This window comes from Cohnella candidum (assembly GCF_003713065.1).
In the GTDB taxonomy this organism is placed as follows: Bacteria; Bacillota; Bacilli; order Paenibacillales; family Paenibacillaceae; genus Cohnella; species Cohnella candidum.
The window spans coordinates 115,343-173,013 of the sequence record NZ_CP033433.1 but is presented as its reverse complement, the minus strand read 5'-3'; the positions used below and the strand labels follow the sequence as shown (position 1 = coordinate 173,013).

The following is a 57,671-nucleotide window of genomic DNA, read 5'->3' as shown; positions in this document are numbered from 1 at the left end:
GAACAGCCCTTGCGCGCCGCTTTTGGCGACGACGTTCGGATCCCGGAGCAGCAGGCTGGCCAGCCGTCCCGGTCCTTCGACCAAGTCCGGATAACGGTTCATCGCGGCCGCCACCCTCGAAGCCGCTTGCGCCGCGTCCGGATCGGGCGCCGCGTCCGGGCAGGCCAGCCGCGCGTAGCCCAGCGCGATTCGGCTCATCGGAATGGCCGCTACCGGCAAACCGCAGCCGTCACGGCCGATCGCGCTGTCCGATTCGTCCGTTCCCGTCCAAGCCAGCACGCGGCGCGTAATTTCCTGCTGGGAAGGGTGGTCCGGCTCCGTGTAGCCGGCAAGCGGCCAACCGTTCAAACGGCACCACGCCAGCATGCCCAGATGCTTGCCCGCGCACGTATGATACAGCTTTCTCGGCTTGCCGCCTTCTTTCGCCCATTCATCGCGCGGCCCGGAAGCCGTCGGCTTGTAAGGATGGAATGCCAGCGCCTCTTCCGGCACGCCGGAGGACGACAGCATTTCCCCCAGCGCTTCCATTTGCTCCGGATAGCCCCGCTGCGATGCCGCCATCATCGCGAGATGGCGATCCTCCCAACCGCATGCCCGGTCCACGCCGCCCAGCAGCGATGCGATCGCTTGCAAGGGCTTCGCGGTCGACCGGACGTACGTCTTGGCCTCTACGTCGCCGTGCGCCTCGATCACCTTGCCGCCGTCGGCGGAAACGACGCAAATTCTTCCCCGGTGTACGTTCTCCACCAGCCCCGCCCTCGTAACGCCGACTAACGGGACATCCCCGATTTTCCCTATCATTTGATCCATTTGAACCGTCTCCGCATCTGCTGAAATATCGTGCTCTCCTGAATATGCACCAAATCGGCGGCTTCCGCAATTCCGGCGGCTTGGACGCCAAACGAAAAGCTGCCCCCTCGCCTGCGCAGCCGGGGACGGCCTTCGATTAACGGCGAACGATCGCCGGTTCTGCTTGTCTGCTTTCTTGTGCGGCGCCTTCGAAGTTGACGGCCTCCGACACGACATAAAGCGGCCTTCCTTTGGATTCTTCATAAATCCGGCCGATGTATTCGCCCATCACGCCGAGCAGCGACAGCGTGATGCCGTGGAAGAAGAGGCTGATGACGATTAGCGAACTCCACCCCGGCTGGGTTGAATGCGTGAACAGCCGTTGATACAGCACGACGAGCAAGTACACGAAGCCGGCAGCCGACAGCAGGAAGCCGAGAACGCCGGCCAGTTTGAGCGGCTTCGTCGAGAAGGAAGTGATGGCGTCGGCCGACAGGCGGAGCATTTTCCTCAGCGGGTATTTCGTTTCGCCGGCGAACCGTTCTTCCCTCACGTAATCGACGGAGGTTTGGCGGAAGCCCGCCCAGCTCACCATTCCGCGGATATAACGGCTTCGCTCGCGCATCGAGGACAGCGTATCGCTGACCTTGCGGTCCATCAGCCGGAAATCGCCCGTGTCGACGGGGATGCTGACCGAAGTCATCGAACGGAGCAGCCGGTAAAACATCGTCGCCGTCAGCTTTTTGAACCAAGTTTCTCCGCGCCTCGCGATGCGTCTCCCATAGACGACGTCGTACCCTTCGCGCCAGCGGTTCACCATTTCCGGGATGATTTCCGGCGGGTCCTGCAAGTCGGCGTCGATCAGCACGACCGTGCGTCCCGACGCGTAATCCATGCCGGCGGTTACCGCGATCTGGTGCCCGAAGTTGCGCGAGAAATCGACCATTTTTACATGCGGGTCGACTTCGCATATTCCCCTCATGATTTCCGCGGTCCGGTCCCGGCTGCCGTCGTTGACGAATACGAGCTCGTAGGTCTCTCCTATCGTTCCCAAGACCGAGGTCAACCGACGGTACGTCGTTTCGATGACCTCTTCTTCGTTATACATTGGTATGACTACGGACAGGAAGCATGCTCCACCCATGTCCGTCACCCCTTTCATGCCCGAATCCGAATTCTTCATGTCTCTAAGATGCCGTTAAAATCCCCAGCTGGGCAGCCAACGGATGAACAGGTTCATCCATTCCCGGCTGATCATCACGCCGGCCAGCACCGGATAAAACCAAACGAACAGTCCTGCGGCCGCGACGACCGCGGCAGTCGTCAGCCTGCGGCCGTCCCGATAGCGCTCTTCCCACCAACGCATCATCCATACGAGGGACAGGATGAGCAGCGGCACCATCGGGAAGTAGTGATACAGAAACGTGATGCTCCGAGGCGCCACCATCCAGGGGACGTAGAAGGACAGATACATGACCGCGATCGTCAGCACGATTCGATCCCGCCTCCGCCATCCGATCCACCACGAAGCCAGCATCGCCAGCAAACCGCCCCACCAAATGAGCGGATTCCCGATCGCCGCGATGCTTTGCGCCTCTCCCGGCGCCAGGTCCTGGCCGCCGTAATACCAGACGGGCCGCAGCATCAAAGGCCACGTATACCACTTGGACGCATAGGGGTGCGCTTCCTTGACGCCTTTGTGATAGTTGTACATGTTCTTCTGGTACTGCCAAAGGTCCTTTATACCGTCATTCGCTTGCGTAGCACGCTCGTAAGGGATGTAGGAGGCCACGTAAATGGAAGCCGGAACGGCAACGAAGAAGACGGCGGCCGCGAGCAGCGTAAGCAGTGTCCGCCGGACGACGCGCCGCTGTCCTTCCGACCTGGACTGGCGGATTTTCCGGAATAAGGCCAGGAAGAACAGGATCGCCAGTCCCGCGCCTCCGTACATATAATTCCACTTTACCGACGATGCGCATCCGAAGAAAACGCCGCTGAGCGCGAGCCAACCGAGCCCGCGTTTGAAGCCGTCCCGCCAGACGGTTTCCCCGTACCGGTGCATCGCGTAGTACATGACGACCGTAAAGGTGACGCCGAAAATGTCGACGTTGGTGATGCGGGAGTGCACGAAATGGAAACCCTCGAGGACGAGCAGCAGCGCGGCCAGGAACGCGTATCTCGTGCGGCCGAACATCCCTTTGGCAGCCGCGTACATCACCGGTACCATCAAGGTTCCCCCCACGGCAACCATAAACCGCCAACCGTAGGGCGTCATGCCGAACAAACGGATCCCCAGCTCCAGAATGACCTTGCCGAGCGGAGGATGGGTGTTCTCGTACGGCTCCATTTTCTCGATGAATTCATAAGCCGTCCTGCCGTGGTAAATCTCGTCGAAATACATGCTGTTGCGGTAATCGGGGCGATACGGCGCGTATTCCTGCTCGTCGAAGACGTTCAGGCCGCTTCCGACCGTGGCGGAACCCGCTTTGCCGTTGTCCGTCACTTGCGCGATCGGAATGGCCACCGTCGTGACCGTTTTGGTGAAAAACGCCGCCTCGTACAGCGTATAACCGGTGCTGACGGCGGTGAAGCGCATGTAGCGCGCCGTAATGGATTTATTTTCCGACTTCCAGGTGAACACGCGATTGTGCTTGTGTTCGATTTCCGCGTAGAGCTCCCAATTCTGCCCGTCGGCGGACCATTCGATTTTCGTTCTGCCGTGAGCCCCGGGCCCTTCGTACAAGTTCAGCCTGTCCACCGCCCGCTCCTTGCCGAAGTCGACGGTGAAGCCTTCCCCGCTGACGCTGGGCTTCCAATAGGTCTGGGCGCCCGTTCGGTTGCCAAGATCCCAGAGGGACATGACGGCCGAAACCAACATCAACAACAAGACCAAAACCAAATCCAGCCTTGTCCATTTCCGGCTCTCCCTGCCGGACCCCGATCCCCCGCCGAAAGACACCGGCGAAGATCTCAAGCTGTTCGACAAATCCATTTCCGTCCGTCTCCCTCTCCTGCCGGAAGGCCGATCGCAAGACGCGGGGCGTCCCTTGGCCGGCCTTCCGGGCATAGCGGGCGCAGCCCGCATTTTATCTTTTCCTATTGTAGACGAAAGCGCTCCCTCGGGAAAGGGCGGGTTTCATTTCATGAGGGACGGGTAAAGGAAAGTACGTACCTCACTGCAGTCTTCGCTTACTTGAAAACCATGAAGGAGGAATTCCCATGAATGAAAACGCCGGAAGCAAAGGCGGTCTGACGAAAGGCGTCCTGATCGGAGGTCTCATCGGAGCGGCAGCCGGGCTGCTGTTCGCACCCAAGCCGGGACGCGAGCTTCGTTCCGACCTGAAAAACCGCTATATGGACGTACAGGACAAAACGAAACAAGTGGCTGCCAGCGCCGCGGGGAAAGCCCAGAGCATGGCCAAACAGGTAGGCCAGCAAGCGACGGACCTGATGGACAAAACCAAAACCGCCGTCGGCGCCGCCAAAGAAGAAGTGCAAACCTGGAAAAGCCAAAACGCCGACCAGCAGAAAAACGTGAACTGACCGTTCGCCGTAATCTCTCACAGATGGGCCACCCCGACCTGCAAAGGCCGGCGGCTGGCCCCTCTTGCTGGAAACGAAGAAGGGAGAATGACAGATGCAAATGATGCCGAATACGAACCTGACCTTGAGCGCCCCCGCCGCCGCCTTCAAGGAGGCCCTGTCCCAAGCGGGATTCGTGCGGGATTCCGCGGTGCATTACTCCACGTACCGCACCGAGCTGGAATTCGGCGGCGGAACGACGTACGTTTTCCAGGTTCCTTTCGAGGAACAGGACGGCACCTTGCGGCTGGACGGCGAAACTTCCTTCTTCGACGGAGTATCGGACTCGGAAGTTCCCGAACACGTCCGCGAATCCGCGAAGCGGCGGCTGATCGCCCTCCGGTCGCGAATCGAAGCGATCCACGCCCGTTCCTACTCTCCGGACCGAGACTCCGACCGCAAACCGATTCCCCAGACGACGCGTTCGGTCGCAAGTGCCGCTAACGGCTCCATGGTGCAGGATTTCGAGGACGCGAAACGGCTCGGCCAAGACATGCAGCGCGTGAAAACCGGACAAGAGCTCCGGCAGGAAGGCCTCGTCTCGGACCCGATCCAGCACTGAAAGCGGCACGCGCGTTGACAAACGAAACCTCCGATCCGAGGATCGGAGGTTTTTTGTAGGGTTTAATTTCGTTTTTTTAACCATGCGCGCCGAACAGCAGCTCGTCTTGTTCCAGGTACGTCTTGATCTCATCTTGCGACAGCTTGAGGCCGAGCAGCTTCGGCACGGGGATCGGATTTTTCCCTTCCTTGCGGAGATCCGAGTTTTGCAAATGATAGCCGTACTCTTTGGAAAGCGCATACAGCTTGCAAAAGTGCTCGGCCGCGTCCACGGCTTGTCCGAGAGATTCGAATTCGGCAAGCTTGTTTCCGAAGCTGAGCGGATTCACCCGGGCGCCGATGGTGAGGTGAAACCCGCTTTCCTTCTCGAGGACAAAAATATCGCTCTCTGCGCAACGGATTCGATATTTCACCGTCATCGTGTCCAACTCCTTTGGCTAGGGTGTATTGCCGTACAGACTATTACACCTTGGAGCGGACGATGAAACGAAAGCGGGATCCGGCGCGGATGAGAGTTTCCTTAATCTCGCCGGAAAATTCAGAAAAAACCTCCGCGCGAAAGCGGAGGTTACGGATGATGGCAGGTTATAAGGCGTCGTATTCCCCGTCTTTCTCGGTGAGCAGCTGTTTCAGCTTGTCGATCGCCCGTTTCTGGATCCGGGAGACGCTCATCTGGGAAACGCCGAGCCGTTCGGCGATCGTTCGCTGCGACAATCCGCCTTCGAAGACGAGCAGAAGCACTTCCCTCTCTTCCGCTTTCAGCTCCGACATGGCTTCCTGCAGGTCCAGCTTCCTTTCGAGCGCTGCGTAATCGTCCGTAGGGGAGCCGATCAGCTCGCCGAGCACCGCCGTGTTCTCCTCGTCCGAGATCGGAGTATCAAGGGAGACGTAATGGTACAAGTCGCGCCCGGCCAGAATTTCGAGGGTTTCCTCCAGCTCCAGCCCCAGGTGCGCGGCGATTTCTTCCACGTTCGGGGATCGTTCGAGGGAAACGGTCAATTCGTCGATCGCTTGTTGTACGACCAAGCCTTTTTCCTTGATTCTGCGGGGCACCTGCACGTACCAGGACTTGTCCCGCAAGTAGTTCTTCATGTGTCCGATGATGCTTTTCATCGCATAAGGTTCGAACGGCATTCCCATTTCGGGATCGAACTGCTTCAGCAGACGGAACAACGACATTTGGCCTACTTGATAAAGATCGTCGAACAGATCGGGCCGGTTGCGCGACATCTTGTTCGCGGCCATCCGGACCATCGGTTCATAGTGCCTGATCAGCTCTTCCGCCAATTCGTTGGACATCGTCCTTTGATATTCGATCAGCATGGAAATCGCGTCGTCGGGCAAACGCGCGGGTGGTAAGGACATCGTCACGCCGTCTCTTCCGAGCGCGCGCGTTTCTTGACCAGAGTCACCGATGTCCCGCCGACTTGCTTCACTTCGACGTGGTCCATCAATGCTTGCATTAAATACAGTCCCAATCCGCCCGACTGGATTTCGTCAATCGACTTGCCATGAAGGGACGCCGATTCTTGGTTATCCGCGGGAGTGAAGCTCACACCGTGGTCTCGCACGTTGATCGCCAGCTCCTCCTAGGTGACGGCAAAGGTCACGTCGATGACCCCGTCTTCTCCGCCGTAGGCATGCAAAACGGCGTTGTTGACGGCCTCGGACACGGCGACCTTCATATCTTCAATCTCTTCGAAAGAGAATTTCATTTTGCTTGCGATTCCGTACAGCGTCAAACGGATCAAATCGACGAATTCCGCTTGGGCGGGAACCGACAACGTCACTTGTCTGTCTTTGGCCATGTGGGGTTCCTCACATTCCTTTCCGATTTTGGTTTATTCGGCGGCAGCCAGGAACGGAGTGATCCCGGTCATATCGAACAGCTTGCGGATATGTCCTGGAACATGCTCCACGTCAAACGGCGCGTTACGGGAATGCCGGGCCTTCAGGACGGAAATCAAAATCCCGATGCCGGTGCTGTCAATATATTTGAGGTCGCGCAAATTCAAGGTGAGCCGGCGGTCGGAAAGCTCCATCAGAGGTTCCATCGCCGCCCTCATTTGGGAGGCTACCTCAAGATCGAGTTCACCCCCGACATAAACGATCGTGCGTCCTTCCCGATTTTCGGTCCGGAGCGTAAATTTGTTCGGCAGCATCTCAAAGCTCCTTTCGGGTCGTCAAAACGGTATTGGAGAAATAAAGGCTCTAATGAAGTTATAACCCGAAACTTCCGGGAACGAAACAGGCTTCCCGGGTTTATTTTCTCCGGCGTTTCATGCAATCGGCCGTTCGGGTAAAACGTGGTAAGTAGGCACTAGGCACCGCGCCTTGGCCGACATCCTTGAAGGGAGGCTTTCCCATGAGCTACCGTGACGTGGACCATGACGTCGATATCGAAGAACGCCGCGTGGAGGAAAAATCGGATTCCAGCCTCGTATTGTCGACTTTCATCAAATACGCGGCCTACCTCGTGATCTTCTTCGGTATCCTGTATTTCATCGTAAGATACGTATTCCCTTGGTTCAAATGATTCGCCGTAATCGGAACGAACCGTGTCGTTAAAACGGATAGAGGCTTCGGCAACCAGCCCGAGCCTCTATCCGTTTTTGTTTTCGCGCTTGTCACGCGGCGGCCAAAACTGCAATTGTGCAGGTATTTAGCCACTCTTCTCGCCCATAAACGGAAAAGCCTGCAATCGTGCAGGCATTTAAATCCAATCTAACCTGATATCGATATCCGTTGTTAAAAACATGTACTTTTGCATCTTTGATCCCCGACGGACGACGCCCGAATGAAAAACCTGCATGATCGCAGGAATTTTACAGCAGCCGCATTATGGTTCGTTGAAGTTCATAACGCACGATATGTTTCCCTTCCGCGCCGGTAACGGGAGCAAACCAGCCTTTGGAGCAAAGCGATTGCAGCGTTCGAACGGCGGTACGATGGTTGACTTTAAGATGGTTCTCAATGTCGATGGGACGCAAAGGTCGAGCGAGTGTGTACGCCAAACGAATGCTTTCTCTCTCGGACAAGGTCTGCAGAGTGACCGGGGAGGATTCCGTATGATAACGGCTGATTATCATACGCAGCAAGGCGATGCACAGCTCCGGTCGATGAGCGACGTCGTCATACGCAAACGAAATCACCTGATAACCCATGGCGGCTAAAAAGGTTTCCCGATTCAGTTCGTTGCAATACTTCTGCCTGTCCATGTCCCTTACGTGCGGACCGAAACCTTTGATTTCGATGATCAACTTTACCCACTCCGTCAGCCAAGCGAAATCGCAGAAATAGGACATCCCCCGCCAGTCGAGCACTTCAAATTCCCTATGCAGGTTGTCAAAATTCCCTCGAAGAGACCACCAAACGTTACCGCAAAACAACTTCTCCGCCTCTCGATGCCCCCGTTCTAAACGGCCCCTGCGCTCCCCGGTCCTTCTCTGCAGATGATGCGTGATAAAAGCTTCATGCGCCTGCTCGAAATTCATTCCCGCCATCCCTCCCGAAAAAATAAAAGAACGTCCTGGCTCCTATCCCGAAGGGAAAGAACCGGACGTTCTTCGTCTTTTCCATTTTATTGAAATTTGAACTCCGTTGCAAACTACTCGTCAATGCAGCACGTCGGAAGCGCCTGCGTGACGGAGAATCGTCGGCGCGTTCGTGTCCTCTTCGGTGTCGGCCAGCACCAAGTAGCGGCCTGCACCGACTTCGTCTTCGCAGCGTTCCGCCGCGTGATCCGGCACGCCTACGTCGCGCAGCACTCTCTCCCTGTCGCCGTTGTCCTCATTCCAATCGAAAGCCCCGATGACGAAGCCCCCCGGATACCCGGCAAACGGCGCGCCGGATCCCAGGTTGCCGGCGGTGACTCCGACCACTCCGATGGGCAGCCCGTCCGTCACTCCGGTATCCCGGTCGCGCGCGTCTTCAATGTCCGTCAGATCCTCTACCGCGATGTCGGTACTGGATGCGATCAGCGGCGCGTTTTCCGCGTTTTTGACGATGACCCGAATGCCGTCATGGTCGACGCCTGCTTCGCGAAGCATGCGGATCGCTTCCACCACTTCTTCTTCCTTGTTGAAAATCCCGATATGGACGCTCATCTCGCTCACTCCTTTTATCACAGCTATACCCGGCGGGAGCGGCTTTGAACCCTGTTCTCCATGAGCGTTTCTCCGAAAAAGGACTTCAGGCCGGACAGGGACACGGGGCCTTCGACGATTTCGCATCCGGGCATCGGTTCGGGCAAAGGACCGGAGACGCCGGACGCGCGGATACACAGCGTCCGGACGCCTTCCTCCCCCCAATGGCGGATGATCTCGCGTTCGTCGTCGGCGTATTCGTCCACGATCGCGAGCAACGCTTTATTGCGGCTCGGCCACGACAAAGCAGCCGCCGGGCACGTCGCGCCAAGCGGAGCCAAGCCCAGCTTCCGCGAGAGCGCGGAAAGCAGCCTTCTGCGGAACGCGTCGCGCGCGACGATCAAAACGGGTTGACTGCGAAGCGCCCCGGCGGCGGCCGACAAGCGGGGAAACTCGGCCGGCCACTCGAACGGCGCGACGTTGATCCGGCAGACGAACCGGTTGCCCGAGCGGTCCCGCGAGGCGAGGCGCACGCCCCCGCCCATCGCCTTGGCCAGCGTCTGGCAGACGGCGAGCCCCAGCCCCGTTCCGCCGTGCTTGCGCGTCATGGAAGAATCCATCTGCGAGAAGGGCATGAACAGCCGGTGTCTCTTTTCCTCCGGAATGGCCTCTCCCGTATCCTGCACGGTCGTCTCCAGGCGGATTTTCGGCGGATCCCCGGGTGCCGACGGCGCCTCTTCCCTCGTTCTCACCAGCACGTACACCCCGCCGGACCCGGTGAATTTCACGGCGTTGTTGATCAAATGGTGCAAAATCTGCCGGTATCGGTGCGGATCCCCCACCACGTATTCCGGCACGTCTTCCTCAAGCTCCCACACCAGCTCCAAATCTTTGCGTTCCGCTTCCTCGCGGAATTTTCCGATGACGTCGGCCAAGCACTCCCGCAGCGAAAACGGCTGCTCGTCGAGCTCGATTTTGCCGGATTCCATGCTGGTGAAATCGAGGATATCGTTCATGATCGAGAGCAAACGGTTCGCATTATCACGAATCGCGTGGGCGTAGGCTTCCTGCTCCCTCGACATGGCCGTCTCGTACATCAGGTCGCTCATCCCGATCAGCCCGTTCATCGGGGTCCGGATCTCGTGGCTCATGACCGCCAAAAATTCGCTTTTCGCCCGCGAAGCGATTTCGGCCGCGTTTTTGGCTTCCGTCAGCAGCCGCATCGTCCCTTTGCGGTCCGTGATGTCCCGCACCGTGCAGGCGTATAACCGCTGTTCGTCGATGACCGACTCCCCCAGCTGAATTTCGGCCTCGAACAAGGCGTTGCCTTTCTTGCAAGCGGTCATTTCGCACACCACGCCGGTCACGAAGGGCGGGACTTCGAAAGCTTCTCCGCGCCCCTCGAAGCGTCGGCCCCGCATTTCCTCGATCGCGGGGAGGATTTTCTCGGCCGGGTAACCGACCAGCTCGCCCGCTTTGTAGCCGAACAGCCGCTCCATCGCCGGATTCACGGACAAAATGTTCCCCGTCGCGTCGAAAATGAACATGCCGTCAATGGACGTATCGAAAATCATCCGGGACTTCGCTTCCGCGGTCGTCAGGCCATAGGTCACCCGGAGAAGCTCGCGGTTGACGGACTCCAGCTCCGCCTTCTGCTGTTCGAGCTGCTTCTGCCTTTCCTCCAGCTCCCGGTTATTCAGGTACATCCGCACGAACGCGGCGATTTTGGCTTTGAAAATCGGGGGAACGATCGGTTTGACCAGGTAATCCACAGCCCCGGCCGAATAACCCTGGAATTGGTCCACGGCTTCCCGGTTGGTCGCGGAAATGAACAGAATGGGCACGTCCTTCGTTTTCTCCCTGGACTTGAGCAGCCTCGCCGTTTCGAAGCCGTCCATCCCCGGCATCTGCACGTCCATCACGATAACGGCGAATTCTTCGCGCAACACGTGGCGCAAGGCCTCCTCGCCGGATTCAGCGCGGACGAGCCGATAATTTTCCGCGGACAATACGGCTTCCAGCGCCAACAGATTCTCGACGTGGTCGTCGACCAAAAGCAGCGGCACCGGTTGAACGTCGGACAACTAGGCTCCTCCTCTCCTCACATGTCACACGACTTTGCGATAAATCCTGTTTGCGTCGTCAAACACTTCGTAGCGTTCGGCCATCGGCGTGAACGAAATGGATTCTTTGTTGCCCAGCACGAGAAATCCGCCGACGGCCAGACTCTCATAGAACAGTCGATGCACGTGCTCGCGCAGGACCGTATCGAAGTAGATCATGACGTTCCGGCAGAAGATGACTTGGAATTCGTTAAACGAACGGTCGGTCACCAGATTATGCCGGGCGAACACGATATTTTTGCGCAGAAAAGGCTTCATCAGGACCAAGCCGTGGTCCGAAACGTAATATTCGGAGAACGCCCGCTTGCCGCCCGAAGCTTGGTAATTCTGCGTATACAGCTGCATTCTCTCGAGGGGCATGACACCGTCCTTGGCCTGCTCCAGCGCGCCCTCGCTGATATCCGTTCCGTAAATCCGGGTTTTGTCGAGCAAGCCCTCTTCTTCGAGCAGGATCGCCATCGAATAGGGCTCCTCCCCGGTCGAGCAGCCGGCATGCCAAATCCTCGCATACGGCAGCTTGCGAAGCTCCGGCACGATGCCGTCTCGGAACGCTTGGAACGTTTCGGGATCGCGGAACATTTCCGTCACGGGGATGACCAGATCGCCGAGCAGGCGGTGGAACATCTCCGGATCGTGAAGGACGCCGTCCAGCAGCCTCGTCGCCGTGTCGAAGCCTTCCAGCTGCAACCGGTGCGTGACCCTCCGTTTCACGGAGGTATAGGCGTAATTTCGGAAATCATATCCATATTGGCGGAAGATACCTTCCAGGAGCAGGCTGATTTCCAGCTTTTCGAGCTCCGGGTCAACGGGGTTATGAAGATTCATCGATAAAGCCACACTCGCATCAGAGAAAGCAGCTGCTCGGTATGAACCGGCTTCGTGATGTAATCCGAAGCTCCGGCTTCAATGCACTTGCTTCTGTCGTCCCTCATGGCTTTCGCCGTAAGGGCGATAATGGGGATGGATTTCCAGGCGGCGTTTTCCCGAATCCGGGTCATGGCCTCGTAACCGTCCATTTCCGGCATCATGATATCCATCAGGATGATGTCGACGTCCGGATGTTCCTCCAATTTCTCCAGCGCGTCCTTGCCGTTCTCGGCATACACGACTTCCATCTTGCGGTGCTCCAGCACGCTGGAGAGCGCGAATACGTTGCGAACGTCGTCATCGACGAGCAGCACCTTTTTGTTCTCGAAAGGCGCTTCCCGGCGGTGAAGCTTGCGGAGCATTCTGCGCTTCTCCTCCGGCAGCTCCGCTTCCACCCGGTGCAGGAACAACGCCGTCTCTTCCAGCAGGCGCTCGGGAGATTTGACGTCTTTCATGACGATCTTGTCCGCGAACTTCCGGAATTCCCAAAGCGCCTCTTCTTGGCTTTCTTCTCCGCCGTGAAGGATGACCGGCATGCGATGTAGGTTCGGCGACCGCTGGATTTTTTCCATCAATGCGATACCGCTGCCGTCATCCAGGCCGGAGCTTAGCACGAGACAGTCATAAGCGTGGTTCTGCAGCTGTTCCCAGGCGCCTTCCGCGGAAGAGACCGCCTCGACCAGCACGTCGTCGTGTCCGATCAGCTCGGTCAGGTTCTGTACGTCTTCCTGATTCGGTTCGACGAGCAGGAGACGTTTCGGCTTCCGGTCGAGCACCGTCGAAATGTTGGTGAACACTTCCTCCAGCTGCTGCGCGGTCGCCGGCTTCTTCAAATGGTCCAGAGCGCCCATGCGAAGGCCGTGGGAGCTCTGCTCCGTGACGGAAATGACCTGTACCGGGATATGCCGCGTCTCCTTGTCCAATTTCAATTGATGCAGAATCGACCATCCGTCCGTTACCGGAAGCTGGATGTCGAGCAGGATGGCGTCGGGCTTCAGCGTACGCGCTCTTTCCAGTCCCTCGTCGCCGCGCAGGGCGATAACGCCCTTGAAGCCCCGCGTTCTCGCCATTTCGAGCAGCACTTTGGCGAAATGGATGTCATCTTCCACGATAAGAAGGACGCGGTCGCCCTCGGCCAGCGAATCGCGGTCGTCATCCGGAACGGGCTCATTCCCGTGCTCGGCAACGGGCGACAGGGATGCGTCCGATTCTCCGGGCAGGACGCCGGCCGCCGCGACTTCCGGATAGACGTCGGTATGCGGCGCTTCGGCATTCGCCGCCTCGGACGCCGGCGCGCGTTCCGGCAAAATCAACGTGAACGTGCTGCCCCGTCCCGCTTCCGTCTCCAAGCGGATCCAGCCGCCCAGCAGCTTCGCCAGTTCGCGGCTGATCGTGAGCCCCAGGCCGGTTCCCCCGTACTTGCGGCTCGTCGTTCCGTCCGCTTGGCGGAATGCTTCGAAAATCACTTCGCTCTTTTCCGGGGAGATGCCGATGCCCGTGTCGGAGATCCGGAAGGCGACGTAATCGCCGTCCGTCCGCTTGGGAAGGGAAGCCAGATCCTCTTCCGTCGGCTTCACGATCGCCAGGCTGACCGATCCGGCATGCGTGAATTTGATCGCGTTGGAGAACAGGTTTCGGAGAATCTGTTTGAGCCGATGGCCGTCCGTCCAAATCGCCTGCGGGATTCCCTCTTCCGAGTCGACCGAAAGGGTCAGCCCTTTTTGCAGGGCCATGGGGGTATATTGGTGTTCGAAATAGGTCGCGATGTCGCCGATCACGGTCCATTCGGGGTGAATCTCCATTTTGCCGGCGTCCACCTTGGACAGATCCAGAATTTCGTCGATCATCTTGAGCAGATCCGTGCCGGACAAATGGATCGTCTTCATGTACTCCTTCTGTTTCTCGTTCAGGTTGCCTTCCTTGTTTTCCGCCAAAAATTCGGAGAGGATAAGCAGGCTGTTCAGCGGAGTCCGCAGCTCATGCGACATGTTGGCGAGGAATTCGGAACGGTACTTGCCGGTCATGGCGAGCTGCAGCGCCTGACGCTCCAGGTCCGCGTTCGCTTTCGCGATTTGGCGGTTCTGCGTTTCCGTGCGATCGATATGCTCCTCCAGCGCCTGCGTCTTGACGGTCAGCTCCTGGTTCGCGTGCTCGAGCTCTTCCTGCTGCTGCTGGAGGCGGGCTTCCGAACGCTTGAGCTCGTTGCGCTGCGCCTCCAGCTCGTCGTTCGTTTGGCGCAGCGTCTCCGACTGGGAAATGAGCTCTTCGGATTGCGCCTGCAGCTCTTCGGATTGCGCTTGAGATTCCCTCAGCAGCTCTTCGACCCGCTGGCGGGACCGGATATTCTGGACGAGCGTGCCGAACTGGACGGCCAAATCCGCCAGCAGTTCCAAATCGTCTTGCCGGAATGCCTCCGTGCCCGCCAATTCGATAACCCCGATGATCTCCTCGTCGAACTTAACGGGCTGAAGCGCCAGCTGCCGCGGTTCCGACGAACCGAGTCCGGAGGAGATGCGGACGTATCCCTGAGGCACCTCGTCCAGCACGATGGCGTTGCCCGTTGCCGCGCATTGCCCGACCAAGCCTTCGCCGCGTCGAACGGTCGCCGTCGTTCCGACGGCGTCGCCGGATCCGGCGTAGGATCCCGCCAGTTGCAGCATTTTGCCCCTGGAAGCCGGGTCGACCAGATAGACGGCGCCGTAAGCCGCCCCGACGACCGGAGCGAATTCGTCGATGAACGATTGGGCCACCGCATCCGTGTCGGAGGTTTGGCGCAAGAGCTCGGTCACGCGCGCCATCTGCGCATCCTTGCGCGCCTGCCGCTGCAGGATCGCGTTATATTCGTTCTCCTTCTCGTTTTTGGCCAGCAAATCCATGGCGATATGGCGGAAAACGCGGGCCAGGTCGCCTAGCTCGTCCTTCGCGCGGATATTCATGCGGGCGAAGCCTTTCAGCCTGCCTTTCGAGAACCGGTCGGCCATCCGCCCCAGTTGATTAAGGCCTTTCGTGATTTGGGGCAGCACCCACAGCAGGACGGCGAGTCCAAGCAGGATGCCGAGCACGGTCAGCGCGGCCACCATGCGCACCGTGTCCTTGTACATCGCTTTCGTGTTCGCCATCTCTTCCTCGAGCGTCTGCTGTTCGTAGACAATCAATCCGTTTAAAGAATTAATGACTAGCACGGTCGAGGGGATTCCTTTGGACACATAGAGCTGCTTGCCCTCTTCGACTTTGCCTTCCTGCGCAAGCCGCATGAAGGAATTTAGAAATTCGCCGTAGCCTTTGGCGTTGTTCTTGATTTGCTCGATGATTTGCTTTTCGACCGCCGTCGCATGCGAATCGCTCAGCAGCGCAAATTGCTTGGCCGCGGCGGTGAGCCGGTTGGTGATCTCGCTCACGCCGCTCTTCGGTTCCGTGGTCCCCATGATAATGCCCGTAATGACGGCATTGGCCGCGTTCACTTCCCCGCGCGCGTTCACGACGATTTGGACTTTCTGGAACCGGTTATCGTAAAACGAGCTCATGCTGTCGTCCATTCGGGTCAACCGGACATAACCGAAAGCCGTGACGCTGGCCAAAATCAACAGAATCACGGCGAACCCGACAATCAGCTTCGTCTTGATTTTCATTCCCCGATCTCTCCCGTTCCGATATCGACCCTGACCAGGCAGCGGTCATCCGACCGTCCGTCCAGCGGGGTGCTCTCGATCATGGCCTCCAGCTTGGCCGCGTCGCTCCCTTGCTCATGCAAGAAACCCGTAAACCGCTCGAGTTGGTCCTCTCCTTCTCCTTCGAAAGGGCCTAAAATTCCGTCGGTATACAGGAAAAGCCGATCTCCCGGCGATATCGTCAAACTCCGGGAAACGACTTCCAGCGTTTCGAACATCCCGAGAGGAGCGGAGGTGGAATTCAAGCGTTCCGGGACGGACTGGCCGTCTGCGTAGAGAAAACCCGGAGGATGGCCCGCGTTCGCGTATTCGAGTTTGCCGTTCTCCAAATCCAACGTGACGTAAATGCCGGTGCAATAATATTGGACCAGCTCGTTTTCGGGACGAAGGCCCATCAGGCGGCGGTTCACCTCCCGGAAAACCCGTTCGGGAGTCCAGAGGCTTTGCATGGCTTCCTTCAAGACGGATGCCACGAACATGCTGACCAGCGAAGAAGAGATGCCATGGCCCATCGCGTCGATGACCGCGAGCGCCCAGCGGTGTTCCCCTCTGCGATGCCAAGCATACAAGTCTCCCGCCAATTCTTCTGACGCGCGGAAATAAGCTTGGACGCGAACGCCGTTCTCCGACGTCGCCACCGGCAAGACGGCTTCCTGAACCTGGCGGGCCAAATTGAGCTCCTCGCGCAGGCGGCGGTCCCGCTCTTTGTGCCAGTCCAATTCGCTCTTGAGCCGAAGCGCGGAGCGGATGCGGGCGAGCAGCTCGGTTTTGTTGATCGGCTTCGTCACGAAATCGATGGCGCCGGCGTCCAGCGCCTCTGCCAGCTTGCGGGAGTCGCCGATGGCCGTCACCATGATGACCGGAATGTCGCGGAATCGGCTGTCCGCCTGCAGCAGCCGGCAGGCTTCGATCCCATCCATCGCGGGCATCATCATGTCCAGAAGGATCAAATCGATTTTCGTGCCGAGCAAGGAATCCGAACCGCCCGACGCCCGAAGCGTCTCGAACATTTCCTCCGCCGAATAGGCGGCGCTGATTTGGGCGTACCCCGCCCGTTTGAGCATTTCCTGTATCACCATGACGTTCATGGCATTGTCATCCACGATTAGAACGCGCATAAGGTTTCGATCGTCTCCTTGGAATGTGCCGTAGGTAACCTGATGTTGGTGTTCACGCTGCGTTGCCCGGCAGTCGTTCATGGGGCAGCAACAAACGCGAATAAGGAATGAGCGGCAGCGAAGCTGCCCTCATTCCTTATTCCCGATTGTTCCGGCGCCTCAGTGTCGGGCCATGACAAGCACTTTGCCCCGGTCGAGCTCCGCTTCGTACATGCCCGCTTCGTTCGAGTCGAACCCCATCGATTCGATCTTGTGGCGAAGTTCGTCGCCGCGGTCACGGAACAGGTTCGCCATCGCATCGAACATTCCTTCTTCGGATATGCCGACGGTGTTCGCGTTCGTGGCGTCCGCGAGCCTGTCCGTTCTATCTTTACTGTGCGCCAGCACGTAAATCTCCTTGTCGGAGTACCCTTGCCGGTGCAGATCTTTCACGACGTCGACGGCTTCCAGGCCATTGTTCACCAGTTTCGCATAGGCTTTCATGGTCTCTCTCCTCCTTCGGCGGTCTCTAACTGCTCTATACCCTTACCCATTCTCCCTCGACTTGAAACAAGCCTTCCGAATAGAAAACAAAAATTTAAGAAGAATAGTATGCCGTCTGCTGGCCGATATGAGATTCGTTTCTTTCTCCGCGCCAGGTATCGCCGGCCGAGGAAGGACTCGCGTCCTCTCGGAAGGCGGCGTTTCGCCCGGATTCGCGGCTTCTTAGGCCGCCTTCGAAACGAAACGCCGTCCTCCGGGAGGAAAAGGCCGAATCTTTCGGCATGTTTCCTTCTTCCTCGCGCACCGGCGCCTGCCGGGCCGGCCATGCAGCCGTTTCGCCTGACCATGCCGCCTCTTGGGCGGGGCAGCCGGAATCGGGCGCTCCGCCTCGGTGTCCTGACGCAAGCAATAATAACCATGATTTGAGCATATCCGTTGGCCTCCTCTTAGCGGAGAGGAATTAAAGGTTCATAGGGTCGTAGGATTCCCGATCGGTCTGTTGACGGACGTTCAGGAGCGGTTGCACGGAATCGTCGGATTCCATATAAACCTGGCCATTATCCGCTTGATCGACGCCTTGCGTTTGCGGTTTGCGGGACGCCTGCTGCCAGCCGTTCTTCAAGCCGGACACGACGCGCATTCCCAGCGCGGCGTACCGCAGCCAGCTCAGCTTGGCCGCTCCCGAATCGATTTCGGAAGCTTTGCGCCGCATGGCCCTCGAGAAACTGTGCGCGGTCTCGCGGGCGGTGCCCGTCACGTCGCGGAGCATGACGCCCACGTCGCGAACGGCGTCGAACAGAGGATCCGTCGCCTGCAGCTTTCCTTGTACGTCCGAAGTAATTCCATTGACCGTATGGGTCAGGCGCTGGATTTCTCCTTGAAGGCTTCCGATCGTTTGGTTGACTTCATCTACCGTCGATTTGGCGGAGACGAGCGATCGCCGGACATCCTTCAAAACGGTGACCAGATAGACGCACAAGGCGGCAAATGCGACGGCTGCGACGGCTACGCTCCATGCGATGATTGCGTTGGTGTTCAATTGCATCCCTCCATGTTGATCCGATCACCTGCATTCAGACTTCGAAGACTTGTCGAATGCCGGTGCCGAAATTCGTCTGTTTCCTAGGAGTTACCCGGTCTTGCCGAGCTCCGAAACAGCCGAAAGCAAAAGGATTTCCGCCGTTTCAAGGTCCCGGTGCGCCGGGTAAGCAACGACTAGCAACGGACCGGCCCTCCCCGAATCCCGGAAGCCGATCCGACGCGACACCTACAAATTTGGAGGAGGAGTTCACGATGCTGTACTGGGCAATGGTATTTCTCGTCGTGGCCATCGTCGCCGCGATTTTCGGATTCGGCGGAATCGTCAGCGCCGCTGCCGGAATCGCCAAAATCCTGTTCTTCATTTTCTTGATCCTGTTCATCGTCTCGCTGTTCACCGGCCGCCGCAGCAGAAACCTATAACGAAGCGGTCGGAGAGCGGACCGGCTATCTGGATAATCCTTGCAATCCCTTCCTCTTTCCGGTAAAGTAAGCCTTAGCCTAACAGGCGGCCGACGCGCTCTTACCGGTCATGCCAGGGGAGAGAGACGCAAGGATTCCACTCCGGAATGAAGCTTGAACGAACTATCGAAGACACCATTAAAAACGACATTTCCCACGCGAGCAGCGGCACGGGAAATGTCGTTTTTTTTCTCTCAATCTGATTCGGCACGGCGGAAACTGCGTTAATAGAAGGACAGTCGACCCCTCGGGGCTGAGAATTTGAAAACGGAGGCTGATCCATACATGAAAGCACTCTTCCTCGCCGGAGGACTGGGAACGAGACTGCGTCCGCTGACGGAGAATCTTCCGAAGCCGATGGCATTGGTAGGAAACAGACCTTGGCTGGAGCATTTGCTCCTGCATTATAAAGAGCAAGGCGTAAGCGAGTTCGTCATTGCCGTGAAGTATTACCGCGAAATGATCGAAAGCCATCTCGGCGACGGTTCCAAATACGGAGTCCGGATCGATTACGCGGTCGAGAAAGAGCTGCTCGGCACGGCAGGCGCGATCAAAAACGCCGAGCCGCTGCTCAGCGACAGGTTCATCGTGGTGAACGCGGACATCATCCACCAGGTGGACTTGGCGTCCGCGCTTAAATTTCATGAGAACCACGGCGGTGCCGTGACGATCTGCTTAACCGAAGTGGAAGACCCTTCCCATTACGGGGTCGTAGAGCAAGATGGAGACGGCCGGATCTTCCGCTTCGTCGAAAAACCGAAAAAAGAAGAGGCGCCGTCAAATCGGATCAACGCCGGCATATACATTATGGAACGCCGGGCGCTGGATCACGTACCGGCCGGGCAGCCCGTTTCCATCGAGAAGGAAACGTTCCCGCTTCTGATCGAGAACGGCAGCGGCGTATACGGCCATCCCATCGGAGGCTATTGGATGGATATGGGCACGAAAGCCCGGTACCGCCAGCTCCATTGGGACTTGCTCGACCGCAGGTTTCCGCTTCCGATCGACGGCCAGGACGGCGAAGAGAAAGGCATTTGGCTCGGCGAGAATGTCCGCGTCGGCCAAGGCGTCCTCTTCGTTCCCCCGGTCATGATCGGCAACGACGTGACGATCGGAGACCGGTCGGTCATCGGGCCGTACTCGGTGATCGGTAACGGAAGCCGCATCGGCAGCGGGGTCCGGATGACCCAGTCGATCCTGTGGGATCGTTGCAAAATCCGCAGCGGCGCCCAGCTGAACGAATGCATTTTCGGTTCGGGCATGCAGGTCGGACCCCACATTCTTCACGAAGCGGTATGCAATCGAATTCTGGAGGTGCAGCGCCAGTGACCTTGAACGGACGTATGCCACAAATCGCTTATGTCAGCACGTACGTACCCAAAAAATGCGGATTGGCCACTTATACCCACCACTTGCGGGAAGCGGTGAACCTGGCCAAAGGAAACCGTTCGCAGGATCCGGTCATCGCGATCTGCAACGACGAGGAACGTTTGGATTATCGCGAGCCATGGATGTGGCCGCTGATCAAACCCGATATCGAGGAATACCGCAGGCAGGCGGAAACGGTCAATCAAAGCTCGGTAGATATCGTTTCCCTGCAGCATGAGTTCGGCATTTTCGGCGGAGACGCGGGCAATTACGCCCTGGAATTCCTGAAAAGGGTAAACAAACCCGTCGTTACGACCTTCCATACCGTTTTCGAGCAGCCGATGGAGCCTTACGCTTCGGTACAAAAAGAAATCGCCGAGTGGAGCGACCACCTGCTCGTCATGAACCGCAAGGCCATCGGCTATTTGCACGAAAGCTTCGGGATCCCGCTGGAGAAAATCTCTTTCATCCCGCACGGGACGCCGCTCCCGAGCAACGGACGCCAAGCCACCCGGCGCGCGCACGGTTGGGAAAACCGTAAGGTCCTGTTCACGTTCGGCCTCCTCGGCCGCAGCAAAGGCATCGAGTTCGCGCTCCGCGCGATGGCCGGAGCCGTGCAAGCCGTACCGGATTTGCTGTACGTCATCGCCGGCGCTACGCATCCGGAGGTGCGCAAAAACGAAGGCGAAGCTTATCGGGATGAGCTGACGGCTTTGATCGAAGAGATCGGCTTGACGCATCACGTGCAGATGATCAACCGGTACATCCCCGAAGATGAACTGGCCGCCTTGATCTCCGCGGCGGACTTGTACATCACTCCTTATCCCGGCATGCAGCAAATTACGAGCGGCACCCTCGCGTATGCGGCGGGCTTGGGACGGCCGATCCTTTCAACTCCCTACTGCTACGCTAGAGATCTGGTTCAAGGGCATGAAGACATGCTGCTTCCTTACGGCGACGTGGAAGCTTGGAGCGCCAAAATCATCGAGCTGTTCTCCTATCCGGGGATGCTCGGCCGGTGGGAACGCATCATCACGGACATCGGCCGCTCGATGCATTGGCCGCAGGTGGGCGCGCAGCACCTGCGGTTGTTCGGCCAAATCGTATCCGACCAGAGGGCCACGATTGCCGATGTCGGCTGACAGAGCCCGGCAGCGCCGTTATGCGCCGCCCTCGTTCGCCCATCTGCGCCGATTGACGGACGATACGGGGCTTCTCGAGCATGCGCTCGGGCGCATACCGCGCCGCGTCGAAGGCTACACGACGGACGACAACGCCCGCGCCCTCTGGGTCGTGACCGAATGGTTATCGCTCGGGGATGAGGCGCTCGCGCCGCAAGACAGGACTACGCTGACGGGTCTTGCCGAGATCTACATGGCTTTTCTGCTTTGGACGCAGTACGAGGACGGCTGGTGGCACAATAACATCGCTTACGACCGATCTCCGGAACCGGAAGAAATGTCCGCCAACCATGATTGCCAGGGCCGTTCCATCTGGGCGGTCGCGGATGCTTGGGTCCGGCTGGACGGCCCTCTCCGCCATACGGCGAGAACGCTGTTCATGAACGCGCTGCAGACGATGAACGAGATCGACTCGCTTCGCGGCCAAGCGTTCGCGATGGCGGCGAGCGCCCATGTCATTGAAGCGGGCGCCAAAGGCCTCATCGACCTCCCGGACTCCTGGAGGGAACAGTTGACGACCTACATGAAGCGGGTCGAGCGGATCATGAACGAGGAATTCCGCAGCATCTCCGATGAGGGGTGGCGCTGGTTCGAACCGGCGATGACCTACAGCAACGGCACGCTGCCGTGGGCCATGCTGCGGACGTACCGCGTCACGGGCCAGCGGGAAACGCTGAATAACGGGCTGGAAAGCCTCTCCTTCCTCTGCGAGATGATGACCGCGGAAGAAGGCTGGCTTCGCCCGATCGGCAATGACGGATGGGGCAAACCCGATTCCGTCAGCCGCTGGGACCAGCAGCCGCTGGAAATGTTCAAGCTGGCGCTCGCGCTGGAGGAAGCCGCGCTGGCGGTCGAGCACGCAGGTCAGTTGGACTCCGACGACGCCGAGGATCTCGTCCTCGCCAGCCTCGGATCCCGCTCCGTTACGGAATGGAATTCGCAAACCAAGGCCGGATCCCGCGGAACGTCTAACCGTCGTCCGGCTTTCGGAAGCCGTTCGCCGTTCGGCCAGAACGCCCATCTCAGGGCCATGCGGGACATGGCGCTGGGCTGGTTCTACGGTGAAAACGACAAGCAGGCGGCGATGATCGATCCTCGGGACGGCAGTTGCTGCGACGGGCTGATGGAATCGGGACCGAACATCAACTGCGGAGCGGAATCGACGATTTCCTATCTCATGACGGAAGCCTTGTGCAGAAAAGGCTGAAGCAAGTAAAAACCGACCGGATGGCCTTGGCGGCCGTCGGGTCGGTTTTTTAACGTTCGGATTAGCGGCGCTCGCGGCGAAGCTCCTCAAGCGCGCGTTGGAAGTCGTCGGGCAGCGGGGCGCGAACTAGCTGCTTCTCGCCGGTCCAAGGGTGCTGCCAAATCAGCCTCTCCCCATGAAGCGCTTGGCGCGCCATGACTTTCCGCGTACCGCCGTACATGCCGTCCCCGGCCAAAGGATGGCCGATGGCCGCCATGTGGACGCGGATTTGGTGCGTGCGCCCGGTCTCGAGCCGCAGCCGGACGAGCGTATGGTCGGCGAAGCGTTCGACCACCTCGTAGTGCGTCACGGCTGCATCCCCGGTTTCGCTGACGCGGCGGCGCGTCGAGTGATGGCGGTCCTGTCCGATCGGCTTGTTGATCGTTCCTTTATCTTGTTTAACGACGCCTTCCGCGAGCGCCAGGTAGACGCGTTCGATCTGCTTCTCCCGCATCGCTTTATCGAATTGGTAGTGGGCGAACTCGTTTTTGGCGTATAGGACCGGGCCGGTCGTCTCCTTGTCGATCCGATGGATATGGCGGATCCGGACCTCCTGTCCGCTCATCTCGTAGTACGCCGAAACCCCGTGGGCCAACGTCCGCCGCTGGCCGTGCTCGCTCGGATGCACTTCGATGCCGGCCGGCTTGTTGACCACCAGCGAGAATTCGTCTTCGTACAGGATGTTCAGTTCCATCCAGTCCGGCGGAAAATCGCGTTTCTCCCGCGGGAACAGGTGCAGACGCAGTTGGGGTCCTTGCAGTAACAAGCCCTTGCCGTGCATCAGCTTGGAGAGGAGCTTCGGCGGAAGCGGCAAATGCTTGACGACCGCCTGCATGGGAGCACCCGCCAGCCCTTCCGGAAGGCGGATCTCCATCCATTCTCCTTTAATGCGGCCCATCTTGAGCGGGGCCGACCCGCCGGGCGCCTTACGTTCCTTCCTGCCGCCCGGCGCGGCGCCTGCCCGGCGATCCGGACGGGCGCCGAACGCCCCTTGGCCAGGGCGTTCCGTCCGAGATCCGGGACGCGAATCCCGTCCGCCCCTCTCCTGGCGCTCCCTGCGTTCGGTTCCCCGTGCACGGTCATTCGGCCGGTCGCCCCGGCCGCCGCTTTCTCTCCGCTCCGGCCCGCGGGGTCCGTTCCGTCCGGATCCTCTCATGCTGCCAACCTCCGTTCATGCCCCGCGTCTTCCGCAGGGCCGTCGCCGACCAATATACGGGAACGCCCCGGGATTGTCAAATCCGGCGGAACGCTCCCAAGAAACAACCGCATCAGGAGTCGAAACGCATCATCATCTCTTCGAGAAGCCGGATCCGCGCGAGCGAAGCGCGAAGCAGCCCGATGCCGATCTCCGGGTACAACCGGACCAGCCTCGTGACGTCCTCCCTTTCCAGCGACAGAACCCTCACCGAACCGAAGAACGCCTGCGCGGTCACCGCGGACGGCGATTCGTCGAGCGCCGAATTGGCGCCGCACACGTCCCCGGGGCCGAGCACGCCAAGCGTGCCTTCCCAACCGGCCGCGGACACGCTCGTCAGCTCGAGGTTGCCCTCCACGATGACGAAGAGCGCCGAATTTTTCTCGCCTCTGCGTACGAGCACTTCCTCGTCCCCATAAGATCTCTCCTCCGCGAATCCCGCGATCAGCCCCAGCTCTTCCAGCGACAAGTCGGCGAAGAACGGAACCTTCTTCAGAAACACGACCTTGTTCAACCGACCAAGCGTACCCCGCTCTTCCGGCATCCCGTTCCGCTCCTCTCCCCGCTTCCACTCTTCCGCCATTTCCCGCCACCAATCGTCCGATGACGCCGCCACCTCCTCGAAAGCCCGTCGGGCAGCGTCGGCCGCCAGCGCGACGGCTTCGTCGCCGTCCGCTTGCAGCGCGGCAGCCAATCGCTGAGATAGTCGCCGCTCTCCGACGCCTTCCGCGAGCACTTCCAGACCTCCGCTGCGCGCCTCTTCATCCTCGTCCGCAAGCGTGCGCCGAATGGCGGCCGTCACTTGCTCGTCCGTCAGCCGTTGCAGCACGGCCCATGCGCCTTCCCGAACGGCTTCGCGCAGCTCCTGCAGGCGCATGTCCGCGAGCGTCGCCAACTCTTCTCTTCCGACGGAGCGGAAGGCGGCCGGCAATGGGCTGCGGCTTTCGTTGTCGGCCAGCTTCAGCGCGGCCTGCTCGGCAAGCCAACCCTTCACTTCCTCGTCCGGCAGCAATTGCGACAATACCCTTATCGAGACTTCCCATTCCTTCGGGGACGCCTCAGGCAGCCTCGCCTTAAGCGGCGAGACAGCTGCTCCCCCCATGTCGACGGCCGCCTGGACCGTCGCGCGCCGCAGTTCCAGATCCGCCGCGGACAGCCTGCCCAAGAGCAGGGGCAACGCCGGCACATGTCTGAGCAAGCCTAAACATGACGTCGCCGCGACGCGGACGGAAGGGTGCGGATCGTCCAGCATGCGGGCCACGTCCTCCGCGAACCGAACGAGGCGAAGTTCGCCGACCGCCCGGCAAATCGGGACGGCCGGTTCGCCTCCGGCTTCGAGCACTTGCGAGATGACCTCGAAACAAGCTTCATAGCTTTGCGCGCTTTCGAGCGCGTACATCGCTTTTACCGCTTCCGCCGCCACGGCGGGATGCGGGTCGAGCAGCTTCGTCCTTAAGAAGAAAAAGGCCTGCGCCTGCAAATGCTTCATCAGGGCCAGCTGCCGTACCGCTTGGACCCGCACTTCCGAATCCGGATCCTCCACCAGGGAAGCAACGCGAATCATCGCCTGCAAATCCGCGGATCCCAAATTCATCGCTTTCAGCGAGCCTGCGCGGATGCGCTCGTCCTCATCCTCCAACAACGCCAACAGCTCCGGCAAATACCGCGCGTCCTGCGTCCGGCCGATGATTTCCAGCGCCACGAGCCGAGCTTCCGCTTCTTCTCCGCGCAGCATGCCGAGAACGGCGCCCATCGTCTTGGCGTTGCGGTGGAACTCCTGGAACGATCCGGCCAGTTCCCGTTCCGCCAAGCCGAACGTTTGGATGCTTCGGACCAGTTCTTTCATGTATTGCCGCCGGACGCCCCAGGAAAGAACGAACAGCGCGCCCGCACCTGCCGTTCCGATCGCCGCTAATAACGGAAAGCCCCAACCGAAAACGGTATGAAGTGCCTGCATCCCCGCGCCGAGCAAAATGCCCGCGAAGGAAGCCAAGCCTTGGGCCACGTAGCGAAAGCCGTCCCGCTGCTGCAAAGGAAGCGTTTTGTAAAACAATTGATACGAAGGCTCCGCAGAGTAATAGATCAGCAGATAGGTCAGCATATAGCCTCCGGATACTACGGCCAGAGCAGCAGAGGAATCCAGGAAAGCGAACGCGCAGGCGAAGGAAACGACGTAAACGCCGGCAATCGCCGTCAGCATGCCGCTCGCGCCGAGCCAGCCCATCAAGCGGCCGGACACGGCCTGCAGCAGGAAAGCCAGCGTGAACAACGCCGTCGTCACCATGCCGAACATCCGGCCGAAATCCGCTTCGCCGGGATAGGCGGAATGGGCCGTGTTCAGGAATACGAATTCCATTAAGAAGTAAAGCGCCGGCATGACCGTCATCAGCCCGAGCACGCCGAGCAAGAACGGGGACCGCAGCGTCCGGCGAAAATATTCCGAAGAGGACAAGGCGGATGCCGCCGCAGGTCCCGAGCCGGCTTCGGAATCGGAGACGCCTTTCAGCGTTAACGGGACCAAGTAGCGTTGGATCGCCTTCCGGTAGTTAAACGAGGCAGCCAGCAAGAAAATAGGCCCCAGCGCGTAGACTGCGTCCGGACCGAACAAGGGATTGACGGCCTGCGTCAGCAAGCCCGCCGCGATGCCGCCGAGCGTCGCCGCCGCCACGAAGATCGGCATCAGCCGTTTGGCCTGCTGCGTGGGACACAGATCTACAGCTAAACTCCACAGAAGGATCGTCTGCTGCCGGACGACGAAATTGGAGCTCAAGAAGAGGATCGGATAATAAAACCGCCAGTCGAGACCGGTAATTCGCAGCCCCAGCAAAACGGCGGCATTGGCGGCCGTCACGCCGAACATGATGGCGTACATCGCCCGCATCAAAGCGGGTTTGGACAGCCTCCCGGCGAGCCAGCTCATCCCCCACGCCTCCAAGGGAAGGATGACGGCTTCCGCCGCATACACGTAAGGCAGATAGACGCTGCCCAAACGCTGGTTGAACAAGGTCATGAATCCGTTATAGTTTAAGCTCTCGGCGATCCCGCAAACGAGAAAAACCGGCGCCATCAGCCACAGCTTGCGCCGGTCCTCCGGCTTGATCCCGATTCGCCTCAGCGTCCGAAGGACGATTTCCATCAACTCTCCCGCTTCCTTGCAGCCTAGGCTAACTTGCGGTAATAAATCAACCGGTCTTCCCCATCGAAATAGTAGTCCGGCAGCCTGCCGATTTCGCTGAAACCGTGCCGCGCGAACAACCTGCGGATCGGATCGTAGGCCGGGAGGGAACACGTATAGGTGACCACGTAACGGGCCGAAACCCGTGCCAGATGCTCCTTCATCTCTTCGATCAGCGCGGAAGCGATTCCGCTTTTCCGGAAGGACCGATGCACGACGAGATAGTCCCAGCCGTATCCGCCGCTTTGCTGCTCGTTTTGGGCGATGCTGCACACCCCGATGACCTCGCCGTTTTCGTCGGTCACGTACCAGAAGACAGAATCCCCTTCTAACGCACGATAAGGGAGGGTGCTGAGATGCTCCACCTCGCCCGGCGTATGCCTGGCATCGTCAAACGATACGGGAGAAAAAAAGAACTCCACGATCCGTCCGGCTTCTTCCGGCGTGCTGACCTTTCTCACGCAAATCGATTCGGCGATCATCGGTCTCTCTCCTTGATTAAGAGAATGTCGCGGCAATCCTGTTATTTCCATCCTACTATAACTTTTCGATTTTATCAGCTAGAAACGGACAGGTTTCGATTCGCGCCTTCGGAAGGCCTTTCATCGGAAGTTTTGACGAGTTTTCCGGAATCGGCGCGGACCGTCCCGCTTTCGATTTAACCCGCCATTATCCTTCAAAATAACACCGTTGCCACTTTTTGGAGGACCGTATAATTTGGGAGATAGGGGTTTGTCCCCAACAACTCGCGGGAGGGAATTCGGAATGGACATCAACGAAGAAGAAGTACTGGCCGTCGAAAACTTGGAAGCGGATACAGCGTCCGCTGAAGCAACGGAAGAGGAAGTAGAGGCCGTTGCAGAAGAAACGGAAGCCGAAGCGGTAGCCGAAGCTGCCGAAGAAGCAACCGAGGAAGCCGCTGAAGAAGCGGTTGCCGAAGCCGGCGACGAAGCCGTTGCCGAAGTTCAAGAAGAAGAAGCTGCAGTCGAAGAAGAAGCCGTGGCGGAAGACGTTGCTGAAGAAGCCGTCGCCGAAGCCGACGAGCCGGGCCTGGCCGAAGTGGCCGCCGACGAGACGGAAACGGCAGAAGCCGAATCGGTCGGAGACTGAGATCTCATCTTTCTTCCTGCGCTGCGAAAGGGGAGCCGCATTTGATGCAGGCTCCCCTTGACGTTATATTATCGATTTCCCCGAAGTGCGCTCTTCAGCGCCCATTTGCGCTCTTTGCGTTTCAGATAACGGGGAAGCGCCCCGTGCAGCTCCCGGCATTCCCGGAAAGCCGCCGCGGCCTCTTCCCGCTTTCCAAGCCCCGCGTAAAGAACGCCCAGCCGATAGTAGGCCTCGCACGAAGACGAATTGACCTCCTTGAAGGCTTCCAAATAACGCAGCGCTTTTTCCGGTTCGGATGAAGACCAGGCTTCTCCCAGCCGCAAGTAAGGCTGCCCGTATTTGACCCTCGGACTGATCTCAAGCGCCCTGAGCATCGCCCGTTCGCCCTCCTCCAGCCTGCCCAGCGCCAGCTCGCAGATGCCCAAGTCGCTCCAGAACTCGGCGGAATGCTCGGATTGGTCCTGGATGCCGAGCAACACGCTTCTGGCTTCCTCGTATTTGCGGCTTTCGATCAGCAAACGGGCCAGCTCCGATTTCGCGGACACGTCGTGCGGGCTCATCTGAAGCTGCCTTTTCCATTTGGCGATCCCGCTTCTTCTGCGGAACGGCCGGACCAAGCTCGGGCTCAGCCCGATGAACCGGCGTTCGAGCAAATAAAGCACCACGAGCAACACGAGAATGGCCAGGAACGGATTGCCGAGCAGCCACCACAGCAAGCCGAATAGAAAGAACAATTTCAAGCGATCGCCCTCCTTTCCGAATAGCCTTCATCCGCGGTGAACGTTACGAGCGTCTTAGAAGGCTCAACACCGCAATGTCGTCCGACTGTGGCGCCCCGTCCGCGAACAGATACACGTGCATGATCATCGCGTCGATCAGCTCGGCGCTGGACATCGGCGCGGTCATCCGCAGAAACTCTTGGAGTCGTTCGCCCGAATATTGCTCGAGCGCCGCGTTCTCGGCCTCCGTGATCCCGTCCGTGTAGACGACGATCCGGTCGCCCGGATCCAAAACGACGCGCCCGTCGTGGTATTCAACGTCTGCCATTGCGCCGAGCGGCAGACTTTTGCGCAGCTTGACCGGCTCGACGGCACCGTCCGCCCTGACGACGTAAGGCGTGCAATGGCCTCCTTCGCTGAGCGCGATTTCCCCGGTTTTCGTATGGAAAACGCCGCAGACGATCGTCGCGAAAAGCACCGGATTGTCGCGGCACAGTTCGTCGTTCACCATACGCAGCAGCTGGCCCGGGGTAAGGTCAGCCGTCATCTTCCCCTTGATCAGCGTCAGCGTTACCGCCATGAACAGCGCGGCCGGAATTCCTTTGTCGGAGACGTCTCCCAGCGTGAAAAACAGATGGTCGTCATCGAGCTTGAAAAAGTTGTAGAAGTCTCCGCCGACCTCTTTGGCCGACTTCAGCAAGGCGCAAATATCGTAAGGCTCCTGAGCCGAAGGCATCGTGCGCGGCAGGAAGCTCATCTGGATGCCGCCCGCGATCTGAAGCTCGCTTTCCAGCCTTTCCTTGATCGCCGTCGTCCTTTGCAAGGCTTCCATCGATTGCTCAAGCTGCTGGTATAGACGGGCGTTCTCGAGGGCGACGGCCATCGGTTTCGCCACGCGTTCGAGCAGCATCCGGTCCCGGAAATTGAATTTGCGGTTGCCCATCTTATTGATGACCTGCAGGACCCCTTCTATTCTTCCTTGATTTACGATGGGAACCGTCAGGAGGTTCCGGGTCACGAACCCGGTCCGCTGCGCCACGCGGTTCGACCAGCGCGGGTCGGAAGCCGCGTCGTTCACGATGACGCCGGCGCCGGTCTCCGCCACGTGGCCCGCGATGCCTTCGCCGGGCGCCAGCCGGATCTCCCGGACCGCGTCCCATTTCTCTCCCTGCGCCATTTCGAAAAACAGCTCGCCGGTATCGGGATCGGCCAGCAGCACGGATGCCGCTTCGACCGGAAGCACTTTTTTCGCGCTGTTCATGATGATCTCCAATTGCTCGCGGCGCTTCAGCGTCGAATTCAGCGACATGCTGATCTCGAACAACGTTTTGGCGCTGCGCATTCGTCCTCGCAAATAAGCGTAGGCGCAAGCCCCGCCGATCGCGAAAGCGCCTATCCCGCTTGCGGCCGCCGCGATTCCGCTCCATACCACCGTTTCCCGACCTCCTTTCGGCTGCGACTGGGATGAGGGAGCCTCCGAGGCTCCGTTAGGCTTGCAGGAGGGAGACGGCCTCTTCCGCCGTGGCCGCCGTTTCGAGAATGCTCAGGAAGCCGGACATTTCGAAAACGTCCCGGACCTGGTCGTTCATGCCCGCGCAAATCAACCTGCCTTGCAGGGAACGCACTTTCTTGGCGGCGACGAGCACGATCCGAAGGCCGGCGCTGCTGATATAAGTCATGTTGGCGAAGTTCAGCACGAAGAGGGTTCGTCCCTCACCGGCCAGTTCCAGGAACGCCTGCTCCGCGGACTGGGCGTGCTGTCCGTCCAAACGGCCCTCGATCGCCATCACGGTAATATGGTTATGCTCGGTCGTCGTAATGTTCACGGGTTTTCCTCCAGGTTCTGCAAGAGAAATTTGCGTAAAATCAACCGGTTGCCCGGAGGTTCGGTTCGTTCATAGAAGATCTCGTCCATCATTTGCTTGACGAAATAGACGCCCAGGCCGCCGATCGGCCGGTTTTCAACGTCCAGCGTCAAATCCGGCTCGCCCGTCTCGAAAGGATTGAATGGAGTCGCTTGGTCGGTAATCTCCATGGTAACGACATGCGGCAGGCCGTAAACGGCAATCTTGATCCCCTTGGCGGCATGAGATTCGGCGTAGCCGTAAGAGATCGTATTGGTGACCAGTTCCTCGCAGCAGAGTTTGAATTCGTTGGCGAGCCGGCCGGTCCAGCCCGCTTCCCCCGCGAGGTTGTCGAAAAAATCGTGCAGCGTCGAAAGCTCCTCGAGACTCTCTCCAGCCAGGTGAAGCACCTTCGGTTCCGATTCCGCCGTGTTGCCGTGCACCGCCATTCCGGTCCCCCGCATTCTTCCTTTTTCGAGGTTTTTCCACGTTTTCATCATAACACAAGTCCGGAGTCGGAAATGGGGGAATTTACCGGTTGTTGGGAGGGAACGAGGGGTTCATGTAACTTTTAAATCTGCCTACACGCGTTATCCCCTTCGCTCAGTTTTGTCTCGCGACGGAGTTGTGCAAGAAAGTTACGTAACTCCTCGGATGCGGCGAGAAATCGGGGGAGTTGTGCAAGATAGTTACATAAATGCGGGGCAGCGACGGGAAATCGGGGGAGTTGTGCAAGAAAGTTACATAATTCCTCGGATGCGGCGGGAAATCGGGGAGTTGTGCAAGAAAGTTACATAAATGCGGGGCAGCGACGGGAAATCGGGGGAGTTGTGCAAGAAAGTTACATAATTCCTCGGATGCGGCGGGAAATCGGGGAGTTGTGCAAGAAAGTTACATAAATCGGGTGTTTCTTTGTTGGGAGCAGCTTGGAGCAGCGCAAAGGTCTTTCTGAGTAAAGGGGATACCGCGTGTCGCGGCCGAAACGCGAATCACCCCTGCGCCGATCGGCGTCAGGGGTGAGCGCGAGTCAAGTCCGCGGCTTGGCGCGGCGGGTCGCTTCGGCCTCGAGGGGGTTGTCGGGCCAGTAATGCTTCGGGTAGCGGCCTTTGAGGTCCTTGCGGACCTCGAAGTAGGTGTCGCGCCAGAAGTTGGCTAAGTCCCGCGTCACCTGCACGGGGCGCTGGGCCGGCGATAGCAGGTGCAGCGTGAGCGGCACGCGCCCGCCGGCGATGCGCGGCGTTTCAGCCAGCCCGAACATTTCCTGCAGCCGCACGGCGAGCACGGGCGAGTCGGGATCGGAGTAATCGATCGGAATCCGCGAGCCGCTCGGCACTTCCCAATGCGTCGGCGCGCGTTCGTCCAACTCCCGGCGCAGGTTCCACGGAAGCCGGGATTCCAGCGCCTCCTTGAGGTTGACGCGTTGCAGGTCGCCGAGGCTTTTCATGCCGCCGCAGAAAGGAAGCAGCCAATCCTCCAGCGTGTCCAACAACGCTTCGTCGGACAAGTCCGGCCATGCCGGATCGCTTCTCCGCACGAACACGGCGCGCTCTTGGTATTGCCGGGCAGCCCGGTTCCAGGGCAGCGCTTCAAGGCCCGACTCGCGGACGCCTAGCATCAACGCCCGCTCGATTTGGTCCGCCGGAGGGGAAGCCATCGGCTTCTCCTCCAGCAGCAACGCGCCGAGCTTGCGGCGGACGCGGGCGCGCACCGCCTTGGCGGCCCGGTCCCACGTCACCGTACGCTCTTCGATCACCGCTTCCGGGAAATGCTCCAGCAATTCCTCCAACGCTACGGGCGCCGCTTGCCGAATCCGGCTTTCGGTGCCGGAGTCCTCGACGTCCGCCGCGACGATCCATTCTGCCCGAACGAGCGGCGGATCGCCCGCGAATGCGGCGCCTCGTCCGCCGCTGAGCAAATATTTGCCGCCTTCCCGGCGGCGACCGATCCGGTCCGGATAAGCCAAAGCCAGCAGCAGGCCGCACGGATCCGTCCCGCCTCTCAACGCGCCTTGACCGGCTGCTGCTCCCGCCGAGCCGATTTCGCGTTTCAAGCGCGCCGCCGCCTCCACCAACCGGCGGCGCGCGCCTTCTTCCGCGGAGGAAGTCCCGCTGCCGCGGAGCGCTTCCAGCCGGCGGCGGAAATCCGCGTCGGCCGGCCGGGCGAAATCCCGATCGCCGAGCAGCACGGCGATCTCGCAGGCCGGCTCGCCCCAGCCGAGAAGCAGCGCGCGAAGCAGCATGTGCGCCAGCCTCGGATGCAGGCCGAGCTCGGCCATTCTCCGGCCGTGAGCGGTAACGGTCCCGCTCGGCAACAACGCTCCCAGCGAGACGAGCAGCTCACGCGCTTGCTGAATCGCCGGCAATGGAGGCGGGTCCAGCCACTGCAGCTCGCCCGGATCCGGCGTTCCCCACGCCGCGAGCTCGAGCACGAGCGGCGCGAGATCCGCTTCGCGGATTTCCGGCTCGTCCGCCGCTCGCAGCCTGCGATGCTCTTCCTCGCTCCACATCCGGTAACACGTGCCGGGCGCCAGACGTCCCGCGCGCCCCCTTCTCTGGTCGGCGGACGCGACCGAGACGGCCGTCGTTTCCAGCCGGCTCATGCCGGTCCGGGGCGAAAACCGCGACACTCGGGACAGCCCGCCATCAATGACGACCGTAATCCCTTCCACGGTCAAGCTCGTCTCCGCCACTGAAGTCGCGAGTACGATCTTACGCTCGCCCGCGATCGACGGAGCCAAAGCGCGGTCCTGCGCCTCGGCGGGGAGACTTCCGTGCAGCGGATGGATCCGTACCGAGTCCAGCAAAGACTCTCCCAGCCGTTCCCGCAGCAGCCGCTCCGCCGCTCGGATTTCCGCCATCCCGGGCAAGAATACGAGCAGGTCGCCCTGTCGATCCCGCAGCGCTTCCGCCGCCACAGGCACAAGCGCTTCCGCGACGGGCAACCCTGTCCGGGCCGGCGGCCGATACAGCGTATCGACCGGATACTGCCGGCCCTCGCTCACGATGACCGGCGCTCCGCCGAGCAGACGGGCGACGGGCTCCGCTTCCATCGTCGCGCTCATGACGAGCAGCCGCAAATCGTCACGAAGCAGCTCCCTCGTCTGAAGGCACAGCGCCAAGCCCAAGTCCGCCTGCAGGCTTCTCTCATGAAACTCGTCGAAGATGAGAAGCCCCACTTCCTCCAAGCCCGGATCGCTCTGCAGCATGCGGGTCAACACGCCCTCGGTGACGACTTCGATACGCGTCCGCGGACCGACCTTCGTGTCCATGCGCACCCGGTAGCCGACCGTCCCGCCGACGGATTCGCCAAGCTGGGCCGCCATATACCGGGCTGCGCTGCGGGCGGCAAGCCGGCGTGGCTCCAGCATGACGATCTTCCTGCCCGCCAGCCACGGCTCACCGAGCAGCGCGAGCGGAACGCGCGTCGTTTTGCCCGCGCCGGGCGCCGCCACGAGAACGGCCCCGTTCCCTGCGGACAACGCCGCCGACAATTCCGGCAAGGAGCGTTCCACCGGCAACCCCGTTTGCGTCATGCCCCACAGCCTCCTTTCCTTCAGCCGATGAACCTGGAAATCCGAAATAGAGAAAGATCGAATCCCGGCTCTTCCTTCAACGCCATACGAGCTAACACTTCCCCGACCGCGCTGGCGAACTTGAACCCATGCCCGGAAAAACCAGCCCCGATCGCGACGTGGGCATACTCCGGATGCCGGTCCAAAATAAAATGCTCGTCAGGCGTCATCGTGTACGTGCAGGCGGATCCCCTGGATGCGACGGGGGCTATACCCGGCATGTAGAGGCCCATAAAACCTTCCAAATCCCCTCTATCTTCCGGGTAAGCCCCGAACGCGGGCATCGGCCCGTCCAGCGGGGAAGGCCGCTCCGGTCCCTCATGCCGCCCGACCTTCACGCCGCTTCCACCGATTCCGGGAAACCCGTAAAACATCCCTTCCGGCACTTCGAACAGAAAAGCCGGAAAACGCGCCTGATCGTAATCCGCCCGATCCGTCGGGAACCATGCCACCGTACGGCGCAGCGGCCGAAGCGGCGCCTCGACGCCAAGGCCCTGCAGCACCCGGCCGGCGTATTTGCCGGCGGTCACGACGAGCGCGTCCGCGCGGTAAACCTCACCGCCCGCGAGCACCGTCGCACCGTCCGCGTCCGGCCGGATCTCCGTGACGGGAGCGTTCGCCTTCACCACGGCACCCATCTTCTCGGCCGCTTCACGATAGCTCCGGATGCAATCCTCGCACAGCAGCACGCCACCCTCGGGCTCAAAGCAAGCCTCGTTCGACTCCGGCAGCGCCAAATCCGGCCAACGGCGGCGAATTTCGGCGCGGTCCAGCCTCTCTACCGGCACGCCATGCTCCCGGGCGCTGGCCGCCATTTCCTCGAGCATCGAAGACCCCGGCTCTCCGGCCTGCAGAAACCCGGTCGGCAGAAACAGCTTCCGACCGGTCAGTTCCTCCAACTGCTCCCACAATTCCTGTGCCCGGAGAGCAAGCGGCGTATATTCCCTTCCTTCGCCGTAAGCGTGCCGGATGATCCGCGTTTCGCCGTGGTGGGTGCCCTTGTCGTGCGGAGGATCGTTCGCGTCGATCAGCAATACCCTTCGTCCTGCCGCCGCCAAATGATACCCGGCCGACATGCCCATCGCACCCGCGCCGACAACGATCGCGTCGTATTTTTGCATGTTTCCCGACTCCCGTCCGTTCCTCTCGATTTCAACGCCCAATATACCACGCCTTAAGGGCAAAATAAAAGAACGGCATCCCAGGATGCCGTTCTTCGCCGATCAATCACGAGAATCGAAAGATTAGCCTCTCTTCTTGCGGGTCAGGACGTCGAAGATAACCGCGATCGCGAGGACGCCGCCCCGGATCATGTATTGATAGGAGATGCCGACGCCGAGCAGGTTCATGCCGCTGGACAGGGAAGCCATGACGACGGCGCCGATGATGGAGCCGGTGACTTTGCCCACGCCGCCTGCCGCGGATACGCCGCCGACGTAAGCGGCCGCGATCGCGTCGAGCTCGAACAGCGTACCGGCCGTCGTCGTCGCCGATTGCAGGCGGGACGTGAACAGGATGCCCGAAAGCGCGGACAGCATGCCCATCGAACCGAATACGATATACGTGATTTTCTTAACGTTTATGCCGCTCAGGTGAGCCGCTTCCGGGTTGCTGCCGACGGCATAAATGTGCCGGCCGAGCACGGTTTTGGTCGTCAGGAAATGGTAAGCGAACACGACGATGAGCGTGATGATGACCGTCCAGGAAAACCCGTGGTATCCCGCGAGGATCCAGGTCAAGTAAGCGATGATGGCCGAAACGAATACGAGCTTGATCGTGAAAATGCCGCCCGACACGACTTCGAAGTTGTATTTCAGCTTGTTCCTGCGGTTGGAAAGTTCAGAGTAAATATAAAACAGGATGGCGACCACGCCCAGAATCAACGACAGCAAGCTCAGTCCGCCTACGCTCGAGATCGCCGGGATGTAACCGTTGCCGATCGCGTTGAAGTGATCGTCTTTGACGATAATCGTTCCGGTCTTCTCCGTCACGCGCAGCAGAGCGCCCCGGAAGATCAGCATGGCGGCGAGAGACGAGACGAACGAAGGAATGCCGACCGAAGCGACGAGCACGCCGTTGAACATGCCGATCACGATGCCCAGCACGAGGATGATCGGGATCGTGATATAGAACGGAACGCCGGCTTGCGTAAGCAGAATGGCGGCGATCGCGCCCATGAATCCGGCGGCGAAGCCGACGGACAAGTCGATGTGCCGGATGACGATGACGAGCGTCATGCCGACGGCCAGTACCGCGATATAACCGGTGGCGTCCAGCAGGTTGCTGAGGTTCCGGGAGGAGATGAACAGGCCGTCCGTCATGACCGAGAAAACGACCATGATGACGAACAGGGCGATGTACATGCCGTACTCGCGGATGTTCACTTTCACGAGAGACTTGGCCTCTTGAAATAAGGATCCGGGGGCAGCGGAATTGTTGACTGCCGGATTCGTTCCATGATTTGCACTCATCGATGGTACCTCCTATTGCGTAGCGAATTGCATGATTTTTTCCTGATTGGCCTCTTCAGCCGACAATTCGCCCTTGATCTTGCCTTCGGCCATGACGTACACCCGGTCGCTCATGCCGAGCACTTCGCCGAGCTCGGACGAGATCATGATGATGCTGAGGCCTTCGCTGATCAGCTTGTTCATGATCGAGTAGATTTCGAATTTGGCCCCCACGTCGATCCCGCGGGTCGGCTCATCCAAAATCAGCAGTTTGGGACCGACGAACATCCATTTGGCCAGCGACACCTTCTGCTGGTTGCCGCCGCTCAGGTTGCCGACGATCTGCTCGACGGAAGGCGCCTTGACGTACAGGGACTGCTTGTAATCGTTGGCGACCTTGATTTCTTCGTTGTCGTTGATCCAGCCGCCGGAGGCGATGCCTTGCAGATTCGCGGCGGTAATGTTGCTCTTGATGTCCTGGATCAGGAACAGTCCGTCGCCCTTGCGGTCTTCGGTCACGTAAGCGATACCTTCGCGGATCGCGTCGCTCGTGTGCGTGAAGGTCATCGGCGAGCCGTTCACCCTCAATTCGCCCTGCAGTTTATAGGACCTTGGATTGCCGAAGATGCTGAGCGCAAGCTCCGTCCGTCCCGAGCCCATCAAGCCGGCTACCCCGACGATTTCTCCTTTTCTGACGTGCATGTTGACGTCTTTCACAACGTTTCTGCCCGACTGGGGATCGTAGGCGGTCCAGTTCTTGACTTCGAGGATTTTGTCGCCAAACGATTTGTTCGGCCTCTTCGGATAAATATCTTCGATTTCGCGGCCGACCATGTTTTTGATAATGACGCTTTCGGAGATTTCTCCTTTGGCGGCGTCGAGCGTGCAGATGGTCCGGCCGTCTCGCAGCACGGTCGCTTTATCCGCGATGGAGATGACTTCTTTCAGCTTGTGCGAAATCATGATGCACGTAATGCCCTGTCTCTTCAGTTCCCGCAGCAGATTGAGCAGGTTTTCACTGTCATTCTCGTTCAGCGCCGCGGTCGGTTCGTCCAAAATCAGCAGCTTGACGTCTTTGCTGAGCGCCTTCGCGATTTCCACGAGCTGCTGCTTGCCGACGCCCAGGTCTTTAATGAGCGTTTCGGGATTGACGTTCAACCCGACTTTCTGCAGCATTTGCTTGGCTTGCATGATCGTTTGGTTCCAATCGACGATCGCGCCCCGCCTTACTTCGTTGCCTGCGAATATGTTCTCGTACACGGAAAGGTCCGGGAACAACGCCAGCTCTTGGTAGATGATCGCGATTCCCGTTTTCACGCTGTCGCTGATTTTCCCGAACTGCTGTACCTTGCCGTCGAATACGATATCGCCCGAATAGGTACCGAAAGGATATACGCCGCTGAGCACTTTCATCAGCGTCGACTTCCCTGCGCCGTTCTCGCCGATCAGACAGTGGATTTCGCCTCTGGCGACTTTGAAGTTGACGTCGGTCAGCGCCTTGACGCCGGTGAATTCTTTGGAGATGTTGTTCATCTCTAAAATGTAGCCGCTCATCGTTTCCACTCCTTACCAGAAAAAGCTCTAACAATAGCGGAATAGTGATAGACGAATCTATCACTATTCCGCACTGGCTTATTTACGCTCGCGATTACAGGCCTTTGAATTCGTCTGCTTTGTAGTAGCCGGAATCCACGATTTCTTTCTTCACGTTGTCTTTGTCGACGGTGATAACTTTCGTTTGCTTCGCTTTCACGTCGACTTTGCCGTTGTTGTAGGAACCGGTCGTCGCAGGGGATTTGCCGTCGAGGATTTCGACTGCCATGCCCATTGCGTCTTTAACGAGCGTACGCACGTCTTTGAACACCGTCATCGATTGTTTGCCGTCGATCACGTATTGGATCGAAGCTTTCTCGGCGTCTTGGCCGGTGATCACGAAGCTTTTCACGGCCGAGTCGGTCGAGAATACGTCGGCGATGGAACGTGCGGTGCCGTCGTTCGGAGCGAGGATGGCCACGTCGCCTTTCATGTCGGCGGCAGCAGCGGTCAAGTGCGTTTGAGCTTTGTTTTTGGCTTCGTTCGGATCCCAGTTCGTCGTGACTTGGCCGATGATTTTGCTCAGCTCGTCGCGGGACAGGTCTTTTTTGTCTTTCAGAGCGACGGCTTCGCTGGAGTTGGCGATTTTGAACGTGCCGTCGGCGATTTTCGGCTGCAGAACTTGCCATGCGCCTTGGAAGAACAGGAACGCGTTGTTGTCGGATGCAGCGCCGGCGTACAGGTACAGCGGTTCGCCGGAGCCTTTGGCATGGTCGACCAGGTATTGCGCTTGAGCCGCGCCTACCGCAACGCTGTCGAACGTGACGTAGTAGTCAACCGCGTCGGTGTTCGTGATCAGGCGGTCATAGGAGATGACCTTGATGCCTTCTTTTTTGGCGGCTTCTACGGCAGCTGCCGCTGCGTCGCCGTCTTGAGGACAGATGATGAGGACTTTGATGCCTTTGTTGATCAAGGTTTCTACGTTTTCTTTTTCCTTAGCGGAAGAACCTTGGCTGAACAGGATTTCGGTCGTGTATTTCGAGCCGGACAGCGCGTCTTTGAAGCGCTGTTCGTCTTGTACCCATCTCGGCTCGTCTTTCGTCGGCAATACGATACCGACGCTTACTTTGCTGCCGCTTCCTCCGCTTTTGCCGCAAGCTGCGACGATGGCCGCGAATACGGCGATAACCAATACAAGCGCGATTGTCTTGAAACTTCTTTTCATGGAATGGACCCCTTTCGGAAATGGTCTGACTCGAACAAGTCAAATATAACATCGTCCCGAAAGGATGTAAGCGCTATACAATAGCACTCTTTTAAAACCGTCTATACTTTTTTAAGCTGAGATTATTTCTTCGCGTTTTTATACACGTCTTCCCTTGAGTGGAAGCCGTCGGCGATGATCGTCTCGTCGATGTTGTTTTTGTCGACGGCGATCGGAGGGAGCAGCACGGAAGGCACCTCGATTTTGCCGTTGTTCACTTTCCGGTCCGCGCCGGGGCTTTCGCCTTTCGCCAATTTCACGGCCAGTTCGGCCGCTTTATCGGCCAGCAGCTTGATCGGCTTATAAACCGTCATCGTCTGAGTGCCTTCGACGATGCGCTGGGCCGCCGCAAGCTCGGCGTCTTGTCCGGCGACCGGAATGCGGCCCGCAAGGCCTTGCTCCGTCAGCGCCTCGACGACGCCTCCCGCCGTCGCGTCGTTCGCGGCGATCACCGCGTCGATCTTGTTGCCGTTCGCGCTGAGCGCGGATCGCATGTTGGCCAGCGCGTTCACCGGCGTCCAGTCTTTCGTCCACTGGTCGTAGACGACGGAGACGTCGCCTTTGTCGATCAGCGGCTGCAGGACGTTGAACACGCCTTTTTTGAACAGGTGCGCGTTGTTGTCCGTATCGGCGCCCCCGATATAGACGAATTTCCCTCTGGGGACGATACTCGTGATGGCGTTCGCCTGCAGCTCGCCCACCTTCTCGTTGTCGAAAGAGACGTACAGGTCGATGTCCGCGTTTTTCACCAGCCGGTCGTAAGCCATCACTTTAATGCCGGCGGAATGGGCTTTTTTGACGATCGCCGCCGTCGCACCCGCGTCATGAGGCACGATAACGAGAATGTCGACGCCCTGGCTGATCATCATCTCGGCCTGAAGGATTTGCTTCGCGTCGTCTCCGTTCGCCGCCATGATGACCACTTCCGCGCCGAGTGCTTCCCCCGCGGCCTTGAACAGATCCCGGTCCTTCTGCCACCGTTCCTCCAGCAGCGTGTCCATGGAAAATCCGATTTTGATTTTGCCGCCGTGTTTGGAGCCGCTTCCCCCGACGCCTCCATGCTGCTCCGCCTTCGTTGCCGAAGCGGGGGGCGAGCTTTCCGTACCGCCGCCGCTGCAGGCCGCCGAGAAACACGCCGTCAGCAGCGCCAGCGCCAACAAGGCCGGCCTGAACCGCCCGAAGCCCGTTTTCATCCGTATCGCTTCCTTTTTATCGCGTAATGCCTGCCGCCGCCGCTCATCCTTTTTTCCCGAGCAGCGTCCTTCTGTATTCCGTCGGCGACACGTCGGACATTTTTTTGAACACTTTGCTGAAATAGTTCGGATCGTTATACCCGACCTCGAACGTGATTTCCTTCATACTCCGCTCGGGGTCGGCCATCAGTTTCTTCGCTTTCTCGATCCGGCATTCGGTCAGGAAATCGATGTAGTTGACGCCGAGCTGATCCTTGAACATTTTGCTGATATAAAAAGGATTCAGTTCGAACTTCTTCCCGATCGCTTCGAGCGAAATATCCTCATGGGAATGCTCGGCGACATACTGCTTGATCTGTTGGATCGTATCCGGCTCGATGCGCTCGAGGCGCTCCGAGTACGACTGGCGCATGCGGTCCAGCAGCAGCCCCGCTTCGGCCCTCAGCTGGCGGTAATCCGCGGACTGGCGGGAGAACAGCGGCGTGTCGATCTCGATGCCCATCTCCTGCAGCACGCGAGATACGACCCACAACAGCTCGAGCACGCGCTGCTGCGCTTGCAGCAGATCCGCCCGCTCGTTGTCGCATTGCCGGATGAACTCCATGACGTCGGAGTGGACCTGCTCCCATTGGCCGAGCCGGATGCGTTCGAAAAACTGCTTCTCCAGCTGCTTTGCCAATTGGCCCGTGGTCGTGGTGCCCAAGACGGGCGTATCCGCGTAAAACCGGTACTTCACCGGCAAGGTCGGATCCATGGACGCAATGAGAGCCTCTTGGTAGGACTGCCGGATTTGGTTCAGCGATGCGCTCACGTTACCGATGCCGACGAACCAACCGGATGTGTCGGACTTCGCGACGGAGAGCAGCTCCCGCGCCATCGTTACCGCCTGGGAGCGGAACGTCTTCTCGGGATCCCGGAACGTGATGATCGGGATTTGCCGCCCGTTCAGGGCGCCGACCCAGCCGCTGCCGATTTGCCGGACCTTGTCCTTGACCGCGGAGTAGGCGCTCTCCGAGCCGGGCGGCACCAGGACCGTCATCGCGAACGTCTCGTTCTCCGTACTGACGTCCAGCAGCTTGACCAACTCGTCCAAGTGCACCTCGTGCACGTGATCGAACAGCAGCTGCGTGACGATGTCGGTCTCGACGACCGGCAGCACTTTCTGCAGCGCGTCCAGTTGAAGTTTGCTCGACTCGAGGGATTTGCGCTCCTCCTCGATCTGCTTCAGCACTTTCCCGACCGTGGCCACGATCTCGCTCGCTTTGCTCGGCTTGAGAATATAGTCTTTCACGCCGAGTTTGATCGCTTGCCGCGCGTATTCGAACGAGTCGAACGCCGTCACCATGACGAACTTGATGTCCGGATGCGCCGAGCCGATCTTTTCGACCGCTTCCAGCCCGTTCATTCCCGGCATTTTGATGTCCATCAGGATGACGTCCGGCGCGAACTCATCCGCCATTTCGACGGCGATTTTGCCGTTTTTCGCTTGCTCGATGACGAGATCGGGAAAGCCTTTGCTCAGGATCGCCAGCAATCCTTCCCGCTCGATCTGCTCGTCATCCACGATCAGGAGCTTGATCATCCTTCTCGGTTCCCCTTGTTTTCGGTATTTTCAACAGGATCTTCGTGCCTTGTCCCTCGGCGCTTTCGATTTCGATGACATCGTCGCGGCCGTAAAACAGGCGAAGCCGCTGCATGACGTTGCTGAACCCGATTCCGGTCGAATGGCCCCCCGTTTCGACGGCGCGCGCTTCTAGGATTTGGTTGATTTTGTCTTCTTCCATACCCGGCCCGTCATCGGAAATCTCGACGAATACCCGCTCCCCGGCATCCGTAATGCGGAAGCGGATCGTTCCGCCGTCCTCCTGGGGCTCGACGGCATGGATGACCGCGTTTTCCACGATCGGCTGAAGCGTCAAACCGGGAATCTGAACGTACAGCACGGACTCGTCGATATCGGATTCGAATTGCAGGCGGTCCGTGAATCTCGCTTTCTGGATCTCCATGTACTGCCGAAGCACTTTGACTTCATCATAGAGCGTGACGGAACGGTCGAGCCGCTTCAGGTTGTAGCGCAGCAAGCCGGCGACGCTCGCCAGCAAATCGCTCGTTTCCTCGGAGCCTTCCAGGTAAGCCTTCTTCGACAGCGTGTCCAGCGTATTGAACAGGAAATGCGGATTGATCTGGCTTTGCAGGCTGCGGAGCTGGCTTTCCTGGAGCAGCAGCTTGCTGTCCTGAAGCTCTTTCTCCAGTTGCGCTTTCTGCTGGATTTCGGTGAAAAGGTTGTTGATGTTGATGCGCATGCGGTCGAACATTTTGGCGAGGAAGGCGATTTCGTCGTTGGACGCCACCTCCACCTGCAGATCGAACCGGCCGCGCGACAGCTCTTTGGCCGCCTGCGTCAGCTTCAGCACCGGCCTCGTGATGCTGAGCGAGAACGCGTACGTGAACAGCAGCAGCAAAAACGTTATCGAGAGCAGCAGCCAAATGCCGAGTTTCTTGAGCTCCGACGACTGCTCGATGATCCCGCGGTAAAACTGATCGTACGTCTTGAGCTCCGTGTCGATCAGCGTCAGCGTCATTTCCGAAATGTACTTGGAAATGCGCGTCGCTTCCGTGAACGCTTTTTCCGATTCTTCGGATTCCTTCTCCGACTTGAACATAAGCGATCGGTCCGTCGTTTCGATCAGGCTGTCGATTAGGTTCACGTAGTTGGTGATCGCCGAATCGTTGTCCGCATTCCTCAAGTCGAAGATTTCGTATTTCGCTTGGATGAGCTGCTCTTTGTTCCGCTGCAGCTGATTCAGCTTGTCCTGCGTCGGCGCGAGCGAATAATCGTTTAGCGTAGTGACGGTTTGCTGGCTCGCGTTGCTCACTTCGTTCATGCGCAAGTAACGCTGCAAAATGTCGTTATATTGATTTTGGGTTTTCTGATTGTAGTAGGTGAGAGCGATCCAGATGACGACCATGATAAAAAGGACGACGGCGGCGAGCGACCATATTTTCTTCTGAATGCTGTTCATGGCGCATCCTTCTCTTTCAGCATGCGGATATCCGTGAAGTAGCCGTCGGTGTTCAGCGGAACCGTCTCGCCCTTCAGCCACTTGATCAGAAGATTCACGCTCAATTTGCCCATCTCTTGCGGGGACTGCTCGATCATGCCGTCCAGCTTGCCTTGCTTCAGCAGCGACAGCGTGTCCGGACTGTCGTCGAACGAATAGATATGGAAGGGTTCGACGCGGGAGCGCCGGCCGATTTCCTGGATCATCGCCTCCGCGATGTTGGCATTCACGGCGACGAACGCCTGCACGTCGGGCGAGCGGTTCATGATATCCTGCGTGGTCGCGATGATATGTTCCCGCGAATCCAACGTTTCCGCGTATTTCGTCTTGATGCCGGGGTACGCCTTCAGGACGTCGTAAATGCCGTCCAACCGTCGTTGTTGATAATATTCATGGCGGCTGTCTCCCATGAGGATGACCGTACCGGACTTGCCCATATCCGAAAGCAGCTGCTTCGCGATCATTTGACCCGCCACGAATTGGTCCGAACCGACATAGGTCCGGCGCAGGCTTTCCGCCATCGGCACGTCGTTCGCGACGGTGACGATCGGAATGCCGTAAAAGGCCGCCTTGTATTTCGTCAGATCCTTGAATTCGTCGGTGTCGAGGCCCTGTACGATGATGCCGTCCACCTTGGAATCGATCGCGATTTCGATTTTCTTCAGGAACTCTTCCTGGTTTTTGCCGTAGCTGCCCCACACCTCGATGCTGGCTCCGTCCCGACCCGCCTCTTCCTTCGCGCCGCGGCCCACTTGGTCCCAGAAGGGCGTCTCGAGCTCCTGCGTGATCAGCACGAGGCGGTATTGCGGCTGCTGCTGAATGGGCGTCCTCGGCAGCTGCCAATCGGAGCGAAACACTTTGCCGGCCGAAACCGACGTGAAATACAACAACACGGCGCATATTAAACCGAGAACGGTAAAGACCAGTTTCTGCAAAAGGAAAATCTCCGTTTCGTCCGCAAAATGGGGTTGGCTGATTCCATCATATCATTCGCCGGCGACGGTTGAGAATCGGGAATTGAATCCGTTTACAGTTTTTGTCGTTTTATCTGCGTCATTCAGAAATGCGCAGGCATGCAACTTGTAAATGCTGAATGACAAAAAATAGCGGACCGAGGTCCGCTATTTCGATGAGGATACTTCCTCCGGGGGAGCCAGCACGATTTTCCCGTCGACGAGCTCGAGTTTGACTTTGTTGGAGTCCTTGAGGCCGATTGACTCCAGATAGGCGGCCGGCACCTGCAGGCGTCCCGCCTTGTCGAGCACCGCGTACTCGATGTGGGAATCCTCCTCCGCGGCCGCGATTCCTTGCTCCAGCTCGGCCAGTTCCTCGGCGTACGACTTTCTCCTCAGCATCTCCGAGGAGATTTTGCCGTCGCGGATGGCGACGACCCGGTCGACTTTCTTGGCCAGCAGCGGGTCGTGCGTGACGATGACGATCGTGATGCCGATCGTCCGGTTCAGCTCGCGGAACAGGTCGAGAATCTGGTCCGACATCTTGGAGTCGAGCGATCCCGTCGGCTCGTCGGCCAGCAGCAGCTTCGGCTGGTTCGCGAGCGCGATGGCGATGGCCACGCGCTGCTGCTCGCCGCCGGACAGCTGGTGAAGCTTGTTGTTTTTGCGGTGTGTGAGGCCCACTGCCTCGAGCAGCTCCAGGGCGCGCATCCGTTTGCGGCGTCCCTGCAGCAGAATCGGCAGCTCGACGTTCTCCAGCGCCGTCAGATAGGGAATCAGGTTGCGCGCGTTATTCTGCCATACGAAACCGACGCTTTCGCGTTTGTAGCGTACGAGGTCCGACTCCGTCATTTTCAGCATGTTGCGTCCGTCCACCGTCAGCGAGCCGGCGGAAGGACGGTCGAGTCCGCCCAGCATGTTGAGCAGCGTCGACTTCCCGCTTCCGCTGTTGCCGATGATCGCCATCAGCTCTCCGGCTTCCACGTGCAAATCGAGCCCTTGAAGGGCGAAAACTTCGAGATCCGCGGCTTTGTAAATTTTGACCAAACCTTCGCAATGGATCACGGCGTCAGTCCTCCCCGAGCTTCAGCGCTTGATGGATGCGGATGCGGGACAGCATATAGGCGAGAATGCCGATGCCCAGCAGCAGCATGAACCCGACCGTCGAATACAGCCGGAAGAAATCGATCGAATCGAACATGACCTTGAACGGAGGCACCAGGCTGCTCGGGTTGAACGCGATCTGGAAATTCGGCACGTACAGGCGGCTCGCGACGTTGCCGACGACCACCCCGATGAGAATGGCCATGCCCGAAGTCAGCAGCTGCTCCAGCGCGAGCATGGAAATAAGCTGCCGGAGCGACAGGCCGACCGCGCGCAGGATGCCGTTTTGCAGCGTTCTTCCTTTTAAGGAAAGAACCCAGTAGAGCAGGAACCCGACGAAGCTGACGAGGATCGAGATGATGAAGCCGAGCGTGAGCACGCCGTTCAGCGCCATCAGGAACGGATCGTTTTTCGCGGTTACCAGATCGGTCCGCGTATTCACGATGTCCGTCAAGTTGAGATCGGCCTTCTCGATTCCTTTGTAGAAGGCTTCGGTGGACGCGTCCGGCTTCAGCTTCAGCCATACCTCATACGGCTCGAGACCGAGCTGCAGCTGGATCCGGGACAGGTGGCCGACGATCAGCATCGGGGCGTTCGCCTTCGTCTCTTCGTTCGATGCGTCGACGGAGCCGAGCGGCGGATTCGGATTGAAAGTCGGGAAATAGTCGATAATCCCGTAGACGATGAACGGCTGCTTGTCGGTGTCTCCCCAGCCGGCGAAAATCGTGTCTCCCGTCTTCACCTTCTTCTGGTCCGCCAGCGTTCTGGAGATGAGCACGGCTTTCGAATCGGAAGCGATCAGATTCAAATAGTCATAGAACGGATAGGCGTTCAGCCCGTCGGGCAGCCAGGCGGCGCGTCCGAAATCGTCGGTGTCGATGCCGATCAACGTGGCGGAGCCCGTCGCTTCCCCGGCAGAGAACGACGCTTGCGGCTTCACGAACACTTTCGCCGCGGCTTCCACGCCCGGCAGCTTCGGATACGGATCGAACGGCGGCTCGAGATAGTGGATCGGATCATTCGTCGGAGCCGCGGGCGGCCCCCCCATCGTCGGCATCTGCGGCGGCTTATCGTTCGGCCAAGCGGCTTTCAGCACGATTTCGGCGCCGTTGCCGTAACGGATCCGGTCCTCCGTGTTGTTGTTCAGCGTGCGGGCCGCGCCCGCGCTGAACACGCCGATGGCGATCGTCATGATCAGGAACACCATGAGGAATTGGTACTGGCTGTTGGAACGGCCGACCTGGATGAGCGTCGCGTACAGCGACGGCGGCCACCATTTGCGGCCCAGCCAGTACACGAGCCTAAGGACGTACGGATACAGCCTGAGCAGCAGCAATCCCGCTCCCAGCACGAACAACGCCGGCACGACGAATTGGAGCGGATCGATCCGCATGTCTTCGGAATTGAGACCCAGGCTCTGAAGGTCCTTCAGCTTGGCGCGGAACGTGTACAGCCCATACAGCGAGACGCCGAGGGCCAGCACGTCCAGGAAAGCTTTGTGCCAGAACGGGATTTTCTGATAGCGGGCGAGCTGCTGCTTATGTCCGACGATCGACACCCTCGTGGCCAGCAGGACCGGAATCATCGTCATGAGGAAGGACACCGCCGCTGCGATTCCCCCGTACAAATACGCTTCTCCGTTCAAATGCACCGGCATTTTCGAACGCTGCACGAATTCCAGGAAGCCGTTGGACGCTCCCAGCATCCCGGTCAGCTTCATGCCGATGAGCGGTCCGATCAGCCAGGCGATCGCGCACAGCAGCAGGCTTTCGGCCGCGAACGACGCGACCACTTGCCATCTTGCGGCTCCACGGCTGCGCAGGACGGCGATCTCGTTTTTCTGGCGGTCGACGATGAGATTGGACACCATGAACACGTAAAAGCCGAGCATGATCAGGACGGGGACGTTCAGCGACCACATGAGGGTACGCAGCCTCTCCGCCCGGTCGAAATACGTCTCGATCGTCTTGAGCGCCGGCACGGTGAAGTCGACTTGATACTGGCCGACGGCCGCGGAAAGCGTTTTGCGCAGCTGCTTGTCGGTGTCCAGGAACCCCTGCACGCCCCGCAGCTCGAGCTTCGTGTAATCCAATACGAAAAACCAGCCCGCGGAAGCGATCGGGATTTTGTCTTGGTCGATAATTTCCGATTGGAACAGCTTCTCGTTCATGACGAAGGCGCTGCCGACGTCGCCGAGACTCGTGTCCCGGAAATAGGGATCGTCATCTTCCTTCTTGGCGAATACGCCGACCGGCTTGATTTTTACCGTCCCGTGGATTTTGGGATCCTCCAGCACGAGCACCGTATTCAGCACCAGCTTGAAATTGCCGAGCGCTCGGTCCGTCACGAGCACCTCGTACACGCCGTCCACCGGCTTGTCGGACGGCATGCGGCCGTCGACCAGGCGAATGTGCTTCTCGAGGCCGCTGAACATCCGGAGCGTCGTGCTCGGTTTGGTCTTGCCCGTATTGCGGGCCTGCTCCTCGAACGTGAACAGAACGGACTTCGTCCGGCGTTCCCGGACGAGCTCTTGGATCGGGATGCCGAAGCCTGCGGCCGCCTTCGTATCCATGTAGTTGTCGAGACGGGCGACGGTTTGGCGGCGCTTGTCGTCCGACTGATTGAAGAAGTTGACCAGCGACCAATGCGTGCCCGGGTAGACGCCGGATTTGGTTTGGGATGCTTCGAGGTCTTTCACCAGCATCCGCGACAAAATCCCTTCGGAATAAATGGGCATGGTGCTCACGAGCGCGGAGGTCATCAGCATGCCGAAGAACATGCTGGCGACGAGCCACTTGTTTTGCGCCATTTTGCGGATAATCATTACGAATAAGGCCACTGACAAGCCTCCCTGCCATTCCCTGGCTTTATGAAAAAATTACTGCAGGATCACGTCCTGGCCTTCTTCCAAACCGCTGACGATCTCGACGGCCGTCGGCGTCGAAATTCCTTGTTCGACGTCGATTTCGCGGATGCGTTTCCCTTCCTCCAGCACCCGGACGAAGGTTCGGCCGAGATAAGCCCTCAGGCCGCTTTTCGGAATTTGCAGCACGTTGTCCTTCTTCTGCGTCACGATCTTCACGTCGACGGAAGTGCCGATTTCGGCGTTGTCCGGCAGCTTCGGAAGCTCGATGTACAGCGTTTTGCCGTACTTCTCCGCGAGATCCTTATTCAGCGTCTGGGGAGCCGAGCTCGGCGTTTGGACGACCTTGCCCTGGAGCGTCGTTTCCCCCAGCGTGATCTCCGCCGCCATGCCCACCTCGGCGTCCTTGATGTCCGCGGAATTCTCGACGCGCATGGACACCCGCAGCTTGGTCGGATCCGCCACGGTCACGAGCGTCTGGTAAGGCTCCACGAAGTCGCCTTCCTTGAGGCTTTCCACGAATACGACCTGCCCGTCGATGTTCGAAACGAGCTGCTTGCTGTTTAATTGCTGCTTCAGCCGGTCGTACTTGATTTGCTCGATCTCCTTCTGAAGGGAGGCGATGCGCAGCTGGTCCGAGTTGCCCGCGGCTTGTTTATAGGCGAGTTTGGCCCGCTCGAGGGCCAGCTCCTGCTCCTTCAATTGAAGATCGAGACCGTCCATGACCAACTGAACGAGAACGTCGCCCTTCTTCACCATGTCGCCGGATTTGACGGGGATGTTTTGGATCCGTCCGCCTTGGCCGGTAAACTGCGCGACGTCGGTCGAGACCGATTCCAGCGACCCGACTCCGCTGATCTGTTTGACGATCGTCCCCTTCTCCACCTTCACGGTGCGGTAATTTTCCTGGGCCGGCTTCACCAGCGGAGGCTTGAGGGCGCTCTCTTCCTTGGGAAGCAGCGAGCACCCGGAAAGGGCGGCCGCGAGGGCGGCGGCGGCCAGCGTGGCCGCAAGCTTAGTGCTGCGCGACAATTTGTCCATCCTCCAGTTCGTATACTTGATCGACGATTTCCATAATGGCCGGATCGTGCGTCGTCAGAATGACGGTCATCCCGTGCTGCTGAACCAAATCGCGGAACACCTTGATGATATGCAGGCCGGTCCGGCTGTCCAGCTCCGCCGTCGGTTCGTCCGCCAGCAGCAGCTTGGGACGGTGGGCGATCGCCCGCGCGATGGCGGTTCTCTGCTGCTCGCCGCCCGACATTTCGAACGGCCGATGGTGCATCCTCGACTTGAGACCGACCTGGTCCAACGCGTGAATGGCGGCCTCCTTCCGGTCCTTCGCCGGAAAATCCGAAATGCGCAGGATGAATTCCACGTTTTCGTAGGCGGACATCAAGGGGATCAAGGCGAAGGATTGGAAAATGAGTCCCATTTCCGTCCTCCTGATTTCGTCCCTCTGGCGGTCCGTCAGGACCGACACCTCGCGGCCCGCGAATTTGACCGAGCCTTCCGTCGGACGGTCGAGCGCGCCGAGCAGGTTGATCAGCGTCGTCTTGCCGGAGCCGGAACGGCCCTTGAAGGCGATCAGACGCCCCGGCGGAATGGCGATGTCCACTCCTTTGAGCACCGTGACCGCGCCTTGGCCCCGTCCGAAGGTCCGCTTGACCCCGGAAGCTTCTATGATATTCGGTGTTGCGGCGTTCATCCTTAACGTCACCTTCGCTTTCCCGTCTTGATCGTTGCTTTTAATCCGCGTGTCGACGCCCGATCGATTGCCGTTCGAGCATCGTCGGTGGCACCTTCTCCGTTCTCCCCTGGCGCCCCGCGAGCAGCTCCTGCAGCAGCACGACGGCTTTCTCCGCGTACAAGTCCCTGGAGTGGCGGATCGTCGTGAGAGGAGGAACCGTGTAAGCGGAGTAGGTATCCCCGTCGTATCCGCAGACCGATACGCGGTCCGGCACGGCAATCCCCATCTGCGAAAGCGCCTGGATCGCGCCGGCCGCCATCAAATCGTTGGCGCAGAACAGCGCCGTCATGTCGGGGCGCCTGTCAATCAAGGCAGCCGCGGCTCGCGCGCCGCTCGTGCCGGAGAAATCGCCGCCTTCCAGCAACTCCTCCGAATGCTCGATCCCGTACTCCCTTAAAGCGTCGCGGAATCCCTCGTACCTCTCCGCGCATATGCGCAGCCCCGAAGGACCTCGGATATGCCCGATGTGGCGGTGTCCCTCTTCGAGCAGCCGCTTGGCCGCCAGGTAACCGCCTTGATAATCGTCGGCGACGACGGAGGAGCACCGAGGGCCCGTGACGCCTTCGAAGTTGACGCATGGAATCCCGAGCTCCAGCGCTTCCTCCATCAGCGGGTGCCCGCCATGGAAAGCGGGCAGCGCCACGCAGGCGTCGAGCCCGCGGGAACCGATAAAGTAGGACAGCCGTTTAGGCGGATAACGCGAGAACGGAACGGAGAAGAAAATCGCGTCCTTGCCGATGCGCTGCAGTTCCCGCTGAATCGCCGGAAGCAGGAACACGAAACCGCTGCTCGCCTCGAATTCAAACTCGGGCATGATGACTCCGACGAGCTGGCTGCTCTTCCCGACCAGCTGCTTGGCGCCGTAGTGCGGGATATACCCGAGCTCCTCGGCTTTGTCCCGCACCAGGCGGCGCGTCTCCTCGTTGACTCCGTAAACTCCGTTCAGCGCCCGGGAGACGGTGCTCGCCGAGAGCCCAAGGGCGCCCGCGATGTCCCGGATAGCGGTCCGTTGGTCCGCCGAGCCCGCCGTCATGTAAGGTCCAATCCGATCCCGCCGAATACGCGCGGTAGGTGCTCCATGGCAAAACCCCTTTCCGGAAGGAGTGTCCGATTTTTGCAAACGTTTGCAATAACCTTTCCTACCAATATTAGGTTGAGGGTCCGGTGAAGTCAATGACTTTTATTACGCGAATGTTGGAATAAAACACACATTCTGCAAAGCTTGCGATTACCGCTTGCGAATTCGAGCGGCGTGCAGTATCTTAGGAGTAGTTAGGAAAATTATTTTCTTGTATTGATATATAATAATGAAATTAATTTTCTTGTGGAGGCGGCCGAAGTGAGTATTTTATCCGCCATAAGGGACCAGATGGACAGCCTGCATCCCAAGGAGAGGGAACTGGCCTCCTTCTTGCTCGAGCGGCCCCAAGAAGCCGCGCAGCTCAACATCACGGAGCTCGCCCGCCGGGCAGGCAGCAGCACCTCCACGGTGTCGCGGTTTTGCCGAACGTTCCATTTTCAAAATTTCCCGGAGTTTAAACGAAAGCTCGCGGCCGAACTCGCCGGGCAAGAGGCGCCGACGAAGTACCAGGACATCGTGGCTGGAAATCCGTTGGCCGACATCGTGTCCGCCATTACCGCGAACCACCTGCGGTCGCTTTCGGATACGACCCAGCTGCTCGATCTGGCGCAGCTTCGGCAAGCGATCGATGCGCTGCACCGCGCCGGCCGAATCGATTTGTACGGCTCGGGGACTTCCGGCCTCGTCGCGCAGGATTTTTGGAGCAAGCTGATCCGCGTGGGCAAGGCGGCGGCCGTGTTCTCGGACCCGCACATGCAGTTGACCTCCGCGGCATCGCTGTCCTCCAAGGACGTGGCGATCGGCATTTCGTATTCGGGGGAAACGCCGGAGACGATCCACTCGCTGCGCTGCGCCTCGGAGCAAGGGGCGCTGACCGTTTCGGTCACCCGGTTCGGCACGAACCCGCTGGCCGCCATGGCCGACATCCGGCTATTCACCTCCTCGTCGGAGGCCGGCATGCGGCGGGGAGACATGGCGTCGCGGATGGCGGCGCTTCACGTCGTCGACATCCTGTTCACCGGGCTGGTCAGCGAGCATTTCGACGAATATGTCCCGCGGCTGGAACGTTCGTTCCAAACCGTCCGCAAATATACGGGGAAAGAGGAGAGGAATCCGCGATGAACGTACTGGTATTCGACACGGACGACAAGTTGAACGAGGCGGGGGCCAACATCATTTCGGGCGTCGTTCAGACGAATCCGAAGGCCGTGCTGGGGCTCGCCACCGGCGGAACGCCGGTCGGGATTTACCGGCAGCTGGTGAGCGACTACGAGCGGGGAATGTTCAGCTTCAAAAACGTCACCACGTTCAATCTCGACGAATACGTCGGCCTTCCGGAGGACCATCCCGAAAGCTACCATTCCTATATGCGGGACCATCTGTTCCGTCATATCGACCTGCCGGCCGCCCAAGCGCATCTGCCCAACGGCAACGCGCCGGATCCGGTCGCGGAATGCAGCCATTATGACGAGCAGATCGAGCAATCGGGCCAAATCGACCTGCAGCTGCTCGGACTTGGCCATAACGGCCACATCGGCTTCAATGAACCGGCCCACGCCTTGATCAAAGGGACGCACGTGGTGGATTTGGCCGAAGCTACGTTAAAAGCGAATGCCCGTTATTTCAGTTCCATGGACGAAGTGCCGCGCCAGGCGCTGACGATGGGCGTCGGAACGATCCTGAAAGCGAAAATGATCCTGCTCGTCGTCAAGGGAGCGGATAAAGCGGACATCGTCGCCCGCGCGCTCAAAGGACCGATCACGACGGATTGCCCGGCGTCGCTGCTGCAGACCCACCCCCATCTGGTCGTGCTGCTCGACCGTTCGGCGGCGGAGAAGCTGTCATGAGCGGGCCGCGGGAATGTCTCATCGTCGGCGCTCGGGTCGCGACCCCGGACGGGGTGCTCGAAAACGGCTGGATTTGGCTGCGCGACGGCAAAATTGCGGGGCTAGGCGGGTATGAGGGTTCCGATTCCATTCCGGCTGAAGCCGCGAACGCGGTCCGGGTGGAAGGCGCCGGCGGCTGGGTGCTGCCCGGCTTCATCGACATGCACGTGCACGGCGGGGCCGGGCACGACTTCATGGACGCGGACGCCGAGGAGCTTCGGACGATCACCCGCTTCCACGGCCGTCACGGCACGACCGGCATGCTGGCCACCTCGATGACTTCGCCTCGGGAAGACCTGACGCGCGTGCTGGAACGGGTGAGCCGTTTTATCGCCGGCGGGATGCCTTATGCCCGGCTGCTCGGCGTTCACATCGAAGGGCCGTTCGTCAGCCTCAAATGGAAAGGCGCCCAAAATCCCGCCTACATCCTGCCTCCCCAGCCCGAATGGCTGGAGGGTTGGGTCCGCGATTACCCCGGGCTCATCCGGCAGCAGACGCTGGCGCCGGAAACGGAAGGCGCGCTCGCCTATATCGAACAGCTGAATGCGGCCGGCGCCGTAGCGGCCTGCGGCCACACGGACGCCACTTACGAAGAGATCCTGAAGGCGGCTGACCACGGGCTTCGCCATGCGGTCCACACCTTCAACGCGATGCGGCCTTATCACCATCGGGAGCCGGGAACCGTCGGCGCCGTGCTGACCGATCCCCGCATCATGGCGGAAGTGATCGCGGACGGCCACCACGTGCATCCTGCCGGGATCAAAATGCTCGTCGCGGCCAAAGGAAGCGACGGCGTCATCCTGATCACGGACGCGATGGCCGCAGCCGGCATGCCGGACGGCGAATACGAGATCGGCGGCCTGCCGGTCGTCATGGCGGCGGGCGTCGCGCGGCTGAAGGACGGCGGCAGCCTCGCCGGCAGCACGCTGACGATGATCGACGCGTTCCGCTTCATGGTCCGCGAGGTCGGCGTGCCGATCCCGGCCGCGAGCAAGATGGCCAGCGCCAATCCGGCGCGCCAGCTCGGCCTGGACGGGGAAATCGGCACGCTGGCGGCCGACAAGCGTGCCGACGTCCTATTGCTGGATGAGGGGCTGGAGCTGCGCGGCGTTTGGGTCGGCGGCGAACGGATATTGGAAGGTTGAAGCGTAATGTGAAGAAGCCCGTGGGTCGTCCGCGGGCTTTTTTGTTTTTTGGGGTTTATATATGTTATCGTCGCATTTTGCGACCATTTTGCTTGATCGGCGGGACTCCGGCTCGTTATCGTCGCATTTTGCGACTATTCCACCAAAGAGTTATGTTACTTTCTTGCACAACTCCACTGCTCTCCCACCATTCCATCGAAGTTATGTAACTTTCTCACTCAACTCCGCCGCTCTCCCACCATTCTACCGAAGTTATGTAACTTTCTCACACAACTCCGCCGCTCTCCCACCATTCCACCGAAGTTATGTAACTTTCTTGCACAACTCCGCCGTTTTCCCACCATTCCACCGAAGTTATGTAACTTTCTTGCACAACTCCGCCGCTTACCCACCATTCCGCCGAAGTTATGTAACTTTCTCGCACAACTCCGCCGCTCTCCCGTCGCCCCCCCTCCCCAAGCTCGTTCCACATTTTTCAGCAATATGAGACATTTTCGCTTATAATGGAAAAAGAATGTAAGAACGGAAATCAAAGAAATGAGGAGACCGATGATCCGAATCGTGATCGCTGACGACCAACGGCTGCTGCGGGACGGCCTCCAGACGATGATCAACCTGTCCGACGGCATGGAAGTCGTCGGCCTGGCCGAGAACGGGCGCAAAGCGCTCGAGCTGACGGGGACGCTGCAACCCGACCTCGTGCTGATGGACATCCAGATGCCCGAAATGGACGGAATCGAGAGCACCCGCAAAATCCGCGCGCTCTACCCCGCAACGAAGGTCCTTATCCTGACGACCTATCCAGAAGATGATTACATCATCGACGCGCTGGTCGGCGGAGCGAGCGGCTTCCTGCTGAAAGACTTGCCGGGCGATAAGATCATCGCCGCCATCCGAGACACGATGGCCGGCACCTTACTGATGCCGACCGCCATCTCCGCCAAGCTCGCCGCTCGGCTGTCCGCCGGTCCCGCCTCCAACTACGCCGCCGCTCACACCGCCGCCCGCACGGCAAATCCGATTCCTGCGGACCAAGACCCCGGGTTCACGGACCGGGAATGGAAAATCATCGAGCTGATGGCCGAGGGCCGGAGCAATCGGGAAATCGCGAACCTTCTCTTCATCAGCGAAGGGACCATCCGCAACTACATCAGCATCATTTACAGCAAAATCGGGGTCAACGACCGCCTGAAAGCCGTTAACCTGCTGCGCGGCTGGCTGCCCCCCAAATCCTAACCGTCCTTGTGGAGGTCTATGCCGTTGCTGCCCGCCAAACTCAAAAAAATGCTGCTCAGAACGGGACTCGTCCTGCTGTTCGTGTCGGGATGGCTCGTTCCGATCCTTTTCCTTTCCGAAAACTCCAACGTGCGGACCACCGATTTGAGCGCCAGCTCGGAATGGATGTTCCACGAGGGCGATTTGCCGCTCGACATCATCCAGAACCCGCTGTCCATCACCAAGGACAAGGTCTGGACACCGCTTCGCAACGCGGAAAAACGGCTGCCGAAGCCCGGCTACTATTGGCTCAAGATCGATATCAAGTCCGAGCCATACCGCGATCCGAACCTCTTTATCAACAACCTGCGCCACTTCGAAGCGTTCTATAACGAGAAACTGCTCCTCGAATCCAACTTCGAGAACCGCAACCCCCGAGTGCTTGAATATTACGACTGGCATTTGCTGTCCTTCTCTTTCGGTTATCCGGCCGAACCGTTGCTGCTGCGCGTCTACTCCGACGACGGCATCGTCAAAACCGGCACGATCCAGGTCGGTAACGCTGCGGATTTCATCGTGCGGATCCTGCACAAAGACGGGGACAAGCTGCTGTTCGGGACGATTTTCACGCTGCTCGCCATCGTGGCCGCCCTGTTCTACTTCAACACGCGCAAAAAAATGTTTTCCTATTTCAGTCTGCTTGCTTTCTGCGCCGCCTACGCGGCGATCTGCCGGACGTTTGCGCTCGGGCTGTTCGTGGACGCGCAGCCGCTCATCTATTTCCACGAATCCATGCTTCCGCTCGGCTCGTTCGCGTTTCACGGCTTCTTCGACCATCTGTTCGGGGGCGCGACAAGATTCCGCCGAACGGCCCGATACAGCATGCTGGCGCTGACCGTCGTCTGCATCGGCATCGGCTATTGGAGCAACGAGGCTTACCATGCTCTGCTCTTCTACGTTTTCCCGCTGCTTTTCCTGCTGCTCATCGGCACTTCGTTCAAAATCCACTCCCGCATTTACCGAAGCCAGCCGAGTACCGAGTCCGTCATCATGATTTTCGGCTATGCCGTTTCCAACGCTACCACGTTCCTGACATCCCTGCTGCTGCTCTTCCCCGCGCTGAGAACGTATTTATCGCATCATGTTCCGTGGCTTGAGCCCTATGTCCGCGACGACCAGCTGCCGGTGTTCACCGGGATGTTCGTTTTCCTATGCTGCATGGGCTCCATCGTGCTGCTGCGCGAGAATCAAGTGCATCGGCAGGTCCACAATTATTCGCGCCAATTGGAAGAGAAGAACCGAAAGCTGGAGGAAATCGACAAGCTGAAGGACGAATTCCTCGCCAACACTTCGCACGAGCTCCGGACGCCGCTGAACGGGATCATCGGCATTACCGAGTCCCTGCTTGAAGGCGTCGCCGGACCGCTGAACGAGCTGGCCCGCAGCAACCTGTCGATGGTCGTTTCAAGCGGCAAGCGGCTTTCCGGACTCATTAACGACATTCTGGATTTCTCCAAACTGAAGCATTCCGGCGTGACGCTGTTCATCCAAGGGGTAGACCTCAAGCGCTCGGCGGACAGCGTCGCGGGCGTCCTGCAGCCTTTGGCCCACTTGAAGGACATCCGGCTGATCAATCACGTGGACGACCGGCTGCCGCTCGCGGCCGCGGACGAGAACCGCGTGCAACAGATTCTTTATAACCTGGTCGGCAACGCGCTGAAATTCACGGAGCAAGGACAAGTGGAAATTACCGCCCACCAGGACGACCAATGGATTTATATTTCCGTTACCGATACGGGCATCGGCATTTCGGAAGACAAGCTGGAGAAAATTTTCGAGCCGTTCGAGCAAGGCGAAGGTTCCGCTGCGAGGGAATACGAGGGCGCCGGCCTTGGCCTTGCGATCACCAGAAAGCTGGTCGACCTCCACGGCGGCGCGCTCGGAGTCGTCTCCATGCCGGGCCAAGGTTCGACTTTCACGTTCACGC

49 protein-coding genes and 1 pseudogene (2 of these 50 running past the window's edge) are annotated in these 57,671 nt (G+C 59.3%); 13 read left to right on the top strand and 37 right to left on the bottom strand.

The genetic code is table 11. From position 1 onward, the window contains the following. The 3 genes from EAV92_RS00705 to EAV92_RS00695 all read right to left on the bottom strand — a co-directional run. Window positions 1-810, bottom strand: the 5' portion of a protein-coding gene (locus EAV92_RS00705; protein ID WP_164472582.1) for an asparaginase. It extends 207 nt beyond the left edge of the window; 810 of the gene's 1,017 nt are visible here — the first part of the coding sequence; its start codon is at window positions 808-810; the stop codon falls past the left edge of the window. A gap of 136 nt (window positions 811-946) precedes the next feature. Next, window positions 947-1,933: a glycosyltransferase family 2 protein gene (locus tag EAV92_RS00700; protein ID WP_123043489.1), complete on the bottom strand. Its 987-nt coding sequence runs from the start codon at window positions 1,931-1,933 to the stop codon at window positions 947-949. A 54-nt stretch (window positions 1,934-1,987) separates the two neighbouring features. Then, window positions 1,988-3,781: a phospholipid carrier-dependent glycosyltransferase gene (locus EAV92_RS00695; protein ID WP_164472581.1), complete on the bottom strand. Its 1,794-nt coding sequence runs from the start codon at window positions 3,779-3,781 to the stop codon at window positions 1,988-1,990. Window positions 3,782-4,008: 227 nt separating this feature from the next. Here EAV92_RS00695 and EAV92_RS00690 point away from each other — a divergent pair, with 227 nt between their 5' ends. Then, a complete protein-coding gene (locus tag EAV92_RS00690) occupies window positions 4,009-4,332 on the top strand; it encodes a YtxH domain-containing protein (RefSeq protein ID WP_123039315.1) in 324 nt (107 codons plus the stop codon). A gap of 94 nt (window positions 4,333-4,426) precedes the next feature. After that, entirely contained in the window at window positions 4,427-4,933 is a 507-nt protein-coding gene (locus EAV92_RS00685) for a hypothetical protein (RefSeq protein WP_123039314.1), read from the top strand. A 76-nt stretch (window positions 4,934-5,009) separates the two neighbouring features. Here the strand turns inward: EAV92_RS00685 and EAV92_RS00680 are convergent, their stop codons facing one another. From EAV92_RS00680 to EAV92_RS00665, 4 genes and pseudogenes are all read right to left on the bottom strand, one after another. Continuing rightward, the gene (locus EAV92_RS00680) at window positions 5,010-5,351 is read right to left on the bottom strand and encodes a hypothetical protein (protein WP_123039313.1); all 342 of its coding nucleotides are present in this window, start codon (window positions 5,349-5,351) and stop codon (window positions 5,010-5,012) included. 166 nt (window positions 5,352-5,517) lie between these two features. Next, a complete protein-coding gene (locus tag EAV92_RS00675) occupies window positions 5,518-6,303 on the bottom strand; it encodes a sigma-70 family RNA polymerase sigma factor (protein ID WP_420888795.1) in 786 nt (261 codons plus the stop codon). After that, a pseudogene (gene rsbW, locus EAV92_RS00670) lies at window positions 6,300-6,740 on the bottom strand (anti-sigma B factor RsbW). Before rsbW ends, EAV92_RS00675 begins: the two are co-directional and overlap by 4 nt. Window positions 6,741-6,773: 33 nt before the next feature. Beyond that, window positions 6,774-7,094 carry an STAS domain-containing protein gene (locus tag EAV92_RS00665; protein ID WP_123039311.1) on the bottom strand — a complete coding sequence of 107 codons (321 nt, stop codon included), beginning with the start codon at window positions 7,092-7,094 and terminating at the stop codon, window positions 6,774-6,776. Between the two features lie 203 nt (window positions 7,095-7,297). On the opposite strand from EAV92_RS00665, the gene EAV92_RS24335 reads away from it, so the two are divergent. Next, a complete protein-coding gene (locus EAV92_RS24335; RefSeq protein ID WP_164472580.1) occupies window positions 7,298-7,468 on the top strand; it encodes a hypothetical protein in 171 nt (56 codons plus the stop codon). A 289-nt stretch (window positions 7,469-7,757) separates the two neighbouring features. Here the strand turns inward: EAV92_RS24335 and EAV92_RS00660 are convergent, their stop codons facing one another. From EAV92_RS00660 to EAV92_RS00620, 9 genes are all read right to left on the bottom strand, one after another. Further along, entirely contained in the window at window positions 7,758-8,426 is a 669-nt protein-coding gene (locus tag EAV92_RS00660) for a DUF559 domain-containing protein (protein ID WP_123039310.1), read from the bottom strand. Between the two features lie 120 nt (window positions 8,427-8,546). Further along, the gene (locus tag EAV92_RS00655) at window positions 8,547-9,038 is read right to left on the bottom strand and encodes a general stress protein (protein WP_164472579.1); all 492 of its coding nucleotides are present in this window, start codon (window positions 9,036-9,038) and stop codon (window positions 8,547-8,549) included. A gap of 23 nt (window positions 9,039-9,061) precedes the next feature. Continuing rightward, window positions 9,062-11,101 (bottom strand): response regulator, encoded by a 2,040-nt coding sequence (locus EAV92_RS00650; protein WP_123039309.1) that lies wholly within the window; start codon window positions 11,099-11,101, stop codon window positions 9,062-9,064. 24 nt (window positions 11,102-11,125) lie between these two features. Next, a complete protein-coding gene (locus tag EAV92_RS00645; RefSeq protein ID WP_123039308.1) occupies window positions 11,126-11,965 on the bottom strand; it encodes a CheR family methyltransferase in 840 nt (279 codons plus the stop codon). Further along, the gene (locus EAV92_RS00640; protein ID WP_123039307.1) at window positions 11,962-15,636 is read right to left on the bottom strand and encodes a response regulator; all 3,675 of its coding nucleotides are present in this window, start codon (window positions 15,634-15,636) and stop codon (window positions 11,962-11,964) included. The genes EAV92_RS00645 and EAV92_RS00640 overlap by 4 nt, the downstream gene beginning before the upstream one ends. Then, window positions 15,633-16,793 (bottom strand): PP2C family protein-serine/threonine phosphatase, encoded by a 1,161-nt coding sequence (locus tag EAV92_RS00635; protein ID WP_123039306.1) that lies wholly within the window; start codon window positions 16,791-16,793, stop codon window positions 15,633-15,635. Before EAV92_RS00635 ends, EAV92_RS00640 begins: the two co-directional genes overlap by 4 nt. Window positions 16,794-16,952: 159 nt before the next feature. Further along, window positions 16,953-17,276 (bottom strand): YflT domain-containing protein, encoded by a 324-nt coding sequence (locus tag EAV92_RS00630; protein WP_123039305.1) that lies wholly within the window; start codon window positions 17,274-17,276, stop codon window positions 16,953-16,955. 94 nt (window positions 17,277-17,370) lie between these two features. Further along, a complete protein-coding gene (locus EAV92_RS00625; RefSeq protein WP_123039304.1) occupies window positions 17,371-17,706 on the bottom strand; it encodes a hypothetical protein in 336 nt (111 codons plus the stop codon). A gap of 30 nt (window positions 17,707-17,736) precedes the next feature. Continuing rightward, the gene (locus EAV92_RS00620; protein WP_164472578.1) at window positions 17,737-18,315 is read right to left on the bottom strand and encodes a DUF948 domain-containing protein; all 579 of its coding nucleotides are present in this window, start codon (window positions 18,313-18,315) and stop codon (window positions 17,737-17,739) included. 254 nt (window positions 18,316-18,569) lie between these two features. On the opposite strand from EAV92_RS00620, the gene EAV92_RS00615 reads away from it, so the two are divergent. From EAV92_RS00615 to EAV92_RS00600, 4 genes are all read left to right on the top strand, one after another. Then, window positions 18,570-18,737 carry a DUF1328 domain-containing protein gene (locus EAV92_RS00615; protein ID WP_123039302.1) on the top strand — a complete coding sequence of 56 codons (168 nt, stop codon included), beginning with the start codon at window positions 18,570-18,572 and terminating at the stop codon, window positions 18,735-18,737. Between the two features lie 324 nt (window positions 18,738-19,061). Next, on the top strand, window positions 19,062-20,105 hold the full coding sequence (locus EAV92_RS00610) for a nucleotidyltransferase family protein (protein ID WP_123039301.1): 1,044 nt from the start codon (window positions 19,062-19,064) through the stop codon (window positions 20,103-20,105). 14 nt (window positions 20,106-20,119) lie between these two features. Then, window positions 20,120-21,286 carry a glycosyltransferase family 4 protein gene (locus tag EAV92_RS00605; RefSeq protein ID WP_123043486.1) on the top strand — a complete coding sequence of 389 codons (1,167 nt, stop codon included), beginning with the start codon at window positions 20,120-20,122 and terminating at the stop codon, window positions 21,284-21,286. Further along, complete coding sequence (locus tag EAV92_RS00600; protein ID WP_123043487.1) at window positions 21,276-22,532, top strand: hypothetical protein; 1,257 nt, start codon at window positions 21,276-21,278, stop codon at window positions 22,530-22,532. Before EAV92_RS00605 ends, EAV92_RS00600 begins: the two co-directional genes overlap by 11 nt. A 61-nt stretch (window positions 22,533-22,593) precedes the next feature. Here the strand turns inward: EAV92_RS00600 and EAV92_RS00595 are convergent, their stop codons facing one another. From EAV92_RS00595 to EAV92_RS00585, 3 genes are all read right to left on the bottom strand, one after another. After that, window positions 22,594-23,727 carry an RluA family pseudouridine synthase gene (locus EAV92_RS00595; protein WP_241158394.1) on the bottom strand — a complete coding sequence of 378 codons (1,134 nt, stop codon included), beginning with the start codon at window positions 23,725-23,727 and terminating at the stop codon, window positions 22,594-22,596. 112 nt (window positions 23,728-23,839) lie between these two features. Beyond that, window positions 23,840-26,902, bottom strand: coding sequence for a HEAT repeat domain-containing protein (locus tag EAV92_RS00590; protein ID WP_123039300.1), 3,063 nt, complete (start codon window positions 26,900-26,902; stop codon window positions 23,840-23,842). 23 nt (window positions 26,903-26,925) lie between these two features. Next, a complete protein-coding gene (locus tag EAV92_RS00585; protein ID WP_164472576.1) occupies window positions 26,926-27,423 on the bottom strand; it encodes a GNAT family N-acetyltransferase in 498 nt (165 codons plus the stop codon). Window positions 27,424-27,706: 283 nt separating this feature from the next. On the opposite strand from EAV92_RS00585, the gene EAV92_RS00580 reads away from it, so the two are divergent. Next, window positions 27,707-28,051 (top strand): hypothetical protein, encoded by a 345-nt coding sequence (locus tag EAV92_RS00580; protein WP_123039298.1) that lies wholly within the window; start codon window positions 27,707-27,709, stop codon window positions 28,049-28,051. Window positions 28,052-28,119: 68 nt separating this feature from the next. On the opposite strand, the gene EAV92_RS00575 is transcribed toward EAV92_RS00580, so the two are convergent. From EAV92_RS00575 to EAV92_RS00490, 18 genes are all read right to left on the bottom strand, one after another. Continuing rightward, a complete protein-coding gene (locus tag EAV92_RS00575; protein ID WP_123039297.1) occupies window positions 28,120-28,791 on the bottom strand; it encodes a tetratricopeptide repeat protein in 672 nt (223 codons plus the stop codon). Window positions 28,792-28,834: 43 nt separating this feature from the next. Next, on the bottom strand, window positions 28,835-30,202 hold the full coding sequence (locus EAV92_RS00570; protein WP_123039296.1) for a PP2C family protein-serine/threonine phosphatase: 1,368 nt from the start codon (window positions 30,200-30,202) through the stop codon (window positions 28,835-28,837). 55 nt (window positions 30,203-30,257) lie between these two features. Beyond that, the gene (locus EAV92_RS00565) at window positions 30,258-30,596 is read right to left on the bottom strand and encodes an STAS domain-containing protein (protein ID WP_206424270.1); all 339 of its coding nucleotides are present in this window, start codon (window positions 30,594-30,596) and stop codon (window positions 30,258-30,260) included. Then, entirely contained in the window at window positions 30,593-31,063 is a 471-nt protein-coding gene (locus tag EAV92_RS00560; RefSeq protein WP_164472575.1) for an ATP-binding protein, read from the bottom strand. The genes EAV92_RS00565 and EAV92_RS00560 overlap by 4 nt, the downstream gene beginning before the upstream one ends. 578 nt (window positions 31,064-31,641) lie before the next feature. Beyond that, window positions 31,642-34,146, bottom strand: a complete 2,505-nt coding sequence (gene hrpB / locus EAV92_RS00555; RefSeq protein ID WP_123039294.1) for an ATP-dependent helicase HrpB — start codon at window positions 34,144-34,146, stop codon at window positions 31,642-31,644. 20 nt (window positions 34,147-34,166) lie between these two features. Continuing rightward, the gene (gene solA, locus EAV92_RS00550) at window positions 34,167-35,306 is read right to left on the bottom strand and encodes an N-methyl-L-tryptophan oxidase (RefSeq protein ID WP_123039293.1); all 1,140 of its coding nucleotides are present in this window, start codon (window positions 35,304-35,306) and stop codon (window positions 34,167-34,169) included. A 123-nt stretch (window positions 35,307-35,429) separates the two neighbouring features. After that, window positions 35,430-36,548, bottom strand: a complete 1,119-nt coding sequence (locus EAV92_RS00545) for a sugar ABC transporter permease (protein WP_241158599.1) — start codon at window positions 36,546-36,548, stop codon at window positions 35,430-35,432. 120 nt (window positions 36,549-36,668) lie between these two features. Then, window positions 36,669-38,189: a sugar ABC transporter ATP-binding protein gene (locus EAV92_RS00540; protein ID WP_123039291.1), complete on the bottom strand. Its 1,521-nt coding sequence runs from the start codon at window positions 38,187-38,189 to the stop codon at window positions 36,669-36,671. Window positions 38,190-38,283: 94 nt separating this feature from the next. Further along, entirely contained in the window at window positions 38,284-39,393 is a 1,110-nt protein-coding gene (locus tag EAV92_RS00535; protein ID WP_123039290.1) for a sugar ABC transporter substrate-binding protein, read from the bottom strand. Window positions 39,394-39,515: 122 nt separating this feature from the next. Next, window positions 39,516-40,625: a D-xylose ABC transporter substrate-binding protein gene (gene xylF / locus EAV92_RS00530; RefSeq protein WP_123039289.1), complete on the bottom strand. Its 1,110-nt coding sequence runs from the start codon at window positions 40,623-40,625 to the stop codon at window positions 39,516-39,518. 43 nt (window positions 40,626-40,668) lie between these two features. Further along, window positions 40,669-42,207: a response regulator gene (locus EAV92_RS00525; RefSeq protein ID WP_123039288.1), complete on the bottom strand. Its 1,539-nt coding sequence runs from the start codon at window positions 42,205-42,207 to the stop codon at window positions 40,669-40,671. Beyond that, window positions 42,182-43,648, bottom strand: coding sequence for a sensor histidine kinase (locus EAV92_RS00520; RefSeq protein ID WP_123039287.1), 1,467 nt, complete (start codon window positions 43,646-43,648; stop codon window positions 42,182-42,184). Before EAV92_RS00520 ends, EAV92_RS00525 begins: the two co-directional genes overlap by 26 nt. Then, window positions 43,645-44,622: a sugar ABC transporter substrate-binding protein gene (locus tag EAV92_RS00515; RefSeq protein ID WP_123039286.1), complete on the bottom strand. Its 978-nt coding sequence runs from the start codon at window positions 44,620-44,622 to the stop codon at window positions 43,645-43,647. The genes EAV92_RS00520 and EAV92_RS00515 overlap by 4 nt, the downstream gene beginning before the upstream one ends. A 186-nt stretch (window positions 44,623-44,808) precedes the next feature. Further along, on the bottom strand, window positions 44,809-45,705 hold the full coding sequence (locus EAV92_RS00510; protein ID WP_123039285.1) for an ABC transporter ATP-binding protein: 897 nt from the start codon (window positions 45,703-45,705) through the stop codon (window positions 44,809-44,811). A 4-nt stretch (window positions 45,706-45,709) separates the two neighbouring features. Next, window positions 45,710-48,583: an ABC transporter permease gene (locus tag EAV92_RS00505; protein ID WP_241158393.1), complete on the bottom strand. Its 2,874-nt coding sequence runs from the start codon at window positions 48,581-48,583 to the stop codon at window positions 45,710-45,712. Between the two features lie 39 nt (window positions 48,584-48,622). Beyond that, complete coding sequence (locus tag EAV92_RS00500; protein ID WP_164472574.1) at window positions 48,623-49,639, bottom strand: efflux RND transporter periplasmic adaptor subunit; 1,017 nt, start codon at window positions 49,637-49,639, stop codon at window positions 48,623-48,625. Then, window positions 49,623-50,315, bottom strand: a complete 693-nt coding sequence (locus tag EAV92_RS00495) for an ABC transporter ATP-binding protein (protein WP_123039283.1) — start codon at window positions 50,313-50,315, stop codon at window positions 49,623-49,625. The genes EAV92_RS00500 and EAV92_RS00495 overlap by 17 nt, the downstream gene beginning before the upstream one ends. 40 nt (window positions 50,316-50,355) lie before the next feature. Then, on the bottom strand, window positions 50,356-51,390 hold the full coding sequence (locus tag EAV92_RS00490) for a LacI family DNA-binding transcriptional regulator (RefSeq protein ID WP_123039282.1): 1,035 nt from the start codon (window positions 51,388-51,390) through the stop codon (window positions 50,356-50,358). Between the two features lie 306 nt (window positions 51,391-51,696). On the opposite strand from EAV92_RS00490, the gene EAV92_RS00485 reads away from it, so the two are divergent. The 5 genes from EAV92_RS00485 to EAV92_RS00465 form a co-directional block, all read left to right on the top strand. Next, window positions 51,697-52,560: a MurR/RpiR family transcriptional regulator gene (locus EAV92_RS00485; RefSeq protein ID WP_123039281.1), complete on the top strand. Its 864-nt coding sequence runs from the start codon at window positions 51,697-51,699 to the stop codon at window positions 52,558-52,560. Next, a complete protein-coding gene (gene nagB / locus EAV92_RS00480) occupies window positions 52,557-53,285 on the top strand; it encodes a glucosamine-6-phosphate deaminase (protein ID WP_123039280.1) in 729 nt (242 codons plus the stop codon). Before EAV92_RS00485 ends, nagB begins: the two co-directional genes overlap by 4 nt. Beyond that, window positions 53,282-54,469, top strand: coding sequence for an N-acetylglucosamine-6-phosphate deacetylase (gene nagA, locus EAV92_RS00475; protein ID WP_123039279.1), 1,188 nt, complete (start codon window positions 53,282-53,284; stop codon window positions 54,467-54,469). The genes nagB and nagA overlap by 4 nt, the downstream gene beginning before the upstream one ends. Before the next feature lie 549 nt (window positions 54,470-55,018). Then, window positions 55,019-55,705, top strand: a complete 687-nt coding sequence (locus EAV92_RS00470; protein ID WP_241158392.1) for a response regulator transcription factor — start codon at window positions 55,019-55,021, stop codon at window positions 55,703-55,705. A 24-nt stretch (window positions 55,706-55,729) separates the two neighbouring features. After that, on the top strand, window positions 55,730-57,671 hold the 5' portion of the coding sequence (locus EAV92_RS00465) for an ATP-binding protein (RefSeq protein WP_164472573.1). 1,277 nt of this gene lie beyond the right edge of the window; 1,942 of the gene's 3,219 nt are visible here — the first part of the coding sequence; its start codon is at window positions 55,730-55,732; its stop codon lies off the right edge, out of view.

Excerpts from the sequence above, each read along its gene's own strand:
- nagB (WP_123039280.1), top strand. The coding sequence starts at position 52,557 with ATGAACGTACTGGTATTCGACACGGACGACAAGTTGAACGAGGCGGGG.
- EAV92_RS00625 (WP_123039304.1), bottom strand. The coding sequence starts at position 17,706 with ATGCTCAAATCATGGTTATTATTGCTTGCGTCAGGACACCGAGGCGGA.
- EAV92_RS00585 (WP_164472576.1), bottom strand. The coding sequence starts at position 27,423 with ATGATCGCCGAATCGATTTGCGTGAGAAAGGTCAGCACGCCGGAAGAA.
- EAV92_RS00630 (WP_123039305.1), bottom strand. The coding sequence starts at position 17,276 with ATGAAAGCCTATGCGAAACTGGTGAACAATGGCCTGGAAGCCGTCGAC.
- EAV92_RS00700 (WP_123043489.1), bottom strand. The coding sequence starts at position 1,933 with ATGGGTGGAGCATGCTTCCTGTCCGTAGTCATACCAATGTATAACGAA.
- EAV92_RS00610 (WP_123039301.1), top strand. The coding sequence starts at position 19,062 with ATGAAAGCACTCTTCCTCGCCGGAGGACTGGGAACGAGACTGCGTCCG.
- EAV92_RS00695 (WP_164472581.1), bottom strand. The coding sequence starts at position 3,781 with ATGGATTTGTCGAACAGCTTGAGATCTTCGCCGGTGTCTTTCGGCGGG.
- EAV92_RS00470 (WP_241158392.1), top strand. The coding sequence starts at position 55,019 with ATGATCCGAATCGTGATCGCTGACGACCAACGGCTGCTGCGGGACGGC.
- EAV92_RS00640 (WP_123039307.1), bottom strand. The coding sequence starts at position 15,636 with ATGAAAATCAAGACGAAGCTGATTGTCGGGTTCGCCGTGATTCTGTTG.
- EAV92_RS00495 (WP_123039283.1), bottom strand. The coding sequence starts at position 50,315 with ATGAACGCCGCAACACCGAATATCATAGAAGCTTCCGGGGTCAAGCGG.
- EAV92_RS00690 (WP_123039315.1), top strand. The coding sequence starts at position 4,009 with ATGAATGAAAACGCCGGAAGCAAAGGCGGTCTGACGAAAGGCGTCCTG.
- EAV92_RS00490 (WP_123039282.1), bottom strand. The coding sequence starts at position 51,390 with ATGACGGCGGGCTCGGCGGACCAACGGACCGCTATCCGGGACATCGCG.
- EAV92_RS00540 (WP_123039291.1), bottom strand. The coding sequence starts at position 38,189 with ATGAGCGGCTACATTTTAGAGATGAACAACATCTCCAAAGAATTCACC.
- EAV92_RS00580 (WP_123039298.1), top strand. The coding sequence starts at position 27,707 with ATGGACATCAACGAAGAAGAAGTACTGGCCGTCGAAAACTTGGAAGCG.
- nagA (WP_123039279.1), top strand. The coding sequence starts at position 53,282 with ATGAGCGGGCCGCGGGAATGTCTCATCGTCGGCGCTCGGGTCGCGACC.
- EAV92_RS00525 (WP_123039288.1), bottom strand. The coding sequence starts at position 42,207 with ATGATCAAGCTCCTGATCGTGGATGACGAGCAGATCGAGCGGGAAGGA.
- EAV92_RS00635 (WP_123039306.1), bottom strand. The coding sequence starts at position 16,793 with ATGCGCGTTCTAATCGTGGATGACAATGCCATGAACGTCATGGTGATA.
- EAV92_RS00520 (WP_123039287.1), bottom strand. The coding sequence starts at position 43,648 with ATGAACAGCATTCAGAAGAAAATATGGTCGCTCGCCGCCGTCGTCCTT.
- EAV92_RS00595 (WP_241158394.1), bottom strand. The coding sequence starts at position 23,727 with ATGAGAGGATCCGGACGGAACGGACCCCGCGGGCCGGAGCGGAGAGAA.
- EAV92_RS00655 (WP_164472579.1), bottom strand. The coding sequence starts at position 9,038 with ATGAGCGTCCATATCGGGATTTTCAACAAGGAAGAAGAAGTGGTGGAA.
- EAV92_RS00660 (WP_123039310.1), bottom strand. The coding sequence starts at position 8,426 with ATGAATTTCGAGCAGGCGCATGAAGCTTTTATCACGCATCATCTGCAG.
- EAV92_RS00680 (WP_123039313.1), bottom strand. The coding sequence starts at position 5,351 with ATGACGGTGAAATATCGAATCCGTTGCGCAGAGAGCGATATTTTTGTC.
- EAV92_RS00685 (WP_123039314.1), top strand. The coding sequence starts at position 4,427 with ATGCAAATGATGCCGAATACGAACCTGACCTTGAGCGCCCCCGCCGCC.
- xylF (WP_123039289.1), bottom strand. The coding sequence starts at position 40,625 with ATGAAAACGGGCTTCGGGCGGTTCAGGCCGGCCTTGTTGGCGCTGGCG.
- EAV92_RS00560 (WP_164472575.1), bottom strand. The coding sequence starts at position 31,063 with ATGGCGGTGCACGGCAACACGGCGGAATCGGAACCGAAGGTGCTTCAC.
- EAV92_RS00600 (WP_123043487.1), top strand. The coding sequence starts at position 21,276 with ATGTCGGCTGACAGAGCCCGGCAGCGCCGTTATGCGCCGCCCTCGTTC.
- EAV92_RS00605 (WP_123043486.1), top strand. The coding sequence starts at position 20,120 with ATGCCACAAATCGCTTATGTCAGCACGTACGTACCCAAAAAATGCGGA.
- EAV92_RS00545 (WP_241158599.1), bottom strand. The coding sequence starts at position 36,548 with ATGTACATCGCCCTGTTCGTCATCATGGTCGTTTTCTCGGTCATGACG.
- EAV92_RS00645 (WP_123039308.1), bottom strand. The coding sequence starts at position 11,965 with ATGAATCTTCATAACCCCGTTGACCCGGAGCTCGAAAAGCTGGAAATC.
- EAV92_RS24335 (WP_164472580.1), top strand. The coding sequence starts at position 7,298 with ATGAGCTACCGTGACGTGGACCATGACGTCGATATCGAAGAACGCCGC.
- EAV92_RS00665 (WP_123039311.1), bottom strand. The coding sequence starts at position 7,094 with ATGCTGCCGAACAAATTTACGCTCCGGACCGAAAATCGGGAAGGACGC.
- EAV92_RS00615 (WP_123039302.1), top strand. The coding sequence starts at position 18,570 with ATGCTGTACTGGGCAATGGTATTTCTCGTCGTGGCCATCGTCGCCGCG.
- hrpB (WP_123039294.1), bottom strand. The coding sequence starts at position 34,146 with ATGACGCAAACGGGGTTGCCGGTGGAACGCTCCTTGCCGGAATTGTCG.
- EAV92_RS00535 (WP_123039290.1), bottom strand. The coding sequence starts at position 39,393 with ATGAAAAGAAGTTTCAAGACAATCGCGCTTGTATTGGTTATCGCCGTA.
- solA (WP_123039293.1), bottom strand. The coding sequence starts at position 35,306 with ATGCAAAAATACGACGCGATCGTTGTCGGCGCGGGTGCGATGGGCATG.
- EAV92_RS00590 (WP_123039300.1), bottom strand. The coding sequence starts at position 26,902 with ATGGAAATCGTCCTTCGGACGCTGAGGCGAATCGGGATCAAGCCGGAG.